General features: G+C 70.3%; 54 protein-coding genes and 3 pseudogenes (1 of these 57 cut by a window edge). 24 read left to right on the top strand and 33 right to left on the bottom strand.

The genetic code is table 11. The annotated features are described in order from the left end of the window. Window positions 1-178: the 5' end (the start) of a DUF6479 family protein gene (locus OG194_RS46345; protein WP_327406749.1), read on the bottom strand. It extends 278 nt beyond the left edge of the window; only the first 178 of its 456 coding nucleotides appear in the window; it begins with the start codon at window positions 176-178; the stop codon falls past the left edge of the window. Between the two features lie 35 nt (window positions 179-213). On the opposite strand from OG194_RS46345, the gene OG194_RS46340 reads away from it, so the two are divergent. The 4 genes from OG194_RS46340 to OG194_RS46325 all read left to right on the top strand — a co-directional run bounded on the left by OG194_RS46340 (window position 214) and on the right by OG194_RS46325 (window position 3,471). Further along, window positions 214-798, top strand: a complete 585-nt coding sequence (locus tag OG194_RS46340) for a carboxymuconolactone decarboxylase family protein (RefSeq protein WP_327406748.1) — start codon at window positions 214-216, stop codon at window positions 796-798. Beyond that, a complete protein-coding gene (locus tag OG194_RS46335) occupies window positions 795-1,661 on the top strand; it encodes an RNA polymerase sigma-70 factor (RefSeq protein WP_327406747.1) in 867 nt (288 codons plus the stop codon). Before OG194_RS46340 ends, OG194_RS46335 begins: the two co-directional genes overlap by 4 nt. Before the next feature lie 388 nt (window positions 1,662-2,049). Further along, window positions 2,050-2,370 (top strand): hypothetical protein, encoded by a 321-nt coding sequence (locus tag OG194_RS46330; RefSeq protein WP_327406746.1) that lies wholly within the window; start codon window positions 2,050-2,052, stop codon window positions 2,368-2,370. 72 nt (window positions 2,371-2,442) lie between these two features. Continuing rightward, window positions 2,443-3,471 (top strand): MerR family transcriptional regulator, encoded by a 1,029-nt coding sequence (locus OG194_RS46325; RefSeq protein WP_327406745.1) that lies wholly within the window; start codon window positions 2,443-2,445, stop codon window positions 3,469-3,471. 81 nt (window positions 3,472-3,552) lie between these two features. Here OG194_RS46325 and OG194_RS46320 read toward each other — a convergent pair whose 3' ends face one another. Continuing rightward, the gene (locus OG194_RS46320) at window positions 3,553-4,200 is read right to left on the bottom strand and encodes a glycosyltransferase (protein ID WP_327407418.1); all 648 of its coding nucleotides are present in this window, start codon (window positions 4,198-4,200) and stop codon (window positions 3,553-3,555) included. Window positions 4,201-4,245: 45 nt separating this feature from the next. Between OG194_RS46320 and OG194_RS46315 the strand changes: the two genes are divergently transcribed. Further along, a complete protein-coding gene (locus OG194_RS46315) occupies window positions 4,246-4,761 on the top strand; it encodes a hypothetical protein (RefSeq protein ID WP_327406744.1) in 516 nt (171 codons plus the stop codon). Here the strand turns inward: OG194_RS46315 and OG194_RS46310 are convergent. From OG194_RS46310 to OG194_RS46300, 3 genes are read right to left on the bottom strand one after another with little or no spacing between them, the layout of a single operon-like run. Next, on the bottom strand, window positions 4,758-5,765 hold the full coding sequence (locus tag OG194_RS46310; RefSeq protein ID WP_327406743.1) for an ABC transporter substrate-binding protein: 1,008 nt from the start codon (window positions 5,763-5,765) through the stop codon (window positions 4,758-4,760). The genes OG194_RS46315 and OG194_RS46310 overlap by 4 nt on opposite strands. A gap of 14 nt (window positions 5,766-5,779) precedes the next feature. Continuing rightward, window positions 5,780-6,547: an ABC transporter ATP-binding protein gene (locus tag OG194_RS46305; protein WP_327406742.1), complete on the bottom strand. Its 768-nt coding sequence runs from the start codon at window positions 6,545-6,547 to the stop codon at window positions 5,780-5,782. Beyond that, the gene (locus OG194_RS46300) at window positions 6,547-7,575 is read right to left on the bottom strand and encodes a FecCD family ABC transporter permease (RefSeq protein ID WP_327407417.1); all 1,029 of its coding nucleotides are present in this window, start codon (window positions 7,573-7,575) and stop codon (window positions 6,547-6,549) included. Before OG194_RS46300 ends, OG194_RS46305 begins: the two co-directional genes overlap by 1 nt. A 390-nt stretch (window positions 7,576-7,965) precedes the next feature. Between OG194_RS46300 and OG194_RS46295 the strand changes: the two genes are divergently transcribed. From OG194_RS46295 to OG194_RS46285, 3 genes are all read left to right on the top strand, one after another. Beyond that, window positions 7,966-8,568: a PadR family transcriptional regulator gene (locus OG194_RS46295; RefSeq protein WP_327406741.1), complete on the top strand. Its 603-nt coding sequence runs from the start codon at window positions 7,966-7,968 to the stop codon at window positions 8,566-8,568. A gap of 580 nt (window positions 8,569-9,148) precedes the next feature. Next, the gene (locus tag OG194_RS46290; protein WP_327406740.1) at window positions 9,149-9,958 is read left to right on the top strand and encodes an aminoglycoside phosphotransferase family protein; all 810 of its coding nucleotides are present in this window, start codon (window positions 9,149-9,151) and stop codon (window positions 9,956-9,958) included. A 90-nt stretch (window positions 9,959-10,048) separates the two neighbouring features. Next, a complete protein-coding gene (locus tag OG194_RS46285; RefSeq protein WP_327406739.1) occupies window positions 10,049-10,594 on the top strand; it encodes a hypothetical protein in 546 nt (181 codons plus the stop codon). A 36-nt stretch (window positions 10,595-10,630) separates the two neighbouring features. Here the strand turns inward: OG194_RS46285 and OG194_RS46280 are convergent, their stop codons facing one another. The 3 genes from OG194_RS46280 to OG194_RS46270 form a co-directional block, all read right to left on the bottom strand. After that, on the bottom strand, window positions 10,631-11,533 hold the full coding sequence (locus OG194_RS46280) for a helix-turn-helix transcriptional regulator (protein WP_327406738.1): 903 nt from the start codon (window positions 11,531-11,533) through the stop codon (window positions 10,631-10,633). 64 nt (window positions 11,534-11,597) lie between these two features. Continuing rightward, window positions 11,598-12,518: an alpha/beta hydrolase gene (locus OG194_RS46275; RefSeq protein WP_327406737.1), complete on the bottom strand. Its 921-nt coding sequence runs from the start codon at window positions 12,516-12,518 to the stop codon at window positions 11,598-11,600. Window positions 12,519-12,570: 52 nt separating this feature from the next. Continuing rightward, complete coding sequence (locus OG194_RS46270) at window positions 12,571-13,038, bottom strand: cupin domain-containing protein (protein ID WP_327406736.1); 468 nt, start codon at window positions 13,036-13,038, stop codon at window positions 12,571-12,573. Between the two features lie 195 nt (window positions 13,039-13,233). Between OG194_RS46270 and OG194_RS46265 the strand changes: the two genes are divergently transcribed. Beyond that, the gene (locus tag OG194_RS46265; RefSeq protein WP_327406735.1) at window positions 13,234-13,896 is read left to right on the top strand and encodes a TMEM175 family protein; all 663 of its coding nucleotides are present in this window, start codon (window positions 13,234-13,236) and stop codon (window positions 13,894-13,896) included. A 59-nt stretch (window positions 13,897-13,955) separates the two neighbouring features. Here OG194_RS46265 and OG194_RS46260 read toward each other — a convergent pair whose 3' ends face one another. Then, window positions 13,956-15,152 (bottom strand): alpha/beta hydrolase, encoded by a 1,197-nt coding sequence (locus OG194_RS46260; protein WP_327406734.1) that lies wholly within the window; start codon window positions 15,150-15,152, stop codon window positions 13,956-13,958. A gap of 63 nt (window positions 15,153-15,215) precedes the next feature. Then, window positions 15,216-17,906: an AAA family ATPase gene (locus tag OG194_RS46255; protein WP_327406733.1), complete on the bottom strand. Its 2,691-nt coding sequence runs from the start codon at window positions 17,904-17,906 to the stop codon at window positions 15,216-15,218. A 108-nt stretch (window positions 17,907-18,014) separates the two neighbouring features. Here OG194_RS46255 and OG194_RS46250 point away from each other — a divergent pair, with 108 nt between their 5' ends. Continuing rightward, window positions 18,015-18,728, top strand: a complete 714-nt coding sequence (locus OG194_RS46250; RefSeq protein WP_327406732.1) for a hypothetical protein — start codon at window positions 18,015-18,017, stop codon at window positions 18,726-18,728. A gap of 43 nt (window positions 18,729-18,771) precedes the next feature. Here the strand turns inward: OG194_RS46250 and OG194_RS46245 are convergent, their stop codons facing one another. The 4 genes from OG194_RS46245 to OG194_RS46230 form a co-directional block, all read right to left on the bottom strand. Then, window positions 18,772-19,533, bottom strand: a complete 762-nt coding sequence (locus tag OG194_RS46245; RefSeq protein ID WP_327406731.1) for an SDR family NAD(P)-dependent oxidoreductase — start codon at window positions 19,531-19,533, stop codon at window positions 18,772-18,774. A 32-nt stretch (window positions 19,534-19,565) separates the two neighbouring features. Continuing rightward, the gene (locus tag OG194_RS46240) at window positions 19,566-20,621 is read right to left on the bottom strand and encodes an MBL fold metallo-hydrolase (RefSeq protein ID WP_327406730.1); all 1,056 of its coding nucleotides are present in this window, start codon (window positions 20,619-20,621) and stop codon (window positions 19,566-19,568) included. A gap of 60 nt (window positions 20,622-20,681) precedes the next feature. Next, window positions 20,682-21,362, bottom strand: coding sequence for an SDR family NAD(P)-dependent oxidoreductase (locus OG194_RS46235; protein ID WP_327406729.1), 681 nt, complete (start codon window positions 21,360-21,362; stop codon window positions 20,682-20,684). A gap of 155 nt (window positions 21,363-21,517) precedes the next feature. Further along, complete coding sequence (locus tag OG194_RS46230) at window positions 21,518-22,180, bottom strand: ScbR family autoregulator-binding transcription factor (protein WP_327406728.1); 663 nt, start codon at window positions 22,178-22,180, stop codon at window positions 21,518-21,520. A gap of 109 nt (window positions 22,181-22,289) precedes the next feature. Between OG194_RS46230 and OG194_RS46225 the strand changes: the two genes are divergently transcribed. Continuing rightward, window positions 22,290-23,252 carry a ScbA/BarX family gamma-butyrolactone biosynthesis protein gene (locus tag OG194_RS46225; protein WP_327406727.1) on the top strand — a complete coding sequence of 321 codons (963 nt, stop codon included), beginning with the start codon at window positions 22,290-22,292 and terminating at the stop codon, window positions 23,250-23,252. A 187-nt stretch (window positions 23,253-23,439) separates the two neighbouring features. Next, window positions 23,440-23,742, top strand: a complete 303-nt coding sequence (locus OG194_RS46220) for a DUF6086 family protein (RefSeq protein ID WP_327406726.1) — start codon at window positions 23,440-23,442, stop codon at window positions 23,740-23,742. Window positions 23,743-23,923: 181 nt separating this feature from the next. On the opposite strand, the gene OG194_RS46215 is transcribed toward OG194_RS46220, so the two are convergent. After that, entirely contained in the window at window positions 23,924-24,754 is an 831-nt protein-coding gene (locus tag OG194_RS46215; RefSeq protein WP_327406725.1) for a LysR family transcriptional regulator, read from the bottom strand. A gap of 113 nt (window positions 24,755-24,867) precedes the next feature. On the opposite strand from OG194_RS46215, the gene OG194_RS46210 reads away from it, so the two are divergent. Then, the gene (locus OG194_RS46210; protein ID WP_327406724.1) at window positions 24,868-25,356 is read left to right on the top strand and encodes a nuclear transport factor 2 family protein; all 489 of its coding nucleotides are present in this window, start codon (window positions 24,868-24,870) and stop codon (window positions 25,354-25,356) included. 3 nt (window positions 25,357-25,359) lie between these two features. Further along, window positions 25,360-26,283, top strand: coding sequence for an NADP-dependent oxidoreductase (locus OG194_RS46205; RefSeq protein WP_327406723.1), 924 nt, complete (start codon window positions 25,360-25,362; stop codon window positions 26,281-26,283). 92 nt (window positions 26,284-26,375) lie between these two features. Here OG194_RS46205 and OG194_RS46200 read toward each other — a convergent pair whose 3' ends face one another. The 5 genes from OG194_RS46200 to OG194_RS46180 form a co-directional block, all read right to left on the bottom strand. Next, the gene (locus OG194_RS46200) at window positions 26,376-26,990 is read right to left on the bottom strand and encodes an ABC transporter ATP-binding protein (protein WP_327406722.1); all 615 of its coding nucleotides are present in this window, start codon (window positions 26,988-26,990) and stop codon (window positions 26,376-26,378) included. 20 nt (window positions 26,991-27,010) lie between these two features. Continuing rightward, complete coding sequence (locus tag OG194_RS46195; RefSeq protein WP_327406721.1) at window positions 27,011-27,355, bottom strand: MFS transporter; 345 nt, start codon at window positions 27,353-27,355, stop codon at window positions 27,011-27,013. A gap of 71 nt (window positions 27,356-27,426) precedes the next feature. After that, window positions 27,427-28,740: an NtaA/DmoA family FMN-dependent monooxygenase gene (locus OG194_RS46190; RefSeq protein ID WP_327406720.1), complete on the bottom strand. Its 1,314-nt coding sequence runs from the start codon at window positions 28,738-28,740 to the stop codon at window positions 27,427-27,429. A 427-nt stretch (window positions 28,741-29,167) separates the two neighbouring features. Next, window positions 29,168-29,608 (bottom strand): MerR family transcriptional regulator, encoded by a 441-nt coding sequence (locus OG194_RS46185; protein ID WP_327406719.1) that lies wholly within the window; start codon window positions 29,606-29,608, stop codon window positions 29,168-29,170. Window positions 29,609-29,638: 30 nt separating this feature from the next. Beyond that, window positions 29,639-30,658: an MDR family NADP-dependent oxidoreductase gene (locus tag OG194_RS46180; RefSeq protein WP_327406718.1), complete on the bottom strand. Its 1,020-nt coding sequence runs from the start codon at window positions 30,656-30,658 to the stop codon at window positions 29,639-29,641. 133 nt (window positions 30,659-30,791) lie between these two features. Here OG194_RS46180 and OG194_RS46175 point away from each other — a divergent pair, with 133 nt between their 5' ends. The 4 genes and pseudogenes from OG194_RS46175 (at window position 30,792) to OG194_RS46160 (ending at window position 34,942) form a co-directional block, all read left to right on the top strand. Next, window positions 30,792-31,127: a hypothetical protein gene (locus tag OG194_RS46175; RefSeq protein WP_327406717.1), complete on the top strand. Its 336-nt coding sequence runs from the start codon at window positions 30,792-30,794 to the stop codon at window positions 31,125-31,127. Window positions 31,128-31,160: 33 nt separating this feature from the next. Further along, window positions 31,161-31,817, top strand: a pseudogene (locus OG194_RS46170) (ATP-binding cassette domain-containing protein); the annotation flags it as partial. After that, window positions 31,817-33,562: an ABC transporter ATP-binding protein gene (locus tag OG194_RS46165; RefSeq protein WP_327406716.1), complete on the top strand. Its 1,746-nt coding sequence runs from the start codon at window positions 31,817-31,819 to the stop codon at window positions 33,560-33,562. The pseudogene OG194_RS46170 and the gene OG194_RS46165, both read left to right, overlap by 1 nt. 357 nt (window positions 33,563-33,919) lie before the next feature. Beyond that, window positions 33,920-34,942 (top strand): DNA-directed RNA polymerase subunit alpha, encoded by a 1,023-nt coding sequence (locus OG194_RS46160; RefSeq protein ID WP_033280953.1) that lies wholly within the window; start codon window positions 33,920-33,922, stop codon window positions 34,940-34,942. Between the two features lie 622 nt (window positions 34,943-35,564). Here the strand turns inward: OG194_RS46160 and OG194_RS46155 are convergent. After that, window positions 35,565-36,140 (bottom strand): RICIN domain-containing protein, encoded by a 576-nt coding sequence (locus OG194_RS46155; protein ID WP_327406715.1) that lies wholly within the window; start codon window positions 36,138-36,140, stop codon window positions 35,565-35,567. Between the two features lie 791 nt (window positions 36,141-36,931). Between OG194_RS46155 and OG194_RS46150 the strand changes: the two are divergent. Continuing rightward, window positions 36,932-37,423, top strand: a pseudogene (locus OG194_RS46150) (carbohydrate binding domain-containing protein); the annotation flags it as partial. Between the two features lie 200 nt (window positions 37,424-37,623). Continuing rightward, window positions 37,624-37,923, top strand: coding sequence for a hypothetical protein (locus OG194_RS46145; protein WP_327406714.1), 300 nt, complete (start codon window positions 37,624-37,626; stop codon window positions 37,921-37,923). Between the two features lie 239 nt (window positions 37,924-38,162). Here OG194_RS46145 and OG194_RS46140 read toward each other — a convergent pair whose 3' ends face one another. The 6 genes from OG194_RS46140 to OG194_RS46115 all read right to left on the bottom strand — a co-directional run bounded on the left by OG194_RS46140 (window position 38,163) and on the right by OG194_RS46115 (window position 44,652). After that, complete coding sequence (locus OG194_RS46140) at window positions 38,163-39,089, bottom strand: LacI family DNA-binding transcriptional regulator (protein WP_327406713.1); 927 nt, start codon at window positions 39,087-39,089, stop codon at window positions 38,163-38,165. A 100-nt stretch (window positions 39,090-39,189) separates the two neighbouring features. Then, window positions 39,190-40,092, bottom strand: a complete 903-nt coding sequence (locus OG194_RS46135) for a bifunctional 5,10-methylenetetrahydrofolate dehydrogenase/5,10-methenyltetrahydrofolate cyclohydrolase (protein ID WP_327406712.1) — start codon at window positions 40,090-40,092, stop codon at window positions 39,190-39,192. A gap of 107 nt (window positions 40,093-40,199) precedes the next feature. Continuing rightward, the gene (gene purU, locus OG194_RS46130) at window positions 40,200-41,105 is read right to left on the bottom strand and encodes a formyltetrahydrofolate deformylase (RefSeq protein ID WP_327406711.1); all 906 of its coding nucleotides are present in this window, start codon (window positions 41,103-41,105) and stop codon (window positions 40,200-40,202) included. Further along, the gene (locus tag OG194_RS46125) at window positions 41,102-41,974 is read right to left on the bottom strand and encodes a methylenetetrahydrofolate reductase (protein WP_327406710.1); all 873 of its coding nucleotides are present in this window, start codon (window positions 41,972-41,974) and stop codon (window positions 41,102-41,104) included. Before OG194_RS46125 ends, purU begins: the two co-directional genes overlap by 4 nt. Window positions 41,975-42,009: 35 nt before the next feature. Next, complete coding sequence (locus OG194_RS46120) at window positions 42,010-43,353, bottom strand: aminomethyl transferase family protein (protein WP_327406709.1); 1,344 nt, start codon at window positions 43,351-43,353, stop codon at window positions 42,010-42,012. A 756-nt stretch (window positions 43,354-44,109) separates the two neighbouring features. Next, the gene (locus OG194_RS46115; RefSeq protein ID WP_327406708.1) at window positions 44,110-44,652 is read right to left on the bottom strand and encodes an EF-hand domain-containing protein; all 543 of its coding nucleotides are present in this window, start codon (window positions 44,650-44,652) and stop codon (window positions 44,110-44,112) included. A 216-nt stretch (window positions 44,653-44,868) separates the two neighbouring features. Between OG194_RS46115 and OG194_RS46110 the strand changes: the two genes are divergently transcribed. Then, the gene (locus OG194_RS46110; protein ID WP_327406707.1) at window positions 44,869-45,789 is read left to right on the top strand and encodes an NAD-dependent protein deacetylase; all 921 of its coding nucleotides are present in this window, start codon (window positions 44,869-44,871) and stop codon (window positions 45,787-45,789) included. A 419-nt stretch (window positions 45,790-46,208) separates the two neighbouring features. Here the strand turns inward: OG194_RS46110 and OG194_RS46105 are convergent, their stop codons facing one another. From OG194_RS46105 to OG194_RS46095, 3 genes and pseudogenes are all read right to left on the bottom strand, one after another. After that, a complete protein-coding gene (locus OG194_RS46105) occupies window positions 46,209-46,487 on the bottom strand; it encodes a hypothetical protein (protein WP_327406706.1) in 279 nt (92 codons plus the stop codon). Window positions 46,488-46,681: 194 nt separating this feature from the next. Beyond that, window positions 46,682-46,846, bottom strand: a pseudogene (locus OG194_RS46100) (hypothetical protein); the annotation flags it as partial. A gap of 194 nt (window positions 46,847-47,040) precedes the next feature. Further along, window positions 47,041-48,624 carry a peptidoglycan-binding protein gene (locus OG194_RS46095; protein ID WP_327406705.1) on the bottom strand — a complete coding sequence of 528 codons (1,584 nt, stop codon included), beginning with the start codon at window positions 48,622-48,624 and terminating at the stop codon, window positions 47,041-47,043. 956 nt (window positions 48,625-49,580) lie between these two features. On the opposite strand from OG194_RS46095, the gene OG194_RS46090 reads away from it, so the two are divergent. Then, window positions 49,581-50,981 carry a glutamate decarboxylase gene (locus OG194_RS46090; protein ID WP_327406704.1) on the top strand — a complete coding sequence of 467 codons (1,401 nt, stop codon included), beginning with the start codon at window positions 49,581-49,583 and terminating at the stop codon, window positions 50,979-50,981. 80 nt (window positions 50,982-51,061) lie between these two features. On the opposite strand, the gene OG194_RS46085 is transcribed toward OG194_RS46090, so the two are convergent. The 3 genes from OG194_RS46085 to OG194_RS46075 all read right to left on the bottom strand — a co-directional run bounded on the left by OG194_RS46085 (window position 51,062) and on the right by OG194_RS46075 (window position 53,587). Further along, a complete protein-coding gene (locus tag OG194_RS46085; RefSeq protein WP_327406703.1) occupies window positions 51,062-52,126 on the bottom strand; it encodes a threonine aldolase family protein in 1,065 nt (354 codons plus the stop codon). A 163-nt stretch (window positions 52,127-52,289) separates the two neighbouring features. Then, on the bottom strand, window positions 52,290-52,835 hold the full coding sequence (locus OG194_RS46080) for a helix-turn-helix domain-containing protein (protein WP_317770824.1): 546 nt from the start codon (window positions 52,833-52,835) through the stop codon (window positions 52,290-52,292). 29 nt (window positions 52,836-52,864) lie between these two features. Next, entirely contained in the window at window positions 52,865-53,587 is a 723-nt protein-coding gene (locus tag OG194_RS46075; protein WP_327406702.1) for a metal-dependent hydrolase, read from the bottom strand. A 365-nt stretch (window positions 53,588-53,952) separates the two neighbouring features. Here OG194_RS46075 and OG194_RS46070 point away from each other — a divergent pair, with 365 nt between their 5' ends. Both OG194_RS46070 and OG194_RS46065 read left to right on the top strand, forming a co-directional pair. Next, window positions 53,953-54,471: a hypothetical protein gene (locus OG194_RS46070; RefSeq protein ID WP_327406701.1), complete on the top strand. Its 519-nt coding sequence runs from the start codon at window positions 53,953-53,955 to the stop codon at window positions 54,469-54,471. A gap of 214 nt (window positions 54,472-54,685) precedes the next feature. Further along, the gene (locus OG194_RS46065) at window positions 54,686-55,096 is read left to right on the top strand and encodes a winged helix-turn-helix transcriptional regulator (protein WP_327406700.1); all 411 of its coding nucleotides are present in this window, start codon (window positions 54,686-54,688) and stop codon (window positions 55,094-55,096) included. Window positions 55,097-55,206: the final 110 nt, after the last annotated feature.

Below are 55,206 nucleotides of genomic sequence, written 5' to 3'. Positions count from 1 at the left end.
AGGCCACCACCAAGCCCACGGCGGCACCGGATGCGGCGAGGTCCATGTGTTCGTTCTCGGCGATCATCATGACGGCCGAGTACCCACGCGCGAAGCGGCCAAGCACGGTGGCGGCCGGTGCGCCCGGTCCCGGTGTCACATCCCCGAGCCGGCCGGTGTCTTCATGTCGAACCGCCATCCAGGCACACCGACGACACATACAAGGAGAACACCGTGACGCTTCGCGTTCCCAAGGCCGAGCTTCCCGCCGAGCTGCGCGAGAACATGATCAAGCAACTCGGGACCGTACCCGAGCCCGTCGAGGTGCTGTGGAACCAGCCCCACCTTGCCGCGGCCAACCAGGAGTTCGCGGCGAAGGTGGGCACATGGGACGCGGCCGACGCGAGCCTCAAGACGTTCGCGCACATGGCCGTCGCGGCCCAGGTCGGCTGTAGCTGGTGCCTCGACGTGAACTACTTCCACGCGCTGAACCAGAACCTCGACCTGGCCAAGGCGAGCCAGGTGCCACGCTGGCGGCGGTCGGAGGTGTTCACACCGCTGGAGCGGGACGTGCTCGCGTACGCGGAGGCCATGACGAACACACCGCCGACCGTCACCGACGAGCTGTCCAAGAGCCTGCTCGACCGCCTCGGCCCGGCCGCGCTCGTCGAACTCACCGTGTTCATCGGCTTCGCCAACATGGCGGCCAGGTGCAACACCGCGCACGGGATCACCTCGCAGGGCTACTCGGACTCCTGCGAGATTCCGCTGGCCCCCCGGACGGGGCACGCCGGCGCAGACGTAGCGTCGACGGCATGACCCAGGACCCTTTCATCGCGCACCGCAGGCTCCTGTTCACGGTCGCCTACGAGATGCTCGGGTCGGCGGCCGACGCGGAGGACGTGCTCCAGGAGTCCTGGCTGCGGTGGGCCGACATCGACCGGTCACAGGTGCGGGACCCGCGGTCGTACCTGATCCGGCTGGTCACCCGGCAGGCGCTCAACCGGCTGCGCACGGTGTCGCGCCGCCGTGAGGAGTATGTCGGCGAGTGGCTGCCGGAACCCTTGCTGACCAGTCCCGATGTCGCCGAGGACGTCGAGCTCGCGGAGAGCGTCTCGATCGCGATGCTGACCGTGCTGGAGACACTCGCGCCCACCGAGCGGGCGGTGTTCGTGCTGCGCGAGGTCTTCGAGCTGCCGTACGGCGAGATCGCCGAGGTCATCGGGAAGTCCGCGGCCGCGGTACGGCAGGTCGCACGGCGGGCGCGGGACCATGTGGCGGCCCGACGGCCGCGGGTGCGGGTGAGCCGGTCGGAGCAACAGGCCGTCGTGGAGCGGTTCTTGCACGCCCTGCGGACCGGACAGTTGCAGGAGCTGATGGAGGTGATGGCACCGGACGTGGTGCTGGTGACCGACGGTGGCGGGGTGGTTCCCGCCGCGCTCGCCCCGATCCACGGCGTCGAGTCGGTGGCGCCGATCCTCGCCCGCGCGCACGAGTTGGTGGCCGTGTTCGACACCACGCCCGTGTGGCTCAACGGCGAACCGGCGGGCCGGATCGAGTTCGACGGCGAACCGTCCGCGATCAGTGTCGTGGTGGAGGACGGCCGGGTCACTCGTATCTATGTGGTGCGCAATCCGCGAAAACTGACGCAGCTGGACGAGCCGACCGAACTCGTCAGGTGAGTCTGCCGCCGCTCCGAACTTCCCTCCGCACAGGGTGAGTTGAGTCGCCCGGGCACTACGCTCGTCTCGACTGTACGCATCCTGTGCGAAGCCGGAAACAGCCGCGGCGGGCGGGGAACCGTCCCCTGACCGAGCGCATCGGTACTGGCATGGGGTCGGCCGCACGGCCGGCCGTGGAGGGGGCGACGTAGTGGCGCATGCCGGAGCACTGCGTGTCAGCGGGGTAGCGGCGGTCTGCGGGGCCCTGGTGGTGGGCTGCACAAGGAGTGGCGGAGGCTCCAAGTCACCGCCGACGACGGCGCCCGGGACGTCCCGGAGCAGTACCGCCGACCTGCGGCCCACGGCGTCGGCCACCCCCGGGACGGATCCGAGCAGGGAACAGAAGACCGTGGCGCGGGCTCGGGTGCTGATCCAACAGGTCATCTCCGGACCGGAGTTGTTCGAAACCGGGGTGGTGCGGGCGACGCCGTACGAGAGTGATCCGGGGCGGGCCCTGGACGCGCTCGGGACCACCACCGCGATCGAGCCCGCGCAGGTCGCCGAGCGCCTCTTCCACACCGCGTACGACGGGGTGGCCAAGCCGATCCGCTTCGTCCAGGGCACGACTCACGCGCTGGATCCGGAGAACACCGGGTTCCTGTACCAGGTCAGGGACGGCGCGTTCCGTTTTCTGGGCCGCTACGACCAAGTGGGCGCGGTCCGGCCGTAGCGCGAGGCGGTCGCCCGGGGTCTCAGCGTGGCCAACCCCCTTGACTCTCAGGTCACTTGAGATCCCATAGTGATGGGCGTGAACGAACAGGAGCTCTACTCCATCGGGGACGTCGCCCGCCGCACGGGCCTGAGCGTGAGCGCGATCAGGTTCTACGCCGACGAGGGTGTCGTCGCGCCCGCCGGTCTCACCGAGGGCGGCTTCCGGCGGTACGACGTGCTCGCCATCGCCCGGCTCGAACTCGTGCGCACCCTGCGCGACTTGGGCGCCGGCCTGGACGACATCCGCCGGGTGCTGGCCGAGGAGACCAGCCTGCGCGACCTCGCCGTCACGCATCTGCGGCTGGTGGAGGACCAGTTGAGGCAGTTCCGGGCGCGCCGTGCCGTGCTGCGGACCATCACGCGGCAGGACACCACGGCGGAGCAGGTGAGCCTGCTGCACAAGCTCGTGTCGATGTCCGACGACGACCGTGACCAACTCGTCGACCGGTTCTGGGACTTCGTGACCGACGGCCTGGACGTCCATCGCAGCTATGTGGAACGGCTGCACAGTCTGCGGCCTCGCCTGCCCGAGGAACCGTCCACCGAGCAGTTGGAGGCCTGGATCGAACTCGCGGAGTTCGTGCGGGACGAGGAGTCCCGGGCGGCGCTGCGGGACTTCATCCATCGCACATTCGGCACCGAGCAGGGCAGGTTGATGGTCACGCCGGAGATGACGGCCCGCGTCGAGAGGCATCGGAAGCTTCTCCTGGAGGCGCGGGCCTCCCAACAGGCCGGTGTCGCGGCCGATTCACCGCAGGCCCGGGACCTCGCCGAGCGGGTTGCCGCCGACTCGGCCGAGTTGTTCGCCGCGATGAGAGGAGAGCACGACGTCGATGTCGATGTCGATGTCGACAAGGCCAGGCGCACCATCGCCGACTTCGACCGGAACGGCAAGCCGCCGCAGTGGCAGCCCAAGGCGACCGGCCTCAAGCTGCTGACCCGCTACCACTCCCTGGTGGCGACGATCAACGGCACGGCCAAGCCGGACCCGAACTCGGACCGGGTCCGGGCTGCGGCTGTCCGGGAGTGGATGGGTGCCGCCCTGCGTCAAAAGTCTTGACCCGCGGGGTCGTTGACGCGGGTGGCCGCGCAGGCCTGTTCAGGGCAATCCAAAGTTGCCGCACACTCACTTCGATGAACTTCAGTTTCCCTGCGGGGTTGATCTGTGGAGCGCTTCGAGCAGGGGAATCGTCTGCTCTGGCCCCGGCAGCACGTTGATCTCCTCGCGGACCCGCTCGGCGGCGCGGCGGTAGGCGCCGTCGGCGAGCACAGCCGATACCTCCCTGCGCACTTCCTCCGAGGTGAGAGTGACCGGGTCCAGGACCTGGGCGGTACCGAGTTCGACGGAGCGCCGCGCGTTGTACGGCTGGTCCGCGCCCAGGGGGATCAGGACCGACGGCAGGCCGTGGGCGAGTGCTCCCATGAGGCTGCCGGAGCCTCCGTGCGAGACGACCAGGTCACACTGCGGCAGAAGCAGCTCCTGCGGAACGAACTGTTCGACCCGGACATGGTCGGGCAACGGCCCGAGCTCAGCGGGGTCGACACGCTCACCGACGGTCACGACCACGCCCGCGGGAAGCTTCTGAAGCCCGGCCAGGACCCGGGAGAACAGGTCCGTGGTGTTGTTCACGGTACCGAGGGTGAAGTACACCGTGGGATTGCGCGGAGTGGCGGCAGCAGGACTGACGGCAGCTGCCTGCCGGAACGCGAAGGTGTGTGCAGGCAAGGGGAAGAGCGGGTTTCGGAAACTCGGCGGGAACGGTGACAGGACCAAGTGCCGGTCCAGCATGGCGAGTTCAGGGTCCGACGGCAGGCCGTATGCGGATCGCACTTCGTGCAGTGGCTCGGCGACGACTTCCTTGCGCAGAAAGCCCCCCGCCGCGAGCACAAGGACAGTCACACAGGGAAGTCCGAGCGACTCGGCCGCGATCGCGGTGCCGAAGTCGACCTCGTCGCGTACCAGGACATCGGGTTTCCAAGCATGCGCGAGTTCAAGAACTGCCGCAGACTGCCGCCGTGCCCCGCGCCGGGCGAAGCCCTCCGCGAGCTGCCGAACATCCGCTTCCTGATCGGGCGCCTCTGCCGTCCTGTGGTCCGCGGCTTCCGCACGTCTGCGCGGCTCGTTCGTGGCGAAGGCGGTGAACCCGGCGGCTGCGATCTCGGACCCTCTTCCGCCCGCACCGGCAATGGCGACGGTGTGTCCTGCGGCTTGAGCTGCTCGGGCCACAGGGATGAGAGGGCGGAAGTGACCGCTGCCACCGATGAACGTGAACAGGATGCGCATCGGGCGAGGCTACTGGCAACGCGCCCGTCTGATCCGCATCCAGATGATCCTTTGGTGATCAGCTAGTCGGCGTCCTTCGCCGCGGCCACCGTCCGCAGATACGCGCCCAGCCGGGCGATGGCCGACGGGTTGCGGGGGCTTTCGACGAGGTCGACGTAGTCGAGGACGAAGATGCGGTGGTGCTTGACGGCGGAGACGTTGCGGAGTGGGGCGTAGGAGAGGAGGAACTTCTTCTTCTGTTCGGCGGTCACGTCGCCGTAGTCGCAGATGACGATGACGTCGGGGTCGCGCTGGACGACGGTCTCCCAACCGACCGTGGTCCAGGAGTCGTTGACGTCGTGCATGACGTTGGTGCCGCCGGCCTCGCTGATGATCTGGTCGGGGGCGGCGTAGCGGCCGGAGGTGAACGGGGAGTCCTGGCCGCTGTCGTAGAGGAAGACTGTGGGGCTCTTCGCCGGGGCCTTGCTCTGTACGGCCGCGATCTGCTTCTTGAAGTCGGCGATCAGGGTGGCCGCGCGCTTCTCGACGCCGAAGAGTTTTCCGAGGTTGGTGAGGTCGGTGTAGAGGGCGTCGAGGGGCGGCATGATGCCGCGCGAGGTGTCGGTGCGGCCGTTGTGGCAGGACTCGGTGAGGACGTACGAGGGGATGCCGAGCTTCTTCAGGGCGTCGGGGGTGAAGCCGCTGTCCTCGCGGAAGCCGTAGTTCCAGCCGGCGAAGACGAGGTCGGCGCGGGCGTCGAGGACGTTCTCCTTGGTGAGTTGGTCCTTGGACAGCCACTTCACCTTCTGGTAGCCGTCCTTCCAGGGGACGTCGGTCAGGTCGCCCTTGTCGTCGGGCATGGCGAACCCGGCCATGCGGTCCTCCAGGCCGAGGGCGAACATCAGCTCCGTGATGCCGACGTCGTTGGTGACGACCCGCTCGGGGACCGTCTTGTACGTCACCTTCTGGCCGCAGTTGGTGAGGGTGACGGCGGAGGATATGGCGTTCTGCGGCGTGGGCTCGACCGTGGCGCCGCAACCGGCGGTGGTGGTCGCGGCGAGGCAGAGGGCGGCGGCAAGCAGCTTGCGCATGCGGGTTGTTGTCCTTACGGGGTGGGCGGGAGCAGGTCGAACAGGAGCTGGACGGCGCCGGTCTCCGGGTGCCGTACGGGGTGTGCGCGGACCCCGAACACCTCGGCGAGCAGGGCGGGTTGGAGGACCTCATGGGGTGCGCCGGAGGCGACGATCCGGCCGTCCGCGATCACGTACAGCAGGTCGCAGTGGGCGGCGGCGAGGTTGAGGTCGTGCAGGGCCGCCAGCACGGTCAGGCCGCTGTCGCGGACCAGTGACAGCACGTCCAACTGGTGGGCGATGTCGAGGTGGTTGGTGGGTTCGTCGAGGACCAGGACCCGGGGCCGTTGGGCGAGGGCGCGGGCGATCAGGACGCGTTGTCTCTCACCGCCGGACAGGGCGAGGAAGCCGCGGTCGGCGAGGTGGGTGACGCCGGTGCGGTCCATGGCTCCGGCGCAGATCTCCCGGTCCGAGACGGCGGTTCGGTCCCGGTGGGGCAGTCGTCCCATGGCGACCACTTCGGCGACGGTGAAGTCGAACTCGGCGGACGACTCCTGCGGCAGCGCGGCCAACTTCCGTGCGGCGGCGCGTGGTTCCATTGCGTGTACGTCGTCGCCGTCGAGCCGGACCACGCCGTCGGCCGGTCGCAGCGCCCGGTACACGCACCTCAACAGGGTCGATTTTCCGCTGCCGTTGGGGCCGACGAGCCCGACGAAGGCCCCGCTGTCCACGACGAGCCGGATGTCGTCCACCAGCCGCACCGCGCCCGCGTCGACCGACAGCCCCTCGATGTCGAGCCTCATCAACTCCCCCCGAACGCATAACCGCCGCGCCGCATCAGCAGCAGGAACGCGGGCACTCCCACGACCGCGGTGATCACGCCGACCGGCAGTTCGGCGGGCGCCAGCAGCAGCCGGGACAGGACGTCCGCCCACACCAGGAGCACCGCTCCGGCGAGCGGGGCGACCGCGAGGACCCTGCGGTGATCGGCGCCGACGAGCATCCGCACGAGGTGCGGCACCATCAGCCCGACGAAGCCGATGGCTCCGCTGACCGCGACCACGCTCCCGGTGACGGCGGCGGTCACGAGGAACAACTCCCGGCGCAATCGGGCGGGTTGGACGCCGAGCGCGGCGGAGGTCTCGTCCCCCATCGCGAGCGCGTTGAGCGACTCCGCCCGCCATCGCAGCCACGCCCAGCCGGCCGCCACGGTCACGGCGGCCACCGGCACCTGCGCCCAGGTCGCCCCGCCCAGGCTGCCCAGCAGCCACATCATCGCCGAGCGGGCCGCCTCGCCCCGGGCCGCGCCGAACACCATCACGGTGGTGACGGCCTCGAAGCCGTACGCCAGCGCGGTGCCCGTCAGGATCAGCCGCAGCGGCGTGAGACCGTGCGGCGAGCGGGCCACGGCGTAGACCAGGACCATGGCCGCGAGTGCCGAGGCGAACGCCGACACCGACAGTGCCCACACCCCCAGCCCCGCGAACACGCCCAGCAGGATGACGGCGTTGGCGCCGACCGCCGCGCCCGAGGAGATGCCGAGCACGAACGGATCGGCGAGCGCGTTGCGGACCATGGCCTGTACGGCCACGCCGACGGCGGAGAGTCCGGCCCCGACGACGGCCGCGAGGACGACCCGTGGCAGCCGGATCTCCCAGACGATGGTGTAGGCGGCGGCGTCGGAGGCGTGCACGGTGCCGCCGGTGACCCCGGCCCACAGGAACCGGAACGTGTCCGCCGTGCCGATCCCGGCCGCGCCGAGACCGACGCCGCACACGAGGGAGACGCAGAGCAGGAGCAACAGCCCGAGCAGCAGGAGGGGTTGGGGTATTCGGCGGGGATCACGCCCTGGACTCTGGCCACGGCCCGAGCCGGAGCCGGTTGTCGGACGTCGGAGCACGGTCGGCGGTCCTTCACCTGGGGCCGCCTGGTGAGCCTCGATCGAGGAGACAGCCCGGACGACCGTGCCGGCCGCTCGGCCCCCTCTCGCAGTCCACGGCGAGCAGTCAACGGGTCGCGCCACCCACGGGCGATCGGACTCGCGCGACGACCGGGGGTCGCCACGCACACCGTTGCGGGTCAGCGCCGGATTCTCACCGGACTTCCCCCGCGGGAGGCATGGGGAGCGTAACAAACGACGCGGACCGGTCCGACGGCGCCCGAACCACACCATCTCCATAGTCTATTTGAACTGATCTATTTGGACTGCTAGGGTTTCACCATGCCACGTCGCGCTCTCGACAATCCGATCGTTCTCGCCGTGCTGGGCCTCCTGCTGGAACAGCCCTCGCACCCGCACCAGATGCTCACCGAACTCCGCACGCGCAGCGACAACCACGCCGCCGCGATCACCCGGGGCACGCTCTACAACACGGTCGCCGCCCTCGCCGAAACGCAGTGGATCGCCTCGCAGGGTCAGGAACGCTCGGGCAACCGCCCCGAGCGCACGGTCTACGCCCTCACACAGGCGGGCCGTGACGAACTCGTCCGGCGCCTGGACTCCCAGATCCGCAACCCTGAACGGGAGTTCTCCCAGTTCCTCGGCGCGGTCTCGTACCTCGGCGCCCTCGGCCCGAGCGGCGCGGTCGACGCGCTGACCGAGCGCTCCCAGCGTCTCCGGCAGCGCACGGCCACCGACGAGGGACGCCTCGCGGAGGTCCTGGCGACCGGCGTGCCCCGCTTGTTCGTCATCGAGGCCGAGTACGCGCTGTCCCTCGCGCACGCCGAGATGGCGTGGATCGACTCGGTCATCGACGACATCCGCACAGGCACGCTGACTTGGCCGACCGCGAGGCCGGACAGCCGGGAGGAACCCGGAACCTGATCAGCGGCCCGCCTGACTCCCCGATCCTCATCTCGACCGCGACACCGGCCGCCGCGCGGTCCAATACGCCGTCCAGGGAAGGCAGTTGGACCCGTTCACGAGCACGCCACACGTGACGGAAGAGCCCAACACCACGCCGAACCCGACCTCACCAAGCACGGAGGCGAAGCCTTCATCGCCGAACTGGACTACGTGGGCCGGGACTTCTTCCCCGACGTCGTCCGCCCCGTGGCCGCCTCCGCCGTCACGCAAGCGGTGCAGGGCCTGCTGCGCCATCACCGCGACGCGATCCTGACCCCCGCCGGCCCCTGACCCACCCGCCCCTCCACATCACCGAACACGGCCGGCCCACCGGCCCGGAACGACACCCGAGCCGACAGGCCGACCTCGTCGAGACCGTCGTAGAGGCAATGGCGGACCAGTCGAAGTCGCTCCACCTCAGCGGTTACACGCACTTCGCGCCATGGGACGCCGACAGCGACCAGCCGGGTCTGTTCCACCAGTTCGGGCTCACCACCGACGACTACACACCGAAGCCGGCCATCGAGACGATGAAGAGGCGCCGGGAAGGGACCGATGGATGGAGCAGCCGCGCCCACCCGCCGAAGACGACGAAGTCCCTTTGCCCGGAGGCCGGATCACTCCAGGTGTCGTACGAGTCGGCGACACGGTCCGCCGCCCCACCACCACCGCCTCACCCTTCGTCGCGCGGCTCCTCGGCCACCTCGAACAGCAGGGCTTCGCCGGAGCGCCCCGCCACCTCGGCCTCGACGAAGCCGGACGTGACACGTTCAGCTACCTGCCCGGCCAGGTACCTGCACGCTTCCAGCACTGGACCGACGCACAGGTCGCCGCGGCCGGGTCCCTGCTCCGCTCTCTCCACGACGCCACCCGCGGCAGCGCGCTCGCCGAGCCCTGCGCCGTCGTCTGCCATCACGACCCCGGACCGAACAACACCGTGTTCCGCGACGGCCTGCCCGCCGCCTTCATCGACTTCGACACCGCCGCTCCCGGCGACCCCCTCGAAGACGTCGGCTACGCGGCCTGGACCTGGTGCGTCTCCTCCCGCCCCGACGCTCCGCCCGCGACGGTGCAAGCAACCCAGGTACGGGTCCTCGCCGCCGCCTACGGGCTCGATGCGTCCGGCCGCGGCAAGCTCGTCGACGCGATGCTCAACCGCCAGCTGCTGAACGTCAGTTGGTGGCGAGCGCGACTCAGCGGAGCCGAACGGCAGTCAGCCGAGGACGAGTTGATCGGTGCCCGCGTCGCGTGGTCCGAGCGTGAGTACACCCACACCTCCGCACATCGCTCCACGTTCGAGGAGGCACTGCAAGAGACCTCCCCCGTCCACCGGAGGAATCCGAACCCCGCCACCACCCCGCAGCCGTAAAACCCGATAAACCCCCACCCCCGACCACACCACCCATCTACTGTACGAACACGCGGAGTTACCCACCGCAGTCACCCGAGGAGGATTCCTGTGTCATCGCCCTGCGATCCCGCGCACGCTCCCGTCGGCGATGTCGGTGCGGCGATCATGATGATCGACTCTCGGCTGAAGACCGTCCATGACGGGAAGACCGCGACCGATCCCGACCAGCAGGCGTTGATGGAGCAATTCATCGCGACGCTGGGTGCCAAGGGGCTCAACGACATGCTGGACGGGACGTGCACGCTGATCTACATGTTCATGACGTGGCTGCGGCAGGCTCATGAGGAGCACGAGAAGGACGTCATCGAGTACGTGGTGCCCAGCCTCGTGGCCACGATGCGGATGATGCCCAGGAGCGTCCGCCCGGAAGCGATCCCGATGATGGCCGGGCTGGCCATCGCCGCGGGGACCGGGCTGAGCCCGAACCTGTGGCGCGCGCAGTACGGGGACTGGACCAAGGAGGAGATGACTCCCCTGGAGGCCACCGCTTTCCTGCTCGCGGAGCACATCAACCGCATCACCGACGACCAGGACTTCGCCACCCGCCTGATCACCGATGCCCTGTCCGTCGCGGACGGGGACCACGAGGACTGAGAGGGCTGAGAGGGCTGCCGAGCTGCCTCCTCGTCCTCAACTCGGGGCGTCGTGACCCGACATGGCGTGGGCCAGGCTCCGACGCGGCTCCGGACAGGTGGCGCGCAGGGCGTCCAGCTTCTCCGCGTCGGTCGTCCCGGCCGCCGCCGTGTACGTGACGATCCTGAGGTCGGTGCCGGCCGCCATCACGACGTCCAGGTCGAGGTCGATGTTCCCCACCCGAGGGTGCTCGACGGTCTTGCGGTCTCCGACGTTGGTGCGGGCGGTGCCGTTGGACCAGAGGCAGGCGAAGCGCCGGCTGTCGTGCAGCACGCGGTCGACGAAGGCGGCGAGCCGCGCGTCGTGCGGATGGGCGGCCGCCGTCATCCGCAGGTCGGCGACGAGATCCTCCTCCTCGGCCTCCTCGCCCGCCCAGGACCGCACCGGCCAGGCCGCGATCGGTTCCCGCCGACGTCCACCGCTGGACCGGAACATGCCGGCGACGAGGTTGAGTTCGCTCCAGCCGTACGTCCGGGGGTCGCCGACCGCCTCGTTCCACATCCCGTTCCAGCTGACGAGGGTCCAGTCGGCGGCGAACACCGCGGTGGGGTTGCCCGCCAGCTGGCCGACCAGCCGGTGCACCCTCGCGGGGACGTGCCGGGACACGTTCCCGGCCGGGGGCGGCGCGAGGTGGGCGCAGCGGAACAGGTGGTCGCGCTCGGACGGTTCGAGCCGTAGCGCTCTGGCCAGTGCGGTGACCACCTGGGCCGAGGGGTTCCGGGCGCGGCCCTGTTCCAGCCGGACCACGTAGTCGACCGACAGGCCGGCCAGCCGGGCCAGTTCCTCCCGGCGCAGCCCGGGGATACGCCGGTCCCCGCCCGCCTCCAGCCCGCTGTCCTGCGGTGACACGCGCTCGCGCCACCCCCGCAGAGCGATGCCGAAGTGGTTCGTCGTAGCCATGAACCACATTGTCGTTCAACTGGCGCGCGGCACACGGACGTTCAACCGCCGTACGGCGGAGTCTTTACTCGCCGGACTTGTCGGCGCCGGCGCCGTCGGCCCAGCGGGCCCGGATGAAGGCGCCGGCGGCGTCGAGCGCGGCGGCGCCCTCGTCGAGCAGCGCGGCGAACGCCTGGAAGACGTGCGGGACTTCGGGCCAGACCTGGAGTTCGACGTGGACGTCGTGCTCGGCGGCGCGCGCGGCCAGTCGTACGGCGTCGTCCAGGAGGATCTCGTACGAGCCGACCTGGATGAACAGGGGCGCCAGGCCGGTCAGATCGGCGAAGACGGGGCTGGCGTGCGGGGTGGTCGGGTCCGTGTCGCGGAGGTAGTCGCGGGCGCGGATGCGCAGGCCCTCCGGGGTCACTGAGGCATCGACCGCCGCCTTGCTCACCGCACTGTCGCCGGACACGGTCAGGTCGGCCCACGGGGAGAACACCGCGGCCGAGGCGGGCTGGGGCAGCCCCGCGTCCTTGGCGGCGACCAGCGTCGCGGCGACGAGACCGCCGCCCGCGGACTCCCCGACGAAGGCGATCGCGGAACTGGGAGTTCCGTCGTCGAGCAGGGCCCGGTACACGGCCAGGGCGTCGTCGACCGCCGCGGGGAACGGGTGCTCGGGTGCCAGCCGGTAGTCGACACAGACGGCGCGCGCACCGGTGCGCCGGGAGACCTCGGCGGCCAGACCCGCGGCGTCGGCCGCCGAGCCGATGACGTACGCGCCGCCGTGCAGGTACAGCAGGACGGTCGGCGGGTCGCCGGCCGGGGTCTCGACGGTGACGACCGGTACGCCGCCCAGTTCGCCCTCCGTCGTCCTGACGTCGGGCGGCAACGGGCTCGACGTCATCATGTCGTGGAAGAGGGCGCGCTGTTGGGGGACGTCCCCGCCGAGGTCGAGCGGGCCGTGCCGCAGCATCTCGTCGAGGGCCTGGCGCTGTTGCCGGGACATGGCTGTGCCTTTCGTGGTTCCGGTCGGTGCGATGGTGCTCCGGAGCGGTGGGTCAGCGCGGCGGGCCGACGATGATCTGGCCGTACATGTCGGCGGCCTCGGCCATGACGTCCCGCGAGATCTCGAAGCCCTCGGGGCGCGGGGTCGTGAGGTCACGTCCCGCGTGCCGGAACATGCCCTCGATGCCACCGGGCGTGCAGATCATCAGCAGGTCGGCCGTGTCGGAGGTGATCCGGTAGCCGTGCGGCACGTTCCGCGGCAGGAAGACGATGCCGCCCTCCGACAGCTCCATCTCCTCGTCGTCGCACCACAGCAGCGCACTCCCCTTGATGAGCATGAAGACCTCGTCCTCACGGGTGTGCTTGTGGTACGGCGGTGCCTCGCCCTTGGCGACGGAGAACCGCCCCACGGTCAACTGTCCGTCGGTGGCCGCGGCGTCGAGGAGTACGGCGAACTCACCGCCGTCGAGCCATTCCAGTTTCTGCTGCTGCTCGGGCTGTGCGAGGTAGGCCATGGTCATGCGGCTCTCCGTTCTGCGCGATCAGTTGTCTGAGGTGTTTCCGGTCGGGGCCGTGCCCTGTCCGTCCGATGATCCTCTTCTCCGCGCGCCGGCCGCCAGCCGTACGGGTAGGACCAGCAGTACCACTCCCCCGGCCCGGCGCTCGGTGCCGGGCGCGTCCGAGGCGCCCCGCGGCTTGTGGCATTCTCTGCTGCCATGGATGTCTCGACTGATCAAGAACTGCCGTCCGAGGACCAGGAGATGGAGGCCCGGGCGGTCTCCGGCGATCGGCTCACGTTCTTCGGGGACGCGGTGGTCGCCATCGCGCTCACGCTGCTGGCGCTGGAACTGCCGGTGCCGGAGGGGTCGACCAACTCGGAGTTGTGGCACTCGGCCACGTCACACCGTGAGAGCTATCTGGCGTTCATGATCAGCTTCGTGGTGATCGCCGCGCACTGGCGCTCCCATCACCGGGTGTTCCGCTACGTCACGGCGACCAACACCCGGCTGACGTCCCTGACCATGTACTGGCTGCTGACGCTGGTGGTCACCCCGTTCGCGACCGACGTGATCGGCGGCCACGGAGCGTTCCAGGCGCGGTTCATCTTCTACGCGGTCGTGCAGTTCTTGTCCTGTCTCCTGTTCATCCTGATGGTCCGCGAGGTCCCCCGCGACGGCCTCCAGCGCCCCGGCACCCCGCCCGAGCTCTTCGCCAGGGCCATCCGCCGCCTGGGCATGGTGGCACTGGGCTTCCTGATCTCGATCCCGGTGTCGCTCGTCACCCACTGGGCCTACCTCTGCTGGATCGTCGTGCCGGTCGCCGACTCGGTCGTCGACGCGCGCAGGGGCCGCAACGGGCAGCGGGGCTCGGAGGACTGAGCCGGGGCTCGCCGACGACAACGACGTCAGTGGTCGGGTGACAGGTCGTCGCCGGGTTCCTACCACACCGGCTTTCCGCTTGCGCTGTCCAGCCGCGCGGACAGGAACTCTCCGGCCCGGTCCAGCGCTACGGCCGCTTCGTCGAGGAGCGGCTGATAGGCCTGGAAGACGTGCGGGACCCGAGGCGTGACCTCCAGCGTGACCTCGACGTCCGCGGCCGCGGCCTGCTGTGCGAGGCGTACGGCGTCGTCGAGGAGGACCTCGTGGCTGCCGACCTGGACGATCAGGGGCGGCAGGCCGGACAGGTCCGCGAAGACGGGGCTGATCAGGCCGAGAGCGGCGTCCTGTCCCGCCGTGTAGTCGCTGACCCGGGGTGCGAGGAGTTCCCGGCTGAGCAGCGGGTCGGCCTCGCGCTTGGTGTCGATGCTCGCCCCGGCCAGCGTGAGGTCGACGTACGGCGACATGACGTAGGCCGCGGCGGGCAGCGGCAGTCCGCGGTCACGGGCGTTGACCAGGGTCGCGACGACGAGCCCGCCGCCCGCGGACTCCCCGGCGAGGACGATGTCCGAGGGGGCGATGCCGTCCTTCAGGAGGGCTTCATAGGTCGCGAGCGCGTCGTCCACCGCCGCCGGGTACGGGTGCTCGGGGGCGAGCCGGTAGTCGACGGAGTAGACCCTGGCACTGATCCGGCGGCCCACCTGCGAGGCCAGACCGGCGGCGCTCGCCGCGTCGCCCAGAACGTAGACACCGCCGTGGAAGTACAGGACGACGTGCCGGGGTTCGACGCCGTCGACCGTGATCGCGGCGACGGGGACCCCGCCCAGCGTGGTCGAGGTCATGGTCACGTCGGGGGGCAGGGGCTGCGCGGACGTCAACTCGTGGAGCAGGCGCCGCTGTTCGCCGACGTCACTGCCGACGGGTAGGGCCGACCGACGCAGGATCGCGTCGAGAGTGTCCTGCTGCTCGGTGCTCACGGAACGTTCTCCCTTGCGTGAGGGGTGGTTCGGTCGCGCGATCGGCCGGACCGAGAGGTCGTGCGGGAGCCGGGGCCTGACTCTGCGTACTTCGAGGAGGTCGAGGCCGAGTGCCTCGACCTCGGCGAGGACGCCGTAGAGCGCCGAGGCGTCCGGCAGCAGCCCGGTGAGCACGGTTTCGGTGCCCTGCTGCTCGGGCGCGAATGCCGGGAACGCCGTCAGCAGGGTGGGGCCGAGGTGGCCGCAGACCCGGATCTGGTACAGGAGGGGGTCATCACCCATGGCGCCATGGTGGGGGACGGCCGGGTGACTCCGCGTCGCCGGAATCCGGTGATCGTACGGTCCTCAGCCGCGGCCGTTCGACAGCAGCCGCAGCTCACGGCCGCGCTGCACGGCCGAGGACCGGTCGCCGGCGCCGAGCTTGGCGTAGATCCGTCGGATGTGGGTGTTGACGGTGTTGAGCGAGACCGAGAGTTCGCCGGCGATCTCGGGGCGGGTGAGGTTCGTCGGCAGGTAGCGCAGGACGCGCAGTTCGCTCGGGCTGAGGTTCTCGACGGGCACCGGAGGCGGCCGGTCCGGTCCGCCGGTGGCGGTACCGCGGACGACGTCCAGGATGTCGGAGACCAGCGCGGCGTGCGACGTCCGCTGCGGCAGGGTCTCCAGCAGCTCCCAGGCGCCGGTCATCACGAAGGGCAGGATCATCCGGTCCGCTTCGGCGAGGTTCAGCGCCTGCTCCACGGCCGTTCCCGCCGCGCGCTCGTCGCCGAGGTCGCGGCAGGCGAGCGCGTCCAGGAGGTGGGCCTCGATCGGGGTGAGGAAGGAATTGACGGGGGCGGTGCCGTCGAGGACCGGCCGGAGTTCACGGCGGGCGCCGGCGGGGTCCTGCTCGGCGAGGCGGATCACCGCGGCCGCGGTGCGGATCTCGCCGGTGGCGGCCCGCCGTTCGTCGAGGGCCGCGAGGGTGGTCCGCGCCTGGTCGACCATGCCGAGACGGGCCTGGGTGGCCACCGTCCAGCCGGTCACGCGGGACCAGAGCCCGTGCTCGCCCCTCATGTGCGACTGCACCTGCTCGGCGGCCCTCAACTCGGCCAGGGTCTCGTGGAGTTGACCGCGCGCCGCCGGAAGCATCGCGGAGACCAGGTGCACCAGCAGCCGGACACCGGGCTCGCCGTCGGACTGCGTGGCGCGCCGGGCGCGGTCCAGCCACTGTTGCCCGAGGTCGAACTCGCCCGTGCAGATCAACGTCCCGGCGAAGGACACCTGCGCGGGCACGATCACCGGCTCGGCGCCCCAGCCGTACCGGTCTGCCAGCGCCAGCGCCTCCTCGCAGCGACGCCGGACCAGGGTGAAGGAACGGTTGTCGGACGCGAACCCGAGGTGGGCGAGGCAGGCGACCTCCAGATAGGGGCGGCCGATGTCGTGGGCGAGCGCGGCGCCCTCCAGAAGGTGCCGCTCGCTGTCGTCGAGCCGTAGCGACCAGGCCTCGGTGACACCGAGGTTCAGCAGGGCGAGCGCTCGCAGGTCGCCGGCGAGCGCGACCTCGGTGGTGGACTGGCCGGTGCTGGGGGACGGCAGCGCGTCGGCCTGCTCGAACACGGCGTCGAAGTGCCCGCGCAGCCGGGCCAGGAGCAGGTCCAGGGACGCGATCGCCATCCGCAGCCGGGGCCGACGGTCGGGCGCCGTCGTCCCGGCGTAGGACCGGGCGATGTCGAGGTGTGCCTGGGCCTCGTCCAGGCGGTGCTGGTGCAGGTCGGCGTTGGCGTGCACGAGGGCCAGCTCCGGGCGCTCCTCGCCGGTGCGGACCGGGAAGGCGTGCAGCAGCGCGACCACGGTTCCGGCCTGCCCGTCCAGGGTGAGGCTGACGGTGTGCTCGGCGAGCAGGTGCGCCGCGTCGGCCCAGTCGCCGGCTGCCTGTAGATGCCGTACGGCGTCGGCGGCCTGGGCGTGTTCGGCGAACCAGCGCGCGGCCAGCCGGTGCAGTTCCGGGATGTTCCCGGGGAGCGTGCGGCGCAGTTCGAGCCGGAGCAGATCGCCGAACATGTGGTGGTAGCGGAACCAGGTCCGGCCGGGATCGAGCGCCACGACGAACGCGTTGGCGTCCTCCAGGTCCAGCAGGATGCGCTCCGACCCGGTCGCGCCCGTGAGCAGATCGGCCAGTTCGCCGTTGACCCGGTCGAGCAGCGAGGTGCGGAGCAACAGCCGCTGTACGTGCGGTGGTTGGCGCTCCAGCATCTCGGCCAGCAGATACTCGGCGACCGTGCGGTGGCTGCCGGAGAACTGGGCGACGAACCGCTCGGGGTCCGGGTGCCCGGCCAGGGACAGCACGGCGAGCCGCAGCCCGGCCGCCCAGCCCTCGGTGCGGTGGTGCAGCCTGTCGGCGACGGGGTCGGGCAGCACGATCTTGGTGGCGGCCAGGAGTTCGCGGGTCTCTGCCTCGGTGAAGCGGAGCTGCGCGGCACGGATCTCGGCGAGTTCGCCGGCCAGCCGCAGCTTGTGCAGGCGCAGGGAGGGGTCACGGCGGGTGGCCACGATCGCGTGGGCGCCCTGGGGAAGGGTGGTCAGCAGTGTCCCCAACTGCTCGACGGCCGGGGCGGATCCGAGCTCGTGCAGATCGTCGATGACCAGGTAGAAGGGCTTCGGGGACGCCGTGATCTCGGCCAGCGCCTTGTCCATGACGGCGCCGCCGTCGGAACCGGGAGTCACGGCCGACGGCTCGCCCACGTCCTCGGTACCGGCCGCGGCGCGGACCGCGTCCAGCAGAGCGAGCCAGAACAGCTGCCCGTCCCGCTGGCCCGGCCGTACGGACAGGAACGCGATGCGGCGATCCTGGTCCGGCCGGTCGGCCCACGTGCGCAGCAGCGACGTCTTCCCGCTGCCGGCGGGGGCGGAGACCAGTGTCACCTGCTTCTCGGCGGCACGGTCCAGGGCGGCTACGAGGTCGCGGCGGCCGATGAGTCCGGGTCTGCCCCGGCCCGCCGAGCGGCCCGAACCCGCTGCGGCCCGCGGGTCGGGGGTCACGCGATGTCCTTCAGCCACGCGGTCAGCCTAACCGAGCGCCCTGATCTCCGTTGCTGGAGGCGGCAGTCACCGGTGACGGCGACTGCTGGTGGCGGCACGTGACCACGTTCGCATAGCCTCGCGGACATGTCAGATGTGTTCGCGGGCGTCCGTCTGCTCGGCCCGCCGGAGACCGACGGCGAGTACATCGCGCTGAGCGAGCACGAGGTGGTGCACCTGCACGAGTACACGCGGATCTACGCCGTGCCCGGCCTGTACGAGCATGTCGTCCAGGAGCTGCTCCGGTGCACCTCGCCTCAGGTCGCGGCGGCGGGCTTCCTGCGTGTGGTCGCTCGCCTCGGGTTGGATCCGGGCTCGATGTCGGTCCTCGACGTCGGTTCCGGCACGGGGCTGGTCGGCGAACTCGTGCGTGACGGGGGCGTAGGCCGGGTTGTCGGGGTCGACGCGCTGCCGGCGGCGCGCGAGGCGAGTCTGCGCGACCGGCCGGGTGTCTACGCCGACTACGTGGTCGGCGACTTCCTGCGCCCCGACGCCCTTCACAAGGCTCTACGGCCTTACGAGCTGGGCGGGTTGGTGTCGGCAGGGGCGTTCGGCGGCACGCACGCCACCCCACCGGCGCTTGAGAACGCGCTCGCGCTCCTGCCGCCCGGCGCGCCTGTCGCCTTCACGATCGACGAGCGGTGGATGGACGAGTCGGATCCGGACGGGTTCGGCGCGGCGGTCGAGCGGCTGGTGGCCGCCGGTCGTCTCGCGGTGCTGGAACGGACGCGGTTCCGGCACCGGGTGACGACGACCGGCGAGCCGATCTTCTACCAGCTCGTCACGGGCTGGACCGGGTGAACTGGGCGATCTGAACTGCCGTACTGGACTGGCGCGTTGTCGGTCACCAGACCTTCATGCCGCCGTCGATGACGAGGTCCACGCCGGTCACGTAGGCGCTCTCGTCGGATGCGAGGAACAGAGCCGCGTTCGCCACGTCCTCGGGCTTGCCGACTCGGCCAAGGAGCGTCCGGCCGAGCATCTGGCGGGAGAAGTCGTCGTTCTCCAACTGCTCGCGGGTGGCCTGGCTTTCGATCAGGCCGGGCGAGACCGAGTTGACGCGGATGCCGAACTCTCCTCCCTCCATGGCCAGTTGGCGGGTCATGCCGATGATCGCGGCCTTGTTCGTCGTATGGGACAGGGACGGGAAGCCCTTGAAGCTCAGGGAGCCGTTCAGGGAGGCCATGTTCACCACCACGCCCCGGCTGGCCTTCAGTTGGGGCCATGCGGCCCGGGTGAGGTAGAAGACGAGGTCGACCTCGTCGCGGCGCGCGCCGTCCCAGTCCTTGTCGGTGACGTCTTCGAGCCAGCTGAAGTGGGCCCTGGCGGCGAGGTTGAACAGGACGTCGATGCGGCCGAACTGCTCCACCGCGAAGTCGACGAGCCTGGCGGATTCGGCGGGATCGTCGAGACGGCACGGCTGTAGCGACACCATCTCACCGCCCTCGGCGCGCACCGACGCGACGGTCTCCTCCGCCGCCTCGACCGTCACGTCGCACCCCACGATCCGGGCACCCTCCCGGGCGAACGCCAGGGCGGTGGCCCGCCCCATGCTCCCGCCCGTGCCGGTGACGACGCAGACTTTTCCGGCCAGTCGGCCAGGCATCTCAGTGTCCCTTCTGGTGTGTCGAGCCGTGATCAGGCATGGATCTGCGAGCCCTGGCCGAGGTCGAGGCGGAGCGATTCGAGGATGATGAACGTCGTGCTGGCCGTGTAGACGTCGGCGGCGGCGAGGACGCCGGTGTACTTCTTGATGACCGGGTCGGCGGCGTAGGCGACTTGAGCGGCCTGGTACTCCTTGACCGCGGCCCAGGCGTTGTCCCCGTACTTGGCGAAGTACGGCGTGGGGTCGACCGCCGTCAGCGCCTTCTTGACGTTGTCGACGATGTCGTTCACGTACCGCTGGTAGACGACCATGTCCTGCCGGGTGCCGAGCCGTCCCATGTGGCCGCCGATGAAGTGCTTCCACGGGTACGTCATGGCCTTGGCCGGGGCGGCTATGGAGCCGGGGACGTCCTCGTTCAGGTTGAAGCTGTCGAAGGGGACCCAGCCGGGCAGGTTGACGTCGACCAGCATGAGCGTGTCGTGGTCCGGCAGGTGGATGTAGATGTTGTCGGGCGAGTGGTTGGTGCCGTGCCACGCCAGGTTGATGCGTTCGCCGCCGACGCGCAGCGTGTAGCGGTTCTCGAACGTCACGTCGGGCAGCGGCCGCGTCGGGTCGTTGTCGCGGGCCAGCAGCCGCTTGTTCTCGGCGTGCCCGATCCGCACGACATGCCGGCCGAACAACGACGACGCCCCGAGGTGGTCGGCGTGGTGGTGGGAGTAAATGAGGTGGGTCACCCTGTTCGAGACGCCGTTGGCGGCCGCGATCTCGTCGATGGCCCGCTGGAGGTTGTGCCCGATGGTGGGAGGCGCGTCGAACAGCACGACACCCTCACGGGTCGTCAGGAACGCCGCCTGGTAGGTGCCGTCGGTCACCCAGTACAGATTCCGCTCGACCCGACCGACGTAGTAGCCCTGCGAGTTGACGGCGGGGCCGAGCGCGGACCGCGGTATCGGTGCGTAGTCGGGCAGCGTGGGAGTGGCGGCGAACGCCTGGCCGGCGAATGCGCCGTCGGCGAGGGCGGCGACCGTGGGTACGGCCGCCAGGACCGCGCTGCGGGCGAGGAACGATCGGCGGTTCGTCGAGGACATGGTGGTTCCCTTCGGGTGGGGGTGACGTGTACGGGGTGTGGAGCGGGGGATCTGTTCGGGCTACGCGCCGTAGGCGGGCACGATCGCGCCGCCGATGTCCGGCACGCGGCCATCGGCGAGGAAGGCGATGATGTTCGCGATCGCCTTCGGCGGGACGGCGTGGGCCAGCGCCTCCGGAGGAAGCACCGCCCGGTTCCTGGCCGTGTCGAGGAGTTGCGGCGCCACGGCGTTCACGCGGATGCCGTCCGGACGCAGTTCCAGGTCGAGGATGCGGACGAGGTGGTTGAGCGCGGCCTTGCCGAGGCTGTAGGCGGCCATGCCGGCGGTCGGCTCGCTCGCCGGCCGGGCGGACACGTGCACGATGGCGCCGCCGCCGCGTCGGCGCATGTACGGTGCCACGGCCTGGCTCAGCCACAGCGCGGCGCCGAGGTTGACGTCCAGCATGACCCGCAGGTCGTCGGGGGTCGCGGCGAGCGCGTCTCCCGGGCGGAACGCGCCGAGGGTGTTCACCAGTACCTCGGGAGGTCCGGACGCGGCGGCGATCCGGTCGATGACGTTCCTGGCCACGGCGGGGTCGGTCGCGTCGCCCACCTCGCGGCGGATGCCGTCGGGCAGGTGCTCCAGCGCCTTCTCCGTGCGGTCGACCGCTGTCACGCTGAACCCGGCGTCCGCGAGGACCACCGCCGTGGCGGAACCCAGGTCACCGCCCGCGCCGACCACCACCGCCACCTGCTCACTCATGAGACCGCCTCCTTGCCTGGCGTTGCCGAACTCCCTGCACCCCAGGTTCGTCGTAGGGCAGGTGAGCGGTCCTCACCGGATTCCGGTGATCTGTTGGAGGCAGGCAGGGCAGCGTCGCCTCGGTCGGGCAAGGCCGATGCGGAATGCGCGCTCCTTCACTTCATGCTCGGCGCGGGCCACCCCCGCGTGGCCGCCAACAACTTCCTCGCCCCGTCAAGGCACTTCGCCGGATCCACCGGCGCCGCCTGCACCCCGGGCAGCAGCAACATCCACAGGTCGCTCACCGCGTCCTCGATGTTGCGGCGGTCGTCCAGTGCGTCGGAGACGGTGTGCACCCCGAAGAAGCTGGAGACGAGGACGCGGGCGGCGCGCTCGACCTCGACACCGGGGGCGAGTTCACCCGCTTCCGCGGCGGCGGTCAGCATGTGGGAGGCCGCGTCGATCCACCCCACGAAAGGCCGGGGCAGGGAAACGGGAATGGTTCCGCGCTCGCTCCAGAGCCTGTTGCCGGCGCGGACGATCACGTTGTCACGGAATTCCCGGGCCACGGCGAAACTCAGGCCCACCAATCGGTCGAGTACAGGACCTTCCCGGGATTCCCAATGCTCCACGTATCGCGGCCATTCGGCGAAATGGGCTTCCAGGACACCCCGGGCCAGCCCTTCCTTGCTGCCGAAATGGAAATAGATCGCCCCGCTGGTGTACCCGCTCGTACGCGCCACGTCGCTGATGCTCGTACCGACGTACCCATGCTGTTCGAACAGCACCGCGGCCGTCGCCAGAACAGCCCGTCGGGTGGCTTCCGCACGTTCCTGCATATTCTCGGTCGTCCCTGTCCTGCGTGCCGGATCGTCTTTTCCGGTGAATCTAGCCGACAGGCAGTCGTTTCCCGTACGGATGCCAGGGAACCATAGCTTCTATTATTTTATGACTGAATCACCTTCTCTCGCACCGCCCGAAGCCGACCCGGAAGAGTTGGCGCTGAGCTGGGACAGTTGCGTGTCCAAGGCCCTCGTGCACCGGAACGCGGTCGCCGAAGTCCTGCTCACCGACGCCCGAGCGCTGCCCGACGGCCGTTACCTCCTCGCCGCGCAGTGGCCGCGCTCGTATGCCGCATCCGCCGCGTCCGGTTCGGGTTCCGGTTCCGGTTCTTGTTCCGGCGAGCGGCACGATCCGATGCTGGCCGCCGAGACCATCCGCCAGGTCGGCCTGTACATCTGCCGGCGCTTCCTCGGTGCCCCGAGCACGAGCAGGCCCATCATCAGAAGCGTCGGCTTCCGGCTCGACAACAACGCCGAGCCGGTGGTCGGTTACGGAGCCACGGATGTGCTGTGCCGGGCCGAAGTGCACGACGTACGCCACGTCGATGGCGTCCCCTGGCCGGTCGCGCTGAACGTACGGATCCGATTCTCCGCCGCCGGACGGGAGTTCGGCTCGGCCTTCGGCCGCGTCCGCGTCCTGTCCGAGGCGGAGTACGAGACGTTCCGCGGCCCGAACGCGGCCGCCGACCCCATCCCGGACAACGTGCACGCGCGCCCCTCGCCCTCCGAGGTGTCGGTCCCCTCCCCCGGCGACGTGATGCTGGTCCGCACCCCCTCCGGAACCTTGCTGGTGGCGCCGGCCGACCTGCGCCACCCCCGGTTCTTCGACCACCCCAGCGACCACGTACCCGGCATGGTCCTCCTGGAGGCGGCCCGCCAGGCGGCCTGCCTGGCAGGAGCCTCCCCGGGCCGACTGAACGGCTGCCACATGCGGGCCCTGCGCTTCACCGAGTGGAACGCGCCCGTCCACGTCGAGTGCGGGCCCGCCGAGGGCAGCTGGGCCTTCCAGGTCACACAGGACGGCGATACGACCGTCGCCGGCACGCTGTCGTTCGCCACGGAGGGGTAACTCACCCTCAGGGTCGCGGCTTGACGTTCGCTCTCTTCAACAGACCCGATGGACGCCTGTTCGCTCGGAGGACGGGCGCCCATCGCAAACCCCGGCAAGCACCACCAGGCACCGAAATACCCGAGTGACCGCTACCCACCCGGTCTTCTAGTCTTCGCCGAGGGGCTGTTGAGCAGGGGGATCGACGATGAGCATGTACTTCGACATCGGTGACGAGACGCTCTGGAACCCGTCGAACGGTGCCGGACGCCTCTTCCTACGACAGCTTGAGGTCTTCGAGGCAGAGCTGAACCTGCCCTCGGGAATCGGCCAGGGCAAGCACTGGGGCGACCCGGACACACTCGAAGTCGATCCGATCGCCTACGCGGAGTTCATACACGACCTGGTCGCCTGGCACTCCCGAACAGGGCACTCCGTGGCCCTCGCGCTCTCCGAGGGCTTCGTGGGGACGGCGGTCGTACTCGCGCGGCGCGCCGGAATCGAGGTGTAGACGCCCGCACCGGACAGCCGGGCAGGGGACCTCGACCGGTCGATGGCCCGCTGAATCGGCGCGCCCGGAGCCCTGACCACCCCACACCGCCCCAACACCCTTAACCAGCCTGCCGTTTCCACCTCACGCCGGCCCATCCCGACCGAAGCCCCACTCACGACAGCCGCCACTCTCGCTCCCCCTACATCGACACCGAGACGTCCCTCGCGTCGAGCGCCCTCCGTGCCTCGGTCGCGCGGGCCGACCGCACGAAAGCGGTGATGGCCGGGCGGGACGTCTCTTCCGGCCATGCCAGGGCCAGGCGCGTGGGCGGGAGGTCCGACACCGGTACCGCGGTCACCTCGGCGGGGACTCGTTCGGCGGCGCCCGAACCCACGACGGTTACCAGGCGCCCGAGGACGACCCGGTCGAGGATCTCGTCGAGCCCGAGCGGTGGGCACTCGGGGTCGAAGGTCGCGTCCTGGCGGAGTTCGGCGACCGTCACCGTAGTGCGCCCGGCCAGGGGATGGTCGCGCGGCACCAGCGCGAAGGCCGTCTCCTCGGTCAGATGGGCGGTCCGCAGGCCGGTGAGGTCGTCGGTGCCGAGGCACAGCAGCGCGACGTCGGCCCTGCCGTCCCTGAGGGCGGCCGGGCGGTCGTGCGCGAAGACGACGTCGTGGCTGCCGACCTCGGCGGAGCGGACCAGGTCGGCGATGAGCCCGGACGCGGTGCCGGGACGTACCGCCATCACCAGCCGGCCGGGCTGCCGTACGCGCTGGGCCCGCCGCACGGCCGCGTCGAGCGAGTCGAGCAGTCGTCGGCTCTCATCCAGGAACACGGCACCCGCGTCGGTGAGCGCGACGCGGCGGCTGGTGCGCTCCAGCAGCCGTACCCCCATGCGGCGCTCCAGGCGGCCGATCGCGCGGGACAGCGGGGGCTGGGCCATGCCGAGGCGCTCGGCGGCCCTTCCGAAGTGCAGTTCCTCGGCAACCGCGACGAAGTAGGCGAGTTCGCGGGTCTCCAGACGATCCATACCTCCAGGGTATCCATCCTTGCCGGAACCCTCATGGCTCTCGCCCCCGTCCGGTGATCCACTCGGATCAGGAGCAGTACTCGTATCGGGGAAACGAAGGGAACGTGCGAAGCATGAGCGACGAGCGCAAGGTCCAGGAGGTCCTGGCCCGCTATGTCCGCGCCACCGACCGACGCGACGGCAGGAGCCAGGGCGCCCTCTTCACCGACGACGCGACCGCGCAAATCTTCGCCAAGACCGGCCACGAAGCCTATGAACCGGTCGGCGAGCCGATCGTCGGAGGTTCGGGTGTGCGGTACGCGGTCGACAACTTCATGGCGCCGCACCCCGAGGGCGGCTCCAGTCACCACGTCACGTCGGACCACCTCGTCGAGGTCGACGGCGACCGGGCTCACATGAACGCCCAGTTCGTGGTCTTCGAGGTCCGCGCCGCCTCCCGTCCGACCGCCGGTTGGCCCGAGGGCGTCTTCGGGGCGCAGGGCACCGCCCGGCCCGTCGAGTCCGGTTACTACGACACCGATCTGCGCCGCGTCGACGGCGAGTGGAAGATCGTCGCGCACCGCGTCCTGATCGACATGCCGATGGCGATCCCGGGGACCTGAGCGATGAAAGCCGTTGTGTACCGCCGTTACGGCGGACCGGAGGTCCTTGAGCTCACCGAGCTTCCCGAGCCGAAGACCCACGTGGACTCGGTGCTGATCCGGGTCAGGGCCGCGGGGCTGAACCGCGCGGACGCCGCCATCCAGGCGGGGGCGCTGGACAGTGCCGTAGAGACGTATTTCCCGGTGGTGCCCGGCTGGGACATCGCCGGTGTGGTGGAGCGGTCCGGGCCCGGGGCGCCCGAGTTCGAGGCGGGTGACGAGGTGATCGCGTACGTCCGCGGCGACGTACAGCGTGCGCACGGCGGGTTCGCCGAACTGGTCTCAGCGGATGTGCGTGGCGTGGTGCACAAGCCCGGCACCATGTCGTTCACCGAGGCCGCGGGGCTGCCGCTGGCCGCGCTCACCGCCTACCAGGGACTGGTGCACGCGCTCGCGGTGCGGCGGGGCGAGAGCGTACTCGTGCACGGGGCTGCCGGGGGCGTGGGTTCCGTCGCCGTGCAGATCGCCGTGGCCCAGGGTGCCCGTGTCATCGGTGTGGGATCGGCCGACGATCACGACTACCTGCGTGCGCTCGGCGCCCAACCGGTCGTGTACGGCGAGGGGTTGGCCGACCGGGTGCTCAGCCTGGTCCCTGAGGGCGTGGACGCGGTGCTCGACACGATCGGCGGTGGTGCCCTCGCCGCGTCGGCGGGGGCCGCACGGTCCGGCGGCAGACTGGCGTCCATCGCCGAACCCGGCGTTCCCGGCTCCATGGACGTCTTCGCCCGCATGGACCGCGCCGACCTCACCGCGGTCACCGCACTGGCCGAGGCCGGCCTGCTCTCCGTGCGTGTCGGCGCGGTCTTCCCGCTGGAGAAGGCGGCCGAGGCGCAACGTGCCTTCGCCACCGGGAACGTCACCGGCAAGGTCGTCGTCGAGATCGGCTGAGCCGCGCCGGCCCTGGTCCCGTGCGGATCGTCACCGGCCGAGGACGGGAAGCGTGATCCGACGGTTCAGTCGGTCTGTGGCCCTGCCACGCTTCAGGCCGAGTCGGCGGTGGGCGGTCCGTCGTCGGATCGGGGGGCTCCCGGGACCGCCGCCGCGAGCAGTTCTCTCGTGCAGTCCTCCTTCGGGCTCGTGAAGACCGCTTCGACGTCGCCGGACTCGATCACCCGCCCGTCCCTCATGACCAGCACCCGGTCGCTGACGTGGTGGACGACTCCGAGGTCGTGGGAGATGAACAGGAGCGTCACGCCCGTGTCGTGGCGCAGGTCGGCGAGGAGGTCCAGGATCTGGGCCTGGACCGAGACGTCGAGTGCGGAGACGGGCTCGTCGCAGACGATGACGTCGGGGGCCGGCGCCAACGCACGGGCGATGGCGACGCGTTGGCGCTGACCGCCGGAGAGGTCACGCGGGCGGCGGTCCAGTACCGATGCCGACAGCCCTACCTGGTCGAGCAGTTCGGCCACCCTCGCCCGGCGGGCCCGTCCGTGTCGCGGTCCGGCGAGAGCCACGGCCTCGCCGATCACCCGCTCCACGTCGAAGCGGGGGTCGAAGGAGCCGAGCGGGTCCTGTTGCACGGCCTGGACGCGGTGCCTCAGGGGTCGTCGTGCGCGCTCGGGGACCCCGGTCCAGGGGACGCCGTCGAACCACACCGTTCCCGCGTCGGGTTCGGTCAGGCCGAGGAGGCTCCCTGCACCAGCCGCGCGCCGATCACGGTCCCCGGCCCGCAGCCGGTCGCGGCCGCGACTCCCGCCAGGAGGAAGACGGCCATGCCGACGAGGAAGAGCCGTTTGCGTCCGTGCAGGTCGCCGAGGCCGCCCCCGGGGACGAGGGCGAGTCCGAAGGCCAGTGAGCAACCGGCCACGATCCACTGCATGTCCGCCGCGCCGGCCCCGAGCGAGTGCCGCATGCTCGGGACGGCGATGTTCAGAACTGCCTGGTCCAGCAGGGTGGTTGCCCCCGCCGCCCTGCACACCAGCAGGACGTGCCGGGTGGCACGGTCGTCTCCGGGGAGCATTCAGGCGTGCCGGAGCGGTTGGTCGAGCAGCACGTTCTCCTCCTTGTACGGCGGGTGCGGCCGCTCCCGGTTCAGGACCGGACGGTCGAGGCGTCGCGGGCCGGCAGTTCGAGGCCGAGGTTCTCGCGCAGGGTGAGGCCGGTGTAGTCGGCGGCGACGATCTTCCGTTTGCGCAGTTCGTGCAGCAGGCCGTTGACGACGAAGTCGTGCTGGCGCGGATCGGCGAGGCCGCTCAGGGAGATCACGTCCAGCACGCCCGCCCTGAACCGTTCCTCGACCGCGTCGGCGAGTTGTTCGGGGGTGCCCGCGGCGGCCCAGTGCCCGGTGTCCTGGGCCGCGACGACGAGTTCGCGCAAGGTGTAGCCCTGGCGCGCGTAGCCGGTGAAGATGTCTACCCGGCCGCGGCGGCGGTTCACCGACGTGACGTCGGGCAGCAGACTCTCCGGCAGCGTCGAGTCGAGGGGGAACTCGGAGAGGTCGACTCCGCCGCCGAGCATGTCGGCCACCCGGGCCCGGCCGCCTTCGAAGTCGATCGACTCCCGCCTCTCGCGGACGAGTCGCCGCGCCTCCTCCTCGGTGGCGCCGTAGGTGGCGTGGAACGAGCTGAAGATCAGCGGCAGACCGTCGGCCCTTCCCAACTCCCCCGCCTGGGCACGGATGTTCCGGGTGAAGTCCACCGCGTGGTCGAGGGTCGGGAGCGAGGTGAAGACGATCTCGGCGTAGCGGGCGCCCAGTGCCGTGCCCGCTTCGGACTGCCCGGCCTGGATCTGCACCGGGCGGCGCTGCGGCAGCGGCGGGATGTTGAGCGGGCCCGCCACGTCGAAGAACGTCCCGGAGTGGTGGATCGGGTGGACCCGGTCCCGGTGCAGCACCGCGTGGCCGTCCGCACCGACGGTCAGCGCACCGGGCTCCCAGCTGTCCCAGAGCGCGTTGACCACCTCCAGCGTCTCGGCGGCGCGCGCGTAGCGCTCCTCGGGGCTGGGCAGGTCGCCGGGGCCGAAGTTCTCCTCGCCGATCGAGGAGGTCACCAGGTTCCAGGCGGCCCGCCCGTTGCTCACGTGGTCGAGGGTGCCGAACAGCCGGGCCAGGTTGAACGGGTGGTGGAAGGTCGTGGAGACCGTGGCGATCAGGCCGATGCGCGAGGTCACCTGGCTCAGGGCGGACACGAAGACCAGGGGCTCCTGCGAGCCGATCGCGCCCTGGGCGTCGAAGCTGAGCAGGTCGGCGGTGAACAGTGCGTCGATCCTCGCCGCCTCGGCGAGCTTCGCGACCCGGACAGCGGTGTCCAGCGTGGACCGCGTGGGGTCGACGGCCAGGTCGTAGGTCTCCGAGGTGCCGCCAGCTCCGGTGACGGTTTTCAGCGTCCGGGGCTGTTTCGCGCTCATGACTCGTCCGTTCTCGTCTCACCGGTGCCGGTGTCGTCGCGGCCGGTGGCGTGGTGGGGTGACGGAGTTCCCCGGGTGCGGGCCGACGCCCGGACACGCGAGGTCGAAACCGGTCAGGCGCGAGAGAGGCGCGGGCCTGCCGGGAGAGAGCCGGTCGGACCGGTCAGCGACAGAGCGCGGTGTGGGTGCTGCACAGGTCGACGTGCCGGCGCTTCGTGCGGACCGGGAGCAGAGCCGCGGTGCGGACCGGACCGAGGGGTGATGTCCTCACGGTGACTCCCCTCCGTCCTGACGTCGGCGACCTGCGGTGCCTCGGCGCTGGGGCGCTTCGGGCTCGCGTCGGGCGCCCGCCGGGCACGCGCATGATCTCCCGTCGCCGCCCGGCGCCGCAAGCCCGCCTGGGTGCGGACCTTCGGTAGCGTCCGTGTCAGGAACCGGCGGGGGCGTCGCTCAAGGGGACGTCCAGGCCGATGAGTTGGCCGACCAGGACACCGAACCGTACGTCGAGCCGGTCTGCCAGGCGGTCCCGTACCTCCGTCAACCCCCGGATACGCGCGTCGAGTTCGGCCAGTCGCCGGAAGGCCACCTGAGGGACGACGCACGTCTCCGCGTAGGGCCCCGTGTGGACCGCCGGCACCTCCGGGCGGCCGGGCAGCGCGTCGAGGATGTCGATGAGGAGACGCACGTCGCCGATGGTGAGGCCGGAGTCCAACAGCTCGCGGACGGCGTGCAGTCGGCGTACGTCCTCCTCCTCGTACTCCCGCTGTCCCGACGCCGTACGCCGTGCCGTGATCAGTCCGCGCTGCTCGTAGTAGCGCAGGGTTCGGGTGGTGACACCCACGGCCGCCGCCGCGTCGCCGATACGCATTCCGTCCTCCGGGAGTCGGGTGGCCGACGACTACAACTCCACGACCACGGTGCCGATGTGGTGTCCTTCGAGCAGTTCCATCAGGGCGCGCGGTGCCTGGTCGATTCCGGACAGGCGGGTGTGCGGGACGGTGACCGAGCCCTCGCGGAGCCAACGGCCGAACGTCTCCTCGTATTCCGTCAGCGCGTCCCGGTGGCGCGCGCCGCTGATGCCGCGGAGCTGGATCCCGCGCACGATCAGCGAGTACGTGTCGATCTCGACCGGCGCCGAGTTCTCGCCCGGAACCTGTGCGGAGAGCGCTCCGATCAGCCCCACCCGGGCACCGGGCCGGGCCAGGACGAGCGCGGCCCGCAACTGTTCACCGCCGACGTTGTCCACGACCGCGTCGATGCCGTCCGGGGCCGCCTTGCGCAGCTGCTCCTCGATGGGTTCGGCTCCGCGCAGCACAACCGCGTCGAAGCCCAGCGTCTCGACCAGGTAGTCGGCCTTGCGCTGCGAACTGGTGCTGCCGATGACCCGGCCGGCTCCGCGCATCCGGGCGAACTGCCCGGCCAGGGTGCCGAGTCCGCCCGCCGCGCCGGAGACGAACACCGTGTCCCCGTCGCGTACTTCGGCGCCCCGGACGACGCCGATCCAGGCCGCCGGCCCCTGCGAGAGGTACGCCACGGGGTCCGGCAGAACCGTCAGGTCGACGGGTTGCACCGCGTCGGCCTCCACCACGGCGTACTCGCGGAACCCCGCCCAGTGCGACACCAGATCGCCGGGGTGCGGGGTCCCGCCCTCGGGGGCCGTGACCACCTCTCCGACGGCCGGCGCCGACAGCGGTCCGCCGACCTCGAACGACGGCAGGGGCAGCCCCGCTTGTTCCCCCATCAGGGTGCGCAGTGACGCGGCGACGCCCATCAGCCGATTGCGGACCAGCAGTTGCCCGGGTCCCGGTTCCGGGACGGGGACCTCCGCCACAGTGAAGTGGCGCGATTCCAGGGCGCCTTGGGGACGGGAGGCGAGTCGGACCTCGCGGTGCGTGGCGGGGATGTTCGACGGAGACATCTACGGGCTCCTGACGGATGGTCGACGGCCGCACACCGTGTGCGGCGCCCACCGACGTTAAGAGTTGACGCGCACGTCAAGGTCAAGTCGGAGCGGGCCGCCCGGTCGATCCCCCTCGTCGATCAGGGCCGAGGTGGAGAGAGCGCTGTCGTGGTCGTGGCTGCCGTCGAAGGGCCGCGCCTCGGCCCGGGCCGAGCAGCACACCGAGCACCGGCTGCGGATGAGGCTCACGGCACAGGTGCTGCGCCCGGACGGCGGGGTCACGCTGTCGCCGGGCGACCTGCTCAGCCGCGCGTCGGCCGACACCAACCGGGTCGGCGCGTTCGCCGGTACGGTCGCCTCGACCGTGGCCGCGACGGTGGTGCTGCTCGGCTCGGTTCTCCTCCTGTTGCACATCTCCGTCGGGCTCGCGGCGATCGTGGTGCTCGGCACGGCCTGTCTGCTCATCGCGCAGAACCGCCTCTCTTGAGCGCTCCGCCGCACCGGCACCACCGAACAGGCCCACCAGGCACGGGCCACCGAACTCGCCGAGAACCTCGCCGCGCTCGCTGACGACGTCCCCGCCCTGAACGAGGCGGCCCGGGCCTCCTTCGCGGACCAGGTCGTCGCCGCGACACCGCAAGGCGCGCACACCTCGGTCGGCGACCGGGGCGAACTGCTCTCCGGCGGCCGGCGCCGGCGCGTCGCACTCGGACGAGCGCTCGCGGCCCGGCCGCCGGTACTGGTCCTGCATGAACCGACCACCGCCGTGGACACGGTGACGGAGGACGCGATCGCCGAGCGGGTTCGCGGGGCGAGGGCGGGTCGCACGATGCTGGTCGTCACCAACAGCCCCGCGTGGTTGGCGCGTTGCGATCATGTCGTCCACATGTCCGCGATGGGGAGGCGGGTTCCGGATGCCGCCGGAGCACCGGGCGCCGATCCGACACCCTGGCGCCCCGAATTGACCACACCGAACACCGATCCGACACCCGCGCACCCCAGGACGACCGCACCGAGCGTCGGCCCATCTCCCGTGCCCTTCCCATCTGTTGCACCAAGCGCAGGTCCAACTCCCGCGCAGACCAAGGCGAGTCGATCAAGCACCGGCCCAACGGCCGTGCACCCCGGCGCCACTCCGACTCCCCCGCAGCCCAACACCCCCAGGACCACGGCCTGATGACCACCGCACGCGCCGCCACCCGGCAGCCCCTCACTCCGGCGCCACTGCTGCCGGTGGCCACAGCTCGGCAGAGACGGGCCCGGCTTGGGGACGCGCTTCAGGGCAGGTGGCTCATGCTGTGGGCCGCCGTCGCCGCGTCGGGGGTCGACAGCGCCCTCGCGCTCGCCGGGCCGACGGCCATCGGCCGTATCACCCAGGCCATCGCGGACCGGCGTGCCCCTGGTGCGCTGGTCGGCCCGGCGCTGCTCCTGGCGGGGGCCGCCGCGGCCGGTGCCGTGACCCGCTGGTGCGCGGCCGTGCTGTCGGCCCGGCTCGTGCGGCCCGTCGCCGCCCGGCTGCGCGAGGACGCCGTCACGGCGGCGCTCGCCCTGCCCGTGGACATCGTCGAGACGGGCGGTACCGGCGACCTGGTGTCCCGGGTCTCCGGTGACGTGGACCGGGTGTCACAGGTGGCGTCCGGAGCACTGGGCGACTTCGTCGCGGCGGCGCTGACGATCGCCGCGACCCTCGTCGGACTGGCCGCACTGGACTGGCGGTTCGCGCTCGCGGCGCTCCTCGCGGTGCCGCTCCAGGCGTACGCCCTGCGCTGGTATCCGCGCACCTCGCAACCGCTCTACGCGGCGGGCCGCACCGCCGACGGACGCCGGGCCTCGGCGCTGCTCGGCGCTTTCGCCGCGCTGCCCACGCTGCGGGCACTGCGCCTCGGCCCGGGCCGGTACGCCCGGGTGGAAGCGGCCTCGGCGGAGGCGATGACGTACGAACTGCGGGCCACGCACGCGGCGACGAGGTTCTACGGCCGACTCAACGGCGCCGAACTCCTCGGCCTGAGCGCGGTGTTGGTCTCGGCGTACGTCCTGGTGCACGCGGGGCCGGCCGACGTGGGCGCGGCGACCACGGCCGCCCTGTTCTTCGTGGGGCTTTTCGACCCCGTCAACCTGATGCTCGGCAGATTCGACAGTGTGCAGCAGGCGGCGGCCGGCCTCGCCAGGATCGTCGGCGTCACACTCGGCGGACCCGCACCTGAGGAACGCCCGCAGGGCCCAATGGGCCGTCCAGGAACGGCACTTGTCGTGCAGGACGTCCATCATCGCTACGGCACCGGCCCCGACGTGCTGCACGGCGTCCGGCTCGAACTGCCCGCCGGGAAGCGGCTGGCGATCGTCGGCGCCACGGGTTCGGGGAAGTCCACGCTGGCGAGCCTCATCGCGGGCCTGCGCCTCCCGACCTCGGGACGGGTCACCCTCGGAGGCACCGGCACCGCCGACCTGACCGCCCCCACGCGGTACGGGCGGCGCCGGATCATGCTGGTGACCCAGGAACATCACCTGTTCCTCGGGACCGTCGCGGACAACCTCCGTCTCGCCCACCGGGACGCCTCGGCGTCGGACCTCGCCGCCGCGCTCGGCGCCGTAGACGCGACAGGGTGGGTCGACGCGCTCCCGGACGGCGTGGACACCCCGGTCGGCACCGGAGGCGTCGGTCTCACCCCGCGCCGGGTACAGCAACTGGCCCTGGCCCGCGTCCTGTTGCTCGACCGCGAGGTGGTCGTCATGGACGAGGCCACGGCGGAGGGCCGTACCGTGGTGGTCGTCGCCCACCGCCTGTCCCAGGCGGCCACCGCCGACGTCGTGGTGGTGATGGACGGCGGCAGGGTCATCGAGCGGGGGCGCCCCGACGAGCTGCGATCGGCGGGCGGGGTGTACGCCCGCCTGTGGGCCGCCTGGTCACGCGGCAACGGGTGACCAGGCACCCTCACCCATCCCACTCGGCTCCGCGAGATCCCGGACGCCCCGCACCACCCCGCGCTGCTCGATGCGATCTTGGAGCCGCATATACTCCATGACCACGACATCAGCCGACCCTGACCTCACATCCATACCTGCCCGTCCCGCGCACCCGAGTGCTGAGGACATGGGCAAGGCGGAAACGGTTGTGGGTGGGGGTGGCGGGCGGCTGCAAACAGCCCGAAGTCTCCTCGCCAGGTCAGGGAGACGGGCGGTTCGGCCACGGCGGAGCCCGTATCGCCCGCGCCGCCCCGTAGGCTTCGTGGTGTCTACGGCGTCACATAGCGGGCGCCAAACCACTGGAGGCAACACCGCATGCTGATCGCTCAGCGCCCCTCGTTGACCGAAGAGGTCGTCGACGAGTTCCGCTCCCGGTTCGTGATCGAGCCGCTGGAGCCGGGCTTCGGCTACACCCTTGGCAACTCCCTGCGCCGTACGCTCCTCTCCTCGATCCCGGGTGCGGCGGTCACGTCCATCCGTATCGACGGAGTGCTGCACGAGTTCACCACCGTGCCGGGCGTCAAGGAGGACGTCACCGACCTGATCCTCAACATCAAGCAGCTCGTCGTCAGCAGTGAGCAGGACGAGCCTGTCGTGATGTACCTGCGCAAGCAGGGCCCGGGTCTGGTCACCGCCGCCGACATCGCGCCCCCGGCCGGTGTCGAGGTGCACAACCCCGATCTCGTCCTCGCCACGCTCAACGGCAAGGGCAAGCTGGAGATGGAGCTGACCGTCGAGCGCGGTCGCGGCTACGTCTCCGCCGTCCAGAACAAGCAGGTCGGTCAGGAGATCGGGCGCATCCCGGTCGACTCGATCTACTCGCCCGTGCTGAAGGTCACGTACAAGGTCGAGGCGACCCGTGTCGAGCAGCGCACCGACTTCGACAAGCTGATCGTCGACGTCGAGACCAAGCAGGCCATGCGTCCCCGTGACGCCATGGCGTCCGCCGGCAAGACCCTGGTGGAGCTGTTCGGTCTGGCGCGTGAGCTCAACATCGACGCCGAGGGCATCGACATGGGCCCGTCCCCGACGGACGCCGCCCTTGCCGCCGATCTCGCCCTGCCGATCGAGGAGCTGGAGCTCACGGTCCGCTCCTACAACTGCCTCAAGCGCGAGGGCGTCCACTCCGTGGGCGAGCTCCTGGCGCGTTCCGAGGCCGACCTGATGGACATCCGCAACTTCGGTGCGAAGTCCATCGACGAGGTCAAGGAGAAGCTGGCCGGCATGGGCCTCGGCCTCAAGGACAGCCCGCCCGGACTGAACCTGTCCGCCGCTGCCGACACCTACGGTGCCGACGACGACGTGGACGCCGGTTTCGTGGAGACCGAGCAGTACTGATGCCGCGCTGCGCCGGCCTTGGTGACACTTCGCGGACGGGGACAGGAAAACCTCCACACTGTTCCCGCCCCGGAGGGAAACCTCGGCCGGCTCCGCGCCGGCGCACGGACCCTGGCGAGGCTTTCGAACGTCCCGCGCAGGGCTCGCGGGTCCATTCCGCGAGTGGGGGCGTACGGCTGTAGCGCGCTCCCCTGGTGCCGAAGTGGGCGAGGTGGAGCGTCTCACCGTCGATCTGGAGTTCCGCCGGCGGTGGGTCGGGAACGGACATCCGCGGGTGATGAACAGAGGCTCCCGGTGGCCGTTGCAGCCGCCCGGCCAGCTCTGGGCCCGCTCGCGCGTCCACGGGTTCTGGAGGGTCCGCGGGGCGGCCGGGTTGTGCTGGTGGCCGTTGAGGCTGCGGACCAGAGCCTCGCTGTAGACACCCTTGACCCGGAAGTTCTCCAGATCCTCCGCGCGCACGACCATGTTGACGTACCAGCGACCGTTCCCGCGGTGTCGGCCCACCGCAGGCCGGCGACCCCGGCCGGGGTCCCACCGGACGGGCGGGATCCACAGCCGGCAGGCCGTCCGGTGTCTCTTCCTCGCCCGCCGAACGGTGAGCGGCAGGCTTGTCAGAATCGGCCTAACTCACGGTCCACGCCTGTGCCGCTGCCGGGTGTGCGTCGTCGCAACTCCATTGCATGAGCTGGCTGCCGGTACTGCCGACCGTGTCGAGGCACAGGTTGGTGCCCACGTGCCTGAATTTCGCGCCGACCTTCTGGTCGACGATCGCGGCGGTTTCGACCCACTGTTCCGACGCCAGCCCGTCGCAGAAGTATTCGTCGACGGCCTCTCCTGGAACGCTGGTGCCGTTGTTGACCTCGGCGCAGTACCCACTCGCCTGATTCACCAGGTAGTACGTGTCCGCCGCACCGGTCGACACGAACGCCCAGTTCTGGGTGCTGGAACCGTTGCAGTTGGCCAGCTGAAGTCTGACGTTGAGTACCCCGCCGGGCGCGTCCACGCATTGGGCGTAGGCCATGTTCTTGATCGTGTGATAGCTGCTCGCAGCCGCTGCGGCCGTGACCCGGGCGGAGATGCCCGCCGTGGAGTCCGCGGTCGGCGTGGCCGCGCTTGCCCCCGTCGCCAACGTGACCATGCCCGCGCAACTCACCAACGTCGCCGCCAGGACAGTGATCCTGTTTGGGATCTTCATCATCGTGACTCCTCTGACTTGTCGACCGGAAACCCGATATCCGATGAGCGAAATCCGATATCGCCTTGTTCGTGGACAGCGTGTTCCGCCGAAAGTCCGCCGTCGCCCTCTGTTCCGCTCAGCGGACCGGCCAGCGCTCGCCAGCCGTGCGGGGCCTCATTCGGCGAGAAGTCGCCGGGGACGAACTCCAGGGCATCCGCCCGGGGGAACCGCTCTGAGAGTTCATCAATGGTCCGGGCAGGAACGACAGGATCCGTACCCGGCCGCAGCGGGCCACGAGGGAAGCGGGCCGGTTCCCCGCGCACGAGCTGTGCGGTTCTGCCCGAACACCGCGCCCTGGCGTTTGCGGTGCACCGGCTGAACCTCCGGCGCGGGCGTTGCGTATCAATTCCGCGGGGACAGATCCGGTCCCTCCCACGGGACGGAAGGAAAGCACCGTGCCCACACCATCCGCCTCCGACTCACCGGACGACCGCACCGCGCTGGAGCCCATCCGCGTACTGCGCCCACGCCGCACCGACGCCCTGGCCCAACTGCTCGACGACATACGCCACGACAAGGACTACCGCACCCACGCAACCGTGGCCGCGCCCGTCCCCCACACCCCGACCGGCGACGACACCGAAGAACTCCCGCCCGTCCCCGGTGGCAGGACGGAGGAACTCCCCGCTCCCTACGGCGACGTCCGGCCGCCGCGTCCCGTGGACCGCCCGCGCCTGGGTCCCGGACAGCGCCGGGCGGCCGTGGTGATCGCGGTCGCCGCCGCGGCCGTCGTCGGCTTCGGCTGCTCCCTCCTGATCCCCAGCCCCACCAAGACCACCCCGGTCGCACCCCCGGCAAGCGCCTCGGCGGCCCCGACGTCGGCCGCCCCGAGCGCGGTCGGGGCCTCGGACGTCCTGACCAACCCCGGCTTCGAGTCGGGCAGGGTCTCGCCGTGGACCTGCCCCGGCAACCCTGGATCGGTCGTCGCCTCCCCCGTCCACACGGGCTCCAAAGCCCTTCAGGGGAGGGTGAGTTCGCGCGACACCGCGCAGTGCGAACAGACCGTCGCGGTAGGGCCGAACACCACCTACTCACTCAGCGGCTGGGTCCGGGGCTCCTATGTCTACCTGGGCGTTGACGGCGGCACTTCCACCTGGACCAATTCCCCCTCCACCTACAGCCAACTGACCGTCTCCTTCACCACAGGGGCATCCCAGACCAGCGCGACCATCTACGTCCACGGCTGGTACGCGCAGGGCACCTACTACGCCGACGACATCACCCTGAACGGGCCGGGTGCCGGCACTCGGCCCTGAGCGAACCCCTCCACACCGACAAGGGTTGTCCTTCCCGGCGGGTGGGGGCTGTGGCCAGGTGGCCAGGCCTGCTTTGGCCGGACGGTCCACGCTCTTGCCGTTGTGTGCCCAGGCCAGGTCCGGCGCCCGGGGGTCGCAGTGGTGACAGCCCCGGATCGTTTTCGCCCGCCCGCAGAAGGGACCATGCGATGGACCCCGATATCCGCACCCGTGCCGCGATCGAGGAACACTGGCAAGCATCGGAGCAGGGAGACGGCGAAACCGAGCACGCGATCCACGCGCCGGACGCGATCCTCGACCATCCCCAGTCAGGCGAGCGGTCCCGCAACGCGGCGGCCACCCTGCCGACCGGCGGAAGTCGCGCAGGTGCCGGAAGGCGGCGGACTCGGGAAATGCACGACCCGTCCGTGAATATCGCGGCGATCGCCGAGACGTTCACCCGCGTGCTTGCCGCTTCGGCCGGCTCCGCGCAGGAGCCGGCCGAGTGACGTGCAACGCGCTCTGTTCGTAAGGGAGTTGGTCAGGCCGCCTGGCCGGCCTCGGCCTCGTCGAGGCGCTTGCCCGTGGGGATCAGCGACGCGGCGACCGCGATCGCGCCGGCGAACAACAGAAACCCGTTCGTGAACTGGCTTTGCCCCGGCGAGATCGGTGCGGCGCGAGGCAGAAGAGCAACGTGATCAGGAGGGCAACCGGTGGACTGTTGGATGAGTTCACCGGAGTGTCACGGTCACACCGACGCGCGGACCACGACCCGGGCGGGTACGGGGGCCAGTCCCTCCGTGTCGATCCCGAGGGCGCCTCGGGCGGCGATCCGTCCGAGGACTTCGGCGTCGATGTGGACGGTGGTGAGCGCGGGCGTGGACAGGGAGCCGTACTCGGTCTCGTCGAAGCCCATCACCGCCATGCCCTCGGGCACGCGCACCCCGAGGTCGTGCAGGGCGGTCAGGCTCCGCAGCGCTATGTCGTCGTCGAAGGCGGCCAGGGCGGTCACGTCCGGGTGCGCTGCCAGAAACGCCTCGACGGCGACCGCGCCGGCTTCCCGTGGCCGCGGCACGACCAGCCGTTCCAGCGGCGGAAGTTCCAGGCGCCTGGCGGCCTCCCGGGCGAATCCGAGGCGAGCCTCGGTGAGCGGGAAATCATGGTCGGGCATGGCGAGCGCGATCCTGCGGTGCCCCCGTTCGGCGAGGTGGCCGATCTGTAGGGCCGCGTTGGCGGCGAACCCGTTGTCCCAGTCCTCCTCGATGGGCCCGTGGCCCCGCATGTAGACCTCGCCCAGCCTGAACACCGCCCGCGGCACGATGGTGTCGAGGATCTTCTGCGTTGCTTCGGGAGCGGCGTGTCCGTGGCGGACGAGCAGGACATGGTCGTGCTGGGCCAGCTCCTCGTCCAGGCCGCGGACGTAACTGCGGGAGAAGTTGCCCTCGATGCCCCAGTCCACGTTGAGCACGACGATGCGCGACGAGCCCTCGCGCAGCGCACGGGCGATGCCGTGCGGGACGTAGCCGAGTTCCCGAGCCGCTTCCAGGACCCGTTCCCGTGTCGCGCCGGAGATCGTCTGCCGTGGGTCGTCGTTCAGCACGAAACTCACGGTCGCCCGCGACACACCGGACGCCTTGGCCACATCGCTCAGGGTCACCCGGCCGGAACGGCCCATATCGGCATGCTCCCTGTCCGTAGGTCGGCACGGCCCGTCCACGAGCGGCCTCACCGAAGCAGTATCCGATTCCTAGAACGATTAAGCGACAGAGGACAGCCTACGCGGCCGGCGTGTTCCGGCTCCTCCCGCTCGTTTCCCGCGCCACGACGTTCTCGTGTTCGACGCTCCACTGGGCGGCGCGCAGCGTGTTGACCATGAGCATGGTGATGGTCGTGGGGCCGACACCGCCGGGAACGGGGGTGATGCGCTCAGCGATGCCGTCGAGTTGGGCGGAGCGGACGTCGCCGGTCAAACCGGACGGTGTGCGGTGGACACCGACGTCGATGACGACGGCGCCGGGACGGACGTGTTCGGGTCCGATGAGCCCGCGGACTCCGGTGGCGACCAGGACGATATCGGCGGGGCGGGTGACCGCCGGGAGTTCGGCGGTGAACTCGTGCGCGACGGACACGATCGCTCCGCGCCGGAGCAGGAGCTGGGTCAGCGGCCGTCCGACCAGTTCGCCCCAGCCGACCACGGCGACGCGGGCGCTCCTGAGCCGAACGCCCCCAGCGTCCAGGAGTTCGACGACTCCGCTGGGTGTGCAGGGGCGCAGTCCGCGTTCTGCTCGGGCGAGGAGGCCGGCACTGGCGGTGGTGAGGCCGTCGACGTCCTTGGTGACGGGGATACGGTCGATCAGCGCGACCGCGTCCAGCCGCGCGGGCAACGGGAGTTGGAGCAGGATGCCGGAGACCTGCGGGTCGGCGGCGAGTTCGTCGATCACCGCGGCCACCTCGTCCTGGGTGGCGTGCGGAGGCAGAGGGCGGTGGAAGTCGCGTGTACCGGCTTCCCCGATGGCACGTCTCTTGGCGGCGACGTACACGGCACTGGCCGGATCGTCGCCGACGAGGACGGTGGCGAGGCCGGGGATTCCGCCCGCTCCCGCGGCCGCTGCGACCTCGGCGGCGACCTGTGCGCGGATCCGCCGGGCGATCCTGGTGCCGTCGATCATGGTGGTCATGGAGGCGAACCGCTTTCTTGTCGTGAGGAACGATTCGCCCGAGTGAGACCGGGTGAGAGGGGTGGGTCCGCACCGGGCGGTTCCGCGTGCCGGAGAACAGTCCGCCGTCAGGCGAAGACGATGGTGTGGTTGCCGTCGCGGATGACCCGGTCCTCGGCGTGCCACAGCACGGCGCGGGAGAGGACCGCGCGTTCCACGTCGGCGCCTCGGCGGGTGAGGTCGGAGGCCGTGTGGGCGTGGGTGACGCGGACGACGTCCTGCTCGATGATCGGCCCCTCGTCGAGGTCCTCGGTGACGTAGTGCGCGGTGGCGCCGACCAGTTTCACGCCCCGCTCCTTGGCCTTGGCGTACGGCCCCGCGCCGATGAAGGCCGGCAGGAAGGAGTGGTGGATGTTGATGAACGGGACGCCGACGTCCTCGATGAAGTCTCCGGAGAGGATCTGCATGTAGCGGGCCAGGACGACGAAGTCGACGTTGCCCTTCAGCAGTCGCAGGTGTTCCGCCTCGGCGGCGGACTTGTCCGCGCCCTGGCAGGGGACGTGGAAGAAGGGAATGCCGAAGCCGCGCACCTCCTGGGCCACGTCGGGGTGATTGGAGATCACCATGGCGACGGTGACGGGGAGTTGGCTCTGCCGGTGGCGCCAGAGCAGGTCGAGCAGACAGTGGTCGGACTTGGACGCGAAGATCGCGACCCGCTTGGGTACGGACATGTCCCTCAGGGTGTAGCTCAGTCCGAACCCCTCGACCAGGCGTTGATCGAGTTCGGCCCGCAGCGCGGGCAGCGCGGCCTGGAGGCTGTCCAGGCCGAACACGGTGCGCTGGAAGAAGGCGCCGCCCTGCGGGTTGTCCGAGTACTGGTCGAGGGAGACGATGTTCGCGCCGTGGCCGCTGAGGACGGAGGTCACGGCCGCGACGATGCCCGTGGCGTCGGCACCCTGCACGATCAGCGACGCCTGCTGGGCGAGCGGCTTGCCCATGGCGGTGCGGGCCGGGGCGTCCTGTGTGAGGGTCATGCGAGGCTTTCCTTCCGGAAGCGGGCGGCCCAGTCGGAGGTGGCCTTGAGCCCGCCGAACGTATAGAAGTGGATCTTCAGGTCGCCGTGGCGGGCGGGCTCGTAGGCCGCGGCGAGGTCGCGAAGGAAGCGATCCGGTCCCGCGGTGCCCATGAGGTTGGTCAGCGAGAACCCGTATTTCTTGACGACGGACGCGCTGGTTCCGACCCCGAAACGGGCCGCGTACGCCATGAGCCGGCGCACTCCGGCGGGCCCGGGCACACCGATCCTGATCGGGACGCCGATGCCCCGGTCGCGGACCTCTTCCACCCAGGTGAGCACCGGGTCGACGTCGAACCCGAACTGCGTGATGACATCGCCCTCCAGGGACTGGGCGGCGAGCGCCCGGTGCTTGTCCCGCAGCGCGGACCAGAGCGATTCCCCGTCGATCACCGGGTGGCCTTCCGGGTATCCGGCGATGCCGACATGCCGAACGCCGTACTCCCGCAGCAGCCCCGTGTCGATCAGGGCCAGGGAGTCCGCGTACGAACCCTCGGGGTGTGTCGGGTCCCCGCCGACGAGGAACACGTCGTCGGACGTGCCGTCGGCCCGCAGACCGGCCAGGAACTGCTCGAAGTCGGCGCGCGACCCGAGGCGCCGGGCGGATATGTGCGGCACGGGCACGAAGCCGAGCCGCTTGACCGCGAGGGCCGCCCGCAGGCGCATCGGCAGATCCTCGTTGCCGAGGAAGGTGATGTTGATGCGGGTGCCTTGGGGAATGGTGTCGTGGGCTGCTTCCAGTTTGGGGATGTCCTTCCCGGTCATCTCCAGGGAGAAGTCCTCAAGGAGCGCTGTGCCGACCGCTGTTCGTGCCGTGCTCGCGGGGTTCATCGTCTGTCCTCTCGCTCTGCCGGGAGGTGGTCGCGTCAGCGGTCGCGGCGGTAGAGGGTGCGCGCGTGCTCGTTGAACGGGGAGGGCTGGACGGTGGCGCGGATGCGGGGGAAGCCCAGGTCGGCCTCGGGGTCGGTGCCGGAACCGGGGTGCTCGCCCCAGACCACCGTCACCGCGGTGCCCGCGGCGGAGTGCTCGGAGTCGATCAGGGTCTGTGCCAGCACGGCACCCACCGGATCGATCGACGCGCTCTGCATCGTGACGCCGACCAGACCCGCGCCGGTCTCCACCCGGTGGCGTGCGTACGTGAGCACGAAGCCGGGGTCCTGTCCCTCGCCGACGACCGTGCGCACGTCGTCGGGGTCGAGGACGAGGGTGACCTTGGTGCGGCATGTCTCGCCCTTGGCCTTCGCCAGGGCGTCCCGGCCCACGAAGTCGTGGTTGAAGGAGATCATCTTGCCGTAGCCGAGTTCGTACGGCGATACGTAGTAGTCCTCGATGTCCTCCGAGAAGAAGCTGCCGTTCAGCGGGCGCTTGCCCTCGATGCCGAACAGGGGCAGGTGCCTGCGGTATTCCAGCAGTTCGGGGTCGGTGTAGATGCCGGGCACCGGCGAGGGGATCCACCCGCTCTCCACGCTGGGGGTGGTGTAGGCCAGGGCGCCGACCTGGATCAGGCCGAGCGGCTCACCGGCCTTGAGGAACGTCTCGTGGACGTACGCCGCGTGCTCCCAGGGGCCGATGAACTCGAAGCCGGCCTGACCCGCCATGCCGTGGCGCAGGGCACGGAGCGGGCGGCCGTCGAGGACGACCGGGCTGGAGTGGAAGAACTTCGTCTCCGGCATCGGACCGCCGAAAGCCCGCTCCACCAACTCCACGGCCGACGGACCCTGGATCTGGTAGCGGAACAGCTTCGGGTCGGCGCCGCCGGGCCGGAAGGCGGAGGAGGGGTCGGTGACGAAGCCGACGTCGTAGCCGCCCTTCTCCGCGTGGTACTGGACCCAGTGCTGAGCCGCGGGGACACCGCTGAGCAGGTATTTGTCCTCGCCTTCGCGGGCGAGGATCCCGTCGGTGACGATGTGGCCGCCACGGGTCACGGGCACGTACTGCTTGGCCTGGCCGACGGCGAACTTCTCGAAGTTGTTGGCACCGTGGTCGGCGAGCACCCGTGTCGCGTCCGGGCCCTCGATCCACATGTCGTACATGTGGTGCGAGAGGTTGAGCAGGGCCACGCCCTCGTGCCACGCGGCCTGCTCCTGACGCCAGCCCGTGTACTCGCGCTCGACGACCTCCGGGGTCCACGGCTCGGCGTTCGGCTGCCACAGCAGCTTCATCGGCGAACCGGCCTTCTCGATGCCGTCCTGAAGGGAGGGGGCTGCCATAGCGGCTCCTTGTTTCGTGGCTGTCTGTCCCGGGAGAACTAAATCGATCTAGTAAGTTCCCTACTAAATCGATCTAGCGAAGTTAGCAGAGCGGTCCCACTCGGGCGAGGTGCTGGTTCCGCATTCATTGCGTGCGATCGAGGTGCGCGACCACCGGTCGACACCTGCCGTCATCGGGGCGTGGTGTGCTGATCCGCGGGCGGTCGTTCACGGTGCGCAATCTCCTGGTGCGCGGCGCACAGACCGAGTTCCGGTCGGGCGATGGACAGCCGCTCTGGTCCTGGTGCGGGTGGCACCGCGTACCAAGGGCCGCGAAGGAGCGATTGCCTCATGTGTGGGTCCTCGACCGAGTGCACAGGCGCGTCGGCGCCCGTGCGCGGATGAACGACGCCCGTGAAGCCGCGCCGCCCCGGATCTCCCAGCGGATGCGCAGGCGGCGGACCTTGAGGCGCTCACCTCGCTCTTCGAGCGCTACCGGGAGACCGCGGTCCCCACGACGTCAGCGCCGCGGGCACCGCTCCGTTCGTCGCCGACGCGCAGGCGGGCGAGGCGCTCTCCGGCACCGATCGCCGCATCCTCTCCCTACCGGTGGCGGGCATCGTGGACAAGGCCGTCACCCGTTGAATAGGGCTCAGCCGACGCACCGTCCAGCGCCTCATCCAGCGGGTGATGACCCTCGCCGGGGCCATGACCCGTATGCGACTCGCCAGGCAGGCGGGCGGCCACGGCCGGCTCTGAACGGCCGCGCCCGGTGGCTCACCCGGCGCTGATCGGGCCGCACATCAGGTTGCCGGGTTCGGCAGGGTCGTCGCTGATCCAGAACTGGGTCCACAGCGCGGCGAACTCGGGGCGGCTGAGGTAGCCGTCGGCGTCCTGGTCGAGCCGGTCGAAGGCACCGCCGGTCTCCACGGGCCGCCCGTGCCAGGTGTCGACGAGCCGCTGGTGCTCGCCGCGCGAGATGCGCCCGTCGGCGTTCTCGTCGACCGCGTCGAAGATGGTGTCGGCGGTGGCGGTGACGGCCTCGGGGATGGTCGGCAGCAGGTCCACCATGGCGAGGAGGTCGTCCATGTCGATCCGGCCGTCCCGGTCCGTGTCCACGGTGTCCGACAGTTGCTGCCACCAGCCCTTGAGTACGCCGTCCACGCGCGCCGCCAGTTCCGATCCCTCTCTCACCCGCGGCAGCCGGCCCCAGCGGTCCGCCAGGGCCGCGAAGTCCGCCTCCTCCAGATAGCCGTTGCCGTCCGCGTCGAACGCCTCGAACATGGCCCGGAGCTTGGTCCGCTGGAACTCGCTGGACATCACATGTCTCCTCGCTCGCAGTACTTCAGTAGTGAGGAGATGCTTTCCGCGGCCGGCCGCCCCGCAACGGCGCTCGCGCTCACCACGGCGGGCACCCGCGCGCCCACGCGCCTGCCCGGTGCGCCGGGCGCCGGTTTGCCCGCGGCGGATGAAGGATCGTCCCCCGTAACCGTCCACGCCCGCCGAACGCCGCCGCCGATTCCGTACCCTGGCGGCATGCGCATGCGCCCCACCCTGAGCTGGACCCCCGCGACAGCGGATCTGCTGCCGGGCACAACCGACCTGGAGCCGGTCGTCGACGCGCTGAGCGCCGGCGGTGTGCTGGTGCTCAGCGGGGCGGGCATCTCCACGGAGTCGGGCATCCCCGACTACCGGGGCGAGGGCGGGAGCCTGAGCCGGCACACCCCGATGACCTACCAGGACTTCACCGCAAGCGCGCACGCGCGGCGCCGGTACTGGGCGCGCAGCCACCTCGGCTGGCGCACCTTCGGGCGGGCCCGCCCCAACGCCGGACACCTTGCGGTGGCCGCCTTCGCCCGGGACGCCCACGTCTCGGGCGTGATCACCCAGAACGTCGACGGCCTGCACCAGGCCGCCGGCAGCGAGGGCGTCGTGGAACTCCACGGCAGCCTGGACCGGGTCGTGTGCCTCTCCTGCCGTGCCATCAGCCCGCGCCGCGAACTCGCCCGGCGCCTGGAGGCCGCGAACCCCGGCTTCGAACCGGTCGCGGCCGGAATCAACCCGGACGGCGACGCGGACCTCACCGACGCGCAGGTCGGGGACTTTCGCGTCGTGCCGTGCGCCGACTGCGGGGGCGTCCTCAAACCGGACGTGGTGTTCTTCGGCGAGGCGGTTCCGCCGCAGCGCGTCGAGCTGTGCCGGCGGCTGGTCCGCGAGTCGACCGCGCTGCTGGTCCTCGGCTCGTCGCTGACGGTGATGTCCGGGCTGCGGTTCGTCCGTCAGGCAGCGCAGGAGGGCAAGCCTGTACTGATCGTCAACCGGGACCCCACCCGGGGCGACCCGCACGCCCGCACCCGGGTCGCCCTGCCGTTGGGAACGGGACTGACCACCGTCGCCGACCGGCTCGGCATCCCGGTCGGCGGGCCGGCGGACCGAGGAACAGGTCTGTCTGAATGACGGCCTTGGCCGAAGCCGGGTTCACCGGGATCAGCGTTGACGTGTTGGCGTCGACAGCCCCGGGTGCGCGCACCGCGGACACCTTGCTGGTGATCGCCGGACGGCGACTCCGACTGAGCGTCTGGTCCGGTGATTGGTGTGTGGTCCCGGGTCGGGTTCCTGCTGCTGAATTCAGCGACGTGCGGCTCGTGCGGTATCGAGGATCTCGGCCAGCCTGAGGGTGTCTCGGCGAGGTATCGATCGCCCTCGCCTGGTGCTCGCAGCGATCCGGCAGCGATGGCGTGAGTGCTCCCGCGCGAGGACTCACCGAGCGTTCGGTCCGGTGATTTGGTGTGTGGTCCCGGGTCGGGTTCCGCGCCGGTTCAGGGTGGCTTCGCCGGTGAGTCCGCAGGCCATCAGGTCGGTCATCGTGAGGTGGATCATGGCTCCGGAGCGGTCCGGTGGCGTTCGTAGTCGCGGGCGAGACGTCGGTGGTGCATGAGCCGGCCGATGCCGTGTTCGATGGTCCACCGTCTCGGAACGATCGTGAACCCGCAGGCAATGGGCGGGCGTTGGGCGGGGTGGACATCGATACCGAGGCTGGGTCCATGGTCGATGGCGGTGGTGCGGCAGCCCGCGTCCACCCATGCCTTCGTGATGTACGGGTGGGCGGCGGCGATGCGGGAGAGCAGGGACACGCCGACCGAGGTATCCAGCACGGCCGGCAGCAGGCCGAGAGTGTCGCAGCCGAAGTGTCGCTTGCGGCCGATGATCTGCTTCCCGGTGCCCGCGCCCTGATCCGCGAGGTGCAGGTACGTCGGCGGTGGTTTTGATGGTCCGGGAGTCCAGTACGCAGGCCGGCGAACTGCCCGAACAAGCCGTCGTACTGCCACTTGGCGAAGTGCCCGTAGGTCGTGGCCCAGGGAGAGAAGTCGTGCGGCAGGTAGCGCCAGGGGATGCCGGTGCGGTTTGGGCGTCGAGCACACAGGCACTCAGCTCTGCGTCCCTGGCTTCGGACTGACTCACCAACTGACGCAAGATGTCGACGAGTTGACTGAAGACGCCATCCTGCCGCCATACCAAGAAGTATCGCCAAGCCGCCCGATCCGACACGGGGCGTGACGTCGCGTCAGCAAGCCGAACCAGCGCACCGCTCACCTCGCAGACCCCGGAAAGGGGACCCGCCTCCCGCTGCGGCAAGCGAGTGTGGAGGACGAACGAACCGTCGTGGTCCCTCCGCCCCACACACCCACCACCGGAGATGCTCGGCGGTCAGCTGCCGACGAGCATCTGCCAGGTCTGCGGTCCCACCTGGCCGTCCACGCCCAGCCCGTGCGCGGACTGGAAAGCCCGGGCGGCGCTGACAGTGCCGGCGCCGAAACTGCCGTCGACAGCAAGGCCGTAGCCGAACTTGTTCAGCTCCACCTGGGCGGCGCGCACGGCGTCGCCGCTGGAGCCGTCCTGGACCTGGACGATCAGCGCCGACCACGTCTGCGGGCCAATCTGACCGTCCACCCCGAGGCCGTGCGCGGACTGGAAGCTCTTGGCCGCGGCAAGGGTGGCCGACCCGAACTGGCCATCCGCGGTGATCGAGGCACCGTGGTAGCGCAGCAGGTACTGCGCGGCCAGCACGTTGTTCCCGGTGTCGCCGTCGATGACGTTCGGCCAGGGCGGTGCGACCGTGCTACCGCCCGAGGCGCCGTTCCCGGTGCCCACGAGCATCTGCCAGGTCTGCGGTCCAACCTGGCCGTCCGCACCCAGGCTGTGCGCGGACTGGAAAGCCCGGGCGGCGCTGACAGTGCCCGAGCCGAAGTTGCCGTCGACGGTGAGGCCGTAACCGAACCGGTTCAGCTCCACCTGGGCGGCCCGGACGGCGTCGCCGCTGGAGCCGTCCTGAACCTGGACGATCAGCGCCGACCACGTCTGCGGGCCGATCTGACCATCCACCCCGAGGCCATGCGCGGACTGGAAACTCTTCGTCGCGGCGAGCGTGCCCGACCCGAACTGGCCATCCGCGGTGATCGAGGCACCGTGGTAGCGCAGGAGATACTGCGCCGCCTGCACGCTGGGCCCGGTCATGCCGTCGGTGATGTTCGGCCAGGACGGCAGGATGACTCCTCCACCGCCGCCGCCCGTGCCGCCCCACTGCCCGAAGTCGGCGGCCATCGCCTGGTCGAGGTCCGCGTCGTGCCCGGAGACCGTGATGTCGTTCTGGACCTGTCGCAACTGCGCGCGGCTGTCCCAGTTCCCGCCGGACCACGCGTACGTCTGCCAGCCCCAGGCTATTTTCCCGTTGTCGAAGAGCTCCCCGATCACGTGGTAGCCGCCGTACGCACCGGTCCGGGACCGGCCGATCACCGAGGCGACGCCGTCGAAGTAGGAGTTGAGCGCGGAGTACATCGAGGGCTGAAGGTCGAAGTCGACGCTGAAGTAGATCGGCCGCGACGACGGCATCCCGTTGGCCAGCGCTTGCCGCTGCGCCTCTGTGGCATGGCCGGCCCCCTGGGAGTAGGGGTCTGAGGGGACGCCGCTCTGCCAGTCCTGAAGCCCGTCGGACTCCCAGTTGGAGACGATGCCCAGATCCGCGGCGGTCAGGGCCTGAGCCTCGGACAGGGTGAGGACCTTCGAGTTCGGCAGCCAGCTGAGGTAACGGCACACGAAGCCGTAGCCCGCCGCGGCGACCGAACCGGCGGTGAGCGACGCGTCGGAGTAGTCGATCCCATACCCGGTCGCCGTCGACGCCGCGGACGCCGACTGGGCGAAGCCGATGCCGGTCGCGGTGGCCACCACGGCGCCGCCGGCGAGGGTCAGCAGCCTGCGTCGAGACAATTGATGGCTGTGGCCGAACAGGCTCATGACATGTTCCAATCCTTGACGTCTGGTTGCGGTGAGCCACGCGGGAGCCGCTGGGCGACACGGCGTTCGAGCCTGTCGGAGCCAGCTGTCCAGCGCTTGGGCGGTGCCAGGCGGAAGCAGCGCTGTAGGTGATCTTTGGGCCCCGGTCCGGCCGGTGTCCACGGCGCGTCGGGATCTGGCGCGATTGCGGGACGGCACCGGCACTGACCTGCGGGGATCCGCAGCAGCGTGACGACCGGGCGGGACAGCTTCGACGCGGCCACCGGACAGGGCAGCCGCGTGGGTGCCGGCGCAGGCCTCGGCCGCGGGGGCGCTGGCGCTGGCGCTGGCGCTGTGGAAGCAACGGGGTGTCCGTCGTCCAGGGCGAGCGGCCGGCGGACGGGACACACCGGGGGGCACCCGGCCACGGCCGATGAGAGAGCCCGGGCGTGCCCGGTCTGCGGGGTGTTCGCCACCGGAGCGAAGGGCTCGGCGCTGACCCGGCCCCCGCGACCTGCCGTACGGCGAGAGCGGGCTGGAGCTGCGCTGCCACAGGCGCCGCTCGTGGCCGCCGCCGCGAAGGGCCTGCCGCCGATCACAGACGGGACGGGACCATCCAGCACCCGTCCGGTTGAACCGGCCGCTCTTCAGGGGGATTTACTCAATGGCCCCCTTGCGCAACGGGTTCAGACCAGCCATCCCACGGTCCGGCCTGAACAGTCGTGCACCAGAAGAAGGGGGGAGCCCCCAGACCCACGGATCAACCCCAACCACGCAGAAGAACCTGGTCAGAGCCCCACCGCCAGGCAAGTCCAGCCCTGCAAAAAGTAATGCCCAGTATGTACAAGGGAAAATCCAGTTCATCAGTCCGCAAATCGATCACTGGATCGGTGTAATCGGCACATACGCCGCACCGCTCGGCGATCTAGCGTCGGAGTGCACGGGGCCGCACGGACCAGAAAGGCATTCAGACACTCATGCCCATCCCGCATACCGACGTCATGCCCGAAGCCGAGTTCGACACCCTGACCGTTTCCCGCGGCGGCGGTCTCCCGCCGGCCGTCGACCTCCTCCAGCCCGTCGACGAGCTGCCCGAGTTCGCGTCGGAGCCCGACCTGGTCTGCCGCCGGGTACGCGACGAACTGATGCTCGACGGCAACGCGCGTCTCAACCTCGCCACCTTCGTGACGACCTGGATGGAGCCGCAGGCAAGGGAGTTGATGGCGGAGACCGCCGAGAAGAACCTCGCCGACCGCGCCGAGTACCCGCAGATCACGGCGATGGAAGAGCGCTGCGTACGGATGCTCGCCCGGCTCTGGCACGCGCCGCACGCGGAGCAGGTCCGCGGCTGCTCGACCACCGGCTCCAGTGAGGCGGCCATGCTCGGCGGGCTCGCGCTCAAGCGCCGCTGGCAGGAACGCCGCCGCGCCCAGGGCAAGGACACCTCACGCCCGAACATCGTGATGGGCGCGAACGTCCAGGTGTGCTGGAAGAAGTTCGCCAACTACTTCGAGGTGGAGCCGCGTTACGTCCCGATGGAGCCGGGCCGCTACCACCTCACGGCCGACACCCTCACCGCCTACTGCGACGACAACACCATCGGCGTCGTGACCATCCTCGGGTCCACCTTCGACGGTTCCTACGAGCCCGTCGCGGACATCTGCATGGCCCTGGACGGCTACCAGGCCGCCACCGGCACCGACATCCCCGTGCATGTCGACGGCGCGTCCGGCGCGATGGTCGCCCCGTTCCTCGACCCGGGCCTCATGTGGGACTTCCAGCTCGAACGCGTCGCCTCCATCAACACCTCGGGGCACAAGTACGGCCACGTCTTCCCCGGCCTGGGCTGGGCGTTGTGGCGCAACGCCGAAGCCCTCCCCGACGACCTGGTGTTCGAGGTCGACTACCTCGGCGGCAGCTCCCCCAGCTTCACCCTCAACTTCTCCCGCCCGGGCGCGCATGTCGTCGCGCAGTACTACAGCTTCCTCCGCTACGGCGTCGAAGGGCTGCGCAGTCTGGCGGCGCAGAGCCGCTCCACGGCCCGCGCACTCGCCGCGCGCATCGAGACCATCGCACCCTACGAGTTGATCACCGATGGCTCCGAACTCCCGGCGTTCGCCTTCCGGTTGACGCCCGGCACGCGGGGCTTCACGGTGTTCGACGTCTCCCACGCGATGCGGGCCCGAGGCTGGCACCTGCCCGCCTACAGCTTCCCCGCGCCCTGCCAGGACGTCTCCGTCCTACGTCTCGTGGTGCGCACCGGGTTCACCGCCGAACTCGCCGGGATGTTCATCGCCGACCTGACCGAGGTCACCAGGAACCTCCACGAGACCCGCCCGACGCTCGCGCCGCCGCACCAGCCACTCGTCACCGCCTGACGACACGCCCCCTCCCATCAACTAACGTCCCCCAGCGCCGAGTTGAGCACCATCCGGTCCGCGGTCCGCGGCGACACCCGTCAGCGGGTGTGGCGGCGGACCGCGTCCAGCAGTTGGTCGATGTCGTCGGCACTGTGCGAGAAGGCGGTGACGAAGCGGACGATGCCCGGCTCCCACCGGTCGTGGTAGAAGGCGTAGCCCTCGGCGAGGAGTCCTTCGGTGACCTGCTGAGGCAGGCGGCAGAAGAGGATGTTGGCCTGCGGAGTGGCCAACAGACCTGCCCCGGCGATGGACTTGAGGCCGTCGCCGAGTCGGGCTGCCATCGCGTTGGCCTGCCGGGCGTTGCGCAGCCAGAGATCGTCGGTGAGGTACGCGTCGATCTGGGCCGTGTTGAAGCGCATCTTGGAGGCGAGTTGCCCGGCGCGCTTGGCGCGGAAGGCGAGTTCACCGGCGAGCGCGGGGTCGAAGGAGACGATGGCGTCGGCGGTCATCGCACCGTTCTTGGTGGCGCCGAAGGACAGCACGTCGACGCCCGCCTTCCATGTCATCTCGGCCGGGGTGGCGCCGAGTTGGACCAGGGCGTTGGCGAAGCGCGCCCCGTCCATGTGGACGCGCAGGCCCGCGTCCTTGGCGATGCCGGACAGTTCGCGGATCTCCGCCAGGGTGTAGACGCTGCCGCTCTCGGTGGCCTGGCTGATGCTCACCGCGGACGGCTGCACACTGTGCACGTCACCGGCCCGGCGACGCACCGCCGTCCGCAGCGCCTCGGGGTCGATCTTGCTGTCGGCGCCCGGGACACCGACGAGCTTGGCCCCGTTGGTGAAGAACTCCGGCGCGCCGCATTCGTCGGTGTTGATGTGGCTGTCCGGGTGGGAGAGCACACTCCCCCAGGGCGGGGTGAGGGCGGCCAGGCTCAGGCCGTTGGCCGCGGACCCGGTGGAGACCGGGAAGACATCGACGTCCCGCTCGAAGATCTCGCCGAGCCTGCGGCGGGCGCTGTCGGTGAAGGGGTCGTTGCCGTACGGCAGAACCTGCCCGGCGGCCGCGTCGGCGACGGCACGGGCTATCTCCGGGGACGCCCCGGCCATGTTGTCGCTGATGAAGGCGCGACTGGAGGGAGTGGTGGCGATGGTGGAGGTGCTCATGAGCGGGGGTTCCTCGGTCTCAAGTTCTACTGAAGTCCTGGTAGTTGACGGTGTCCCAAGTACTGCTGAGGTATCGGTTGTTGGCGTTGCCCCAAGTACTGCTGAGGTATCGGTTGTTGGCGTTGCCCCAAGTACTGCTGACGTCCTGGTAGTTGACGGCGCCTCAGGTGCTGATGGGAGAGGCGAAGACGACGGTGATGTCGACCTCCTCGGCGCCGGTCCGGTAGAAGTGCGGGGCGTCTCCGGCGAACGCGAGCATGTCGCCCGGGCCCAGGTCCTCCGGCGCGTCGACGGGGCCGGCGGTGACGTGCCCGGTGGCGATGAGCAGGTGCTCGATGGTGCCGGTGGCGTGCGGTACGCCGGCCAGCTCCGTCTCCGGCGGGATGCGCAGCCTCCAGATCTCCAGGCTGTTGCCGCTGCTGATCCGACGTAGCAACTCCCTTGATACTTCCCCGGGTTCGATGTCCGTGCCCGGCCGGAAGACCGGCCCGGTGTCGGCGTCGCGCGCCAGCAGGTCGGCGATCGGGATGCGCAGGGCGATCGCGATCGCGTCCAGGGTGTCGATCGTGGGATTGCCGTTCCCGGCCTCCAACTGCGACAGGGTGGCCTTGCTCAGCCCGGCGCGCCGAGCCATCTCCGCGGCGCTCATCCCGCGCTGCTGACGGCGCAGCCGGATCTTCGCGCCGACCGCGGCCGCGGTACTGCTCACCGGTCGACGGCCGGACGGCGGGGGTGTCATCATCGGCTCCGGTGGGTCGCGGTGTAGGACACGCGGATACGGCCCTTCTTGACCTTCAGGGTCGGCAGCACCACGTCGGCGAGGTCGCCGAGGCTGCGCACATGCGTGCCGCCACAGGGCGCGGAGTGCAGCGCGTCGAGATGCACCACGCGCCGCCCGTCGGGGAGGTACCGCGCGAAGACCGGCAGATCGTCGGCGACCGCGGCCGCCACGGCGGCGCGCAGCTCGGCGGTCACTTCCTCCCGCCCGTCCGGGTCGGCCAGCCGCGCGTCCGCGTGCGGCGCCCGGAACTCGATCCGAGCCTGACCGGGAAAGTGAATACTCCCGACCATCTCCCACCCCTGCGTCCGCCCGACCGCCTCGACGAGATGCCCGGCCGTGTGCAGCGCGGCATGCAGCATCCGGGCCTGCGGATCGATCCGGGCGCGCACCCACTCCCCCACCGCGAGGTCCGGCAGACCGCCGCCCTTGGCCGCCGTAGCCACAACCAGCCCCGACTCCCGCTCCCGAACGGGAACTACCTCCGCATCCCCCAACCACCCGCGGTCGGCAGGCTGTCCCCCACCCTGCGGATGAAACAGACAGTGCTCCACGGCCGCCCAGGGCGCCCCGCCCGTCTCGCCGACCGCGATCACCCGCGTATCGACCTGCTCCAGGTACGTGTCGTCGAGGTAGGCGCCGATCTGTGTGCCGACCCGAGAAGCCACGATCAAATGAACCATGCGTTCACTATACCGAACCACGAGAGGAGTAGTGAACACAGCGTTCGTTTTAATCAACACATCCGTCTGTGAGGCCAGAAATCGACGAATGCCCGAGAACACCCGGGCCACGGGAACCACTCCGGCATCCGACGCATCAGGAATCACGCCAATGTCGGCACCCGACGCCTCACATCAGGCGGGCGCACCAACGCCCCCGCGAGCCCCAAACGCCCACCCCATGCAGTGCACGTACACGGCCCAAGCCGCCACTTCACACACTCGCCGCACCGCCGTCACACGAGAAACGCATTCAGCCGACCCGGGACCCGGGCCCTCCCCGCGGGGCTGACGGCCCGCGCGCGGCGCGCCTACCCTCCCGGCCCATGCGATCACCCCGTACGAGACGCCTCGGTCTCGCCACCGTCCTCGGTTTCGTCCTCGCCGTCTTCGGCCTGGCCCCGAGCGCGAGCGCGGCGGACGCCGACCTGACCTTTGCCACCGACACCGCCACCACGACGCCCGGCGGCGCGGTGAAACTCTCGATGACGCTGACCAACAACAAGACCTACGACGTCCTGTTCGTCTACCAGACGATCGAGCCCACCTGGCTGACGACCCAGCGGCCCGACCTCAAGTACAGCTTCACCGACTGCGCGCTGACCACGGACACCGGCAGCACCCCCTGCACCGGCGTCGGGCCCACCGACATAGGCCCGGACTACGGCGCCACCATCCCGCCCGGGCAGAGCCGGACCGTGACGCTGACCCTCCAGGTCGCCGCCGACTCGGGCTGCAACGGTGACATCGGCTTCTACTCGTACTACTACTCAGAGTTCAGCGACTCGACGAACGTCAGCGGCGGCCCGGTCTACACACCGGAGACGCGCGTCCTCTGCGCCTGACATCCGACCGGCTCCTCGCCGTCGCCCTCAAGCCCGCTCCCTCGCCCCGCCGCCCTTCGCCCTGCCGGTCGCTCGACCGACGGGGCGAAGGGCATGCCTTATTTGCGAAGACGAACGACTCGAATCGCGCAAATGGCGCGACCGTTAGGCGGGTTACGATCGATTGGTACGTAGGCAGTCCTGAGTGCGTTGCAGTCCTGACGGGAGAAACCAGATGGCCACCAAGTCGAAGCAGGCGCGTCAGATCGAGCCCGGCACATACGAGGCGTACATGCACGACTGCCCCGCGGTGGCCCTGCTCTCGACGATCAGCAACCGGTGGGTCAGCCTGACGATGTGCACCCTCGGGTCGTACGGCGAGCCAATGCGCTACAGCCACATCAGCCGCGAGATCCCGGGCGTGAGCCAGAAGATGCTCACCCAGACGCTGCGCATGCTCGAACGCGACGGCATGGTGGACCGGACGGTCACCCCGACCGTGCCGGTCCGCGTCGACTACGAGTTGACCCCGCTCGGGCAAGGTCTGTACGGCCTGCTGTCCCAGGTGCGCGACTGGGCGGCCGAGAAAACGGACGAGGTCGACGAGGCGCGAGGGCGCTACGACACCCGGCAGACCGACCAGTGACGACAGGCGACAGACACCAGCCTCGCCCACCCCGCAGGCGGTAACGCACTTTAAAGTGCCTACTTACTAATCGATCGTAACCTGCCTAGCGTTTGTGGTGTTCGGATACG

The sequence above is a fragment of the Streptomyces sp. NBC_01288 genome (assembly GCF_035982055.1).
Lineage (GTDB): Bacteria > Actinomycetota > Actinomycetes > Streptomycetales > Streptomycetaceae > Streptomyces.
Note: the sequence above shows the minus strand (reverse complement) of the source record. Positions and strands in the feature narration are given on the sequence as shown.

Bases quoted from the DNA above. Each gene is read 5' to 3' on its own strand.
- OG194_RS46335 (WP_327406747.1), top strand. From the start codon at position 795: ATGACCCAGGACCCTTTCATCGCGCACCGCAGGCTCCTGTTCACGGTC.
- OG194_RS46325 (WP_327406745.1), top strand. From the start codon at position 2,443: ATGGGCGTGAACGAACAGGAGCTCTACTCCATCGGGGACGTCGCCCGC.
- OG194_RS46320 (WP_327407418.1), bottom strand. From the start codon at position 4,200: ATGCTGGACCGGCACTTGGTCCTGTCACCGTTCCCGCCGAGTTTCCGA.
- OG194_RS46310 (WP_327406743.1), bottom strand. From the start codon at position 5,765: ATGCGCAAGCTGCTTGCCGCCGCCCTCTGCCTCGCCGCGACCACCACC.
- OG194_RS46305 (WP_327406742.1), bottom strand. From the start codon at position 6,547: ATGAGGCTCGACATCGAGGGGCTGTCGGTCGACGCGGGCGCGGTGCGG.
- OG194_RS46295 (WP_327406741.1), top strand. From the start codon at position 7,966: ATGCCACGTCGCGCTCTCGACAATCCGATCGTTCTCGCCGTGCTGGGC.
- OG194_RS46290 (WP_327406740.1), top strand. From the start codon at position 9,149: ATGGAGCAGCCGCGCCCACCCGCCGAAGACGACGAAGTCCCTTTGCCC.
- OG194_RS46280 (WP_327406738.1), bottom strand. From the start codon at position 11,533: ATGGCTACGACGAACCACTTCGGCATCGCTCTGCGGGGGTGGCGCGAG.
- OG194_RS46275 (WP_327406737.1), bottom strand. From the start codon at position 12,518: ATGTCCCGGCAACAGCGCCAGGCCCTCGACGAGATGCTGCGGCACGGC.
- OG194_RS46270 (WP_327406736.1), bottom strand. From the start codon at position 13,038: ATGACCATGGCCTACCTCGCACAGCCCGAGCAGCAGCAGAAACTGGAA.
- OG194_RS46265 (WP_327406735.1), top strand. From the start codon at position 13,234: ATGGATGTCTCGACTGATCAAGAACTGCCGTCCGAGGACCAGGAGATG.
- OG194_RS46260 (WP_327406734.1), bottom strand. From the start codon at position 15,152: ATGGGTGATGACCCCCTCCTGTACCAGATCCGGGTCTGCGGCCACCTC.
- OG194_RS46250 (WP_327406732.1), top strand. From the start codon at position 18,015: ATGTCAGATGTGTTCGCGGGCGTCCGTCTGCTCGGCCCGCCGGAGACC.
- OG194_RS46245 (WP_327406731.1), bottom strand. From the start codon at position 19,533: ATGCCTGGCCGACTGGCCGGAAAAGTCTGCGTCGTCACCGGCACGGGC.
- OG194_RS46240 (WP_327406730.1), bottom strand. From the start codon at position 20,621: ATGTCCTCGACGAACCGCCGATCGTTCCTCGCCCGCAGCGCGGTCCTG.
- OG194_RS46235 (WP_327406729.1), bottom strand. From the start codon at position 21,362: ATGAGTGAGCAGGTGGCGGTGGTGGTCGGCGCGGGCGGTGACCTGGGT.
- OG194_RS46230 (WP_327406728.1), bottom strand. From the start codon at position 22,180: ATGCAGGAACGTGCGGAAGCCACCCGACGGGCTGTTCTGGCGACGGCC.
- OG194_RS46225 (WP_327406727.1), top strand. From the start codon at position 22,290: ATGACTGAATCACCTTCTCTCGCACCGCCCGAAGCCGACCCGGAAGAG.
- OG194_RS46220 (WP_327406726.1), top strand. From the start codon at position 23,440: ATGAGCATGTACTTCGACATCGGTGACGAGACGCTCTGGAACCCGTCG.
- OG194_RS46215 (WP_327406725.1), bottom strand. From the start codon at position 24,754: ATGGATCGTCTGGAGACCCGCGAACTCGCCTACTTCGTCGCGGTTGCC.
- OG194_RS46210 (WP_327406724.1), top strand. From the start codon at position 24,868: ATGAGCGACGAGCGCAAGGTCCAGGAGGTCCTGGCCCGCTATGTCCGC.
- OG194_RS46205 (WP_327406723.1), top strand. From the start codon at position 25,360: ATGAAAGCCGTTGTGTACCGCCGTTACGGCGGACCGGAGGTCCTTGAG.
- OG194_RS46195 (WP_327406721.1), bottom strand. From the start codon at position 27,355: ATGCTCCCCGGAGACGACCGTGCCACCCGGCACGTCCTGCTGGTGTGC.
- OG194_RS46190 (WP_327406720.1), bottom strand. From the start codon at position 28,740: ATGAGCGCGAAACAGCCCCGGACGCTGAAAACCGTCACCGGAGCTGGC.
- OG194_RS46185 (WP_327406719.1), bottom strand. From the start codon at position 29,608: ATGCGTATCGGCGACGCGGCGGCGGCCGTGGGTGTCACCACCCGAACC.
- OG194_RS46180 (WP_327406718.1), bottom strand. From the start codon at position 30,658: ATGTCTCCGTCGAACATCCCCGCCACGCACCGCGAGGTCCGACTCGCC.
- OG194_RS46165 (WP_327406716.1), top strand. From the start codon at position 31,817: ATGACCACCGCACGCGCCGCCACCCGGCAGCCCCTCACTCCGGCGCCA.
- OG194_RS46160 (WP_033280953.1), top strand. From the start codon at position 33,920: ATGCTGATCGCTCAGCGCCCCTCGTTGACCGAAGAGGTCGTCGACGAG.
- OG194_RS46155 (WP_327406715.1), bottom strand. From the start codon at position 36,140: ATGATGAAGATCCCAAACAGGATCACTGTCCTGGCGGCGACGTTGGTG.
- OG194_RS46145 (WP_327406714.1), top strand. From the start codon at position 37,624: ATGGACCCCGATATCCGCACCCGTGCCGCGATCGAGGAACACTGGCAA.
- OG194_RS46140 (WP_327406713.1), bottom strand. From the start codon at position 39,089: ATGGGCCGTTCCGGCCGGGTGACCCTGAGCGATGTGGCCAAGGCGTCC.
- OG194_RS46135 (WP_327406712.1), bottom strand. From the start codon at position 40,092: ATGACCACCATGATCGACGGCACCAGGATCGCCCGGCGGATCCGCGCA.
- purU (WP_327406711.1), bottom strand. From the start codon at position 41,105: ATGACCCTCACACAGGACGCCCCGGCCCGCACCGCCATGGGCAAGCCG.
- OG194_RS46125 (WP_327406710.1), bottom strand. From the start codon at position 41,974: ATGAACCCCGCGAGCACGGCACGAACAGCGGTCGGCACAGCGCTCCTT.
- OG194_RS46120 (WP_327406709.1), bottom strand. From the start codon at position 43,353: ATGGCAGCCCCCTCCCTTCAGGACGGCATCGAGAAGGCCGGTTCGCCG.
- OG194_RS46115 (WP_327406708.1), bottom strand. From the start codon at position 44,652: ATGTCCAGCGAGTTCCAGCGGACCAAGCTCCGGGCCATGTTCGAGGCG.
- OG194_RS46110 (WP_327406707.1), top strand. From the start codon at position 44,869: ATGCGCATGCGCCCCACCCTGAGCTGGACCCCCGCGACAGCGGATCTG.
- OG194_RS46095 (WP_327406705.1), bottom strand. From the start codon at position 48,624: ATGAGCCTGTTCGGCCACAGCCATCAATTGTCTCGACGCAGGCTGCTG.
- OG194_RS46090 (WP_327406704.1), top strand. From the start codon at position 49,581: ATGCCCATCCCGCATACCGACGTCATGCCCGAAGCCGAGTTCGACACC.
- OG194_RS46085 (WP_327406703.1), bottom strand. From the start codon at position 52,126: ATGAGCACCTCCACCATCGCCACCACTCCCTCCAGTCGCGCCTTCATC.
- OG194_RS46075 (WP_327406702.1), bottom strand. From the start codon at position 53,587: ATGGTTCATTTGATCGTGGCTTCTCGGGTCGGCACACAGATCGGCGCC.
- OG194_RS46070 (WP_327406701.1), top strand. From the start codon at position 53,953: ATGCGATCACCCCGTACGAGACGCCTCGGTCTCGCCACCGTCCTCGGT.
- OG194_RS46065 (WP_327406700.1), top strand. From the start codon at position 54,686: ATGGCCACCAAGTCGAAGCAGGCGCGTCAGATCGAGCCCGGCACATAC.